The sequence below is a fragment of the Neobacillus sp. SuZ13 genome, from assembly GCF_030123365.1.
Classification (GTDB): Bacteria; Bacillota; Bacilli; order Bacillales; family Cytobacillaceae; genus Neobacillus.
Map to the genome: position 1 here is coordinate 3,298,746 of NZ_CP126107.1, position 57,671 is coordinate 3,356,416.

The window sequence follows — 57,671 nt, forward strand, 5'->3', positions numbered from 1 at the left end:
ATGACGGATACATTTATGTGATGTTAAACATGTCGATGGATGGTTTAGTGAAGATTGGTAGAACCAATCGAGATCCTAAGTTACGAGGAAAGGAGTTATCTCAATCTACTGGTGTACCTACTCCTTTTACACTCGTATATCAAGAATATTTTACAGATTGTATTATGGCTGAACAATATATTCACGAAAAATTAAATGCCTATCGAGTGTCGAATAAACGAGAGTTTTTCAATTTACCTGTATATGAAGCAATACAAGCTATTCAGCAATTAAAAGAATTTAATCCAACATATTCGAAAAGTGATGAAGAATATGTATTAAATTATGGTAATAACGAGGGTAGCATTGATGACAACGATCTAGGACAAAGTATAATTGAAAAAGGTTATAATTATTTATTGGGTACGTACGGAATGTTAGAAGACCATAAACAAGCATTTTCTTTATTTAAAAAAGCAGAAAAATTAGGATCACCCGAAGCTTTTTTTTTATTAGGTTATATGTACACTAAGGGATTTGGGTGCAAAAAAAATTTACATACAGCATTAGACTACTATAAGAAGGGAGCACAAGCAGGCTTTTATGATTGTTATGCTGAAATGGCAATAATATTTAATTCGGTAGAAAGTATGTTAAATTGGAATAACGCCTCTAAGTGTTGGGATAAATATTTTTCAACTATTATAGATAACGGAATTTCTCCCCAGCACTTTAAATACTTTGTGAATTACATTATTGAATTACTAGTGATTAACAAAGATATAAAAAATATGCCAAATAAAGAACTTTTTCTATCATTTCAAAATGAAATAATAAATCAATTTGAAATTGAGTTGGATAAGGTTCCTGATATTGAATGTGATGACCCCTATACGCTTTACCATACAATAAAGAATGCTAAGATTAGCTTTATTCAACAACTAATCGAGGTTAATTAATACTATGTTTCGTACTTCTCTGACCTTTATAAATAAGGTTCAATATTGCGTAAAGAACAGAGGAGAACTGTATTTATTTTTAAAGGTGCATTTTTGGAAAAATCAGACGACCAATCTTCAATAAAGTCTAACGACTCGTCATATCGACGAGTCGTTCTTACTTTAATCTATGTTATTTCAAATCTCAAAACCATTGCCAATAAATCGATTTCCCTTGATACTAGGGTAGAATGCTCCGTCCAGTTTCATATACACTTTCATTATTCCAAGTAGTTTGCCAATAACCCACAGAACCTACTGATTCTAATTCTGGTAACAATATAATGCTAAACATACGTCCTCTATTACCAAGCTCAAGAAATCGTTTTTGTCGTTTAAAAATCTGCTCTTTACTCTCTGGACCTCCAAGATGCTGCATAATTCCTGGAGCGTTTATACGAAAAAGTAAATCAAGGTCATTATCCTCCCAATGCTTTATCTGAATGATATACTCCAAATTTTCCTCATCCCCTAATTTTTTATTATTTACTCTTTCTTTACGAAAGCTACAAATCCTCTATTAAATGATATTGTTGTTTAATTAACGTGATCCGTTAGCACAAAAAGAAAATGAGCTGCGACAGCACCTCATTGTTTAACTCTTGCACCATATAGTTTAAGTACATTTTTTCACATTTTTGTAAAATAAGAAACTCAATTCTCACAAGAAGAACGCTAAATTTAGATAGGAACAGGATAATTCCGCTGTAACATCCACCTAACCTAACATTCTCAAAAAAGTTTAGGCTAATTCTTTAATCCAACAATGCACCATTGTTCTAATCCCTAAATATAGTTCCTTCAAGTGATCCTTTTCAATCTTTCTCTCACTCTTTTCATTATGACTGGACATATTCCCTAGCGACCTTGCCTGATTTAATAGTTCAAATGAATGACAATCAATGATATTTTTATCTTTTAGAAACTGAAGGCGTTTGAATTTATCAGGGAATCCTCTATGAATTGCTGTCAGCTCACATAATTGATTTGTATAAAACTCAGCACCTGATCTCAACGCACGAGCTGCCGAGTCATACATCTCATACCCCAACGCCTTTTCCGCCTCATTCAATTCCCAAAGAATATTTTTTACACGATCACTGTAAACAACCGACACATTCGTAGCGACCACTTCATTCTTTACCAAATAACTTTTTATGAAAGGTCTATAGTCTCCATCTATATTGTAACCTTGTCGGTCATAACCATCTTTATTAAAACCACGTAAGGTGTAACCTTCACTATCAAATCCATCCCTGTCAAAACCTTCCCGATCATAACCTTCTTTGTTATAACCTGTTTCCATAAATCCTTCTCTATCGTAACCTTCAATAGTAAAGCCTAAACGGTCAAAACCTTCTCTATCGAATCCGTTTCTATCAAATCCACTGCTATCGTAACCAAATGAATCAAATCCTTCTCGATCAAAACCTTTTGGATCATATCCATTTATATCAAATCCTTCAAAGTCAAACCCTTCCCTGTCATAACCATTTTCATCAAAGCCTTCTGGGTTAAACCCCTCCCGATCGTATCCCTCTCTGTTAAACCCTCTACGGTTATAACCTTGTTCATTATACCCTCCACGATTATAACCTTCACGGTCAAGACCATAACGATTAAATCCATCAATTGCATAGCCTTCATCATCAAAAATCGTGCCATTTTTATGAATTTCCTCTTGATTGAACCCTTTTCCATCATAGCCATCTCTTGTTATACCGAATTGATTAAAACCATCCCTGTCAAATCCAGCTTGATCAAACCTTTCTGATCAAAACCGTCCCTGTCAAATCCAGCTTGATCAAAGCCTTTCTGATCAAAGCCATTTCTATCGTATCCATCCCTTGTCTTCCCTAGTTGATTAAAGCCAGACTTGTCAAATCCTTCATTATCATATCCGTTTTTATCAAAGCTGTTTTCATCGAAGCGTGATCCATTCTTATGGATACCAAATTTATCAAAACCAGCTTGATTAAAACATTTCTATCGTACCCATCAAAATCGTAGTAAGTATTATTGATATGAAGTCCGAATTTATTAAATCCTTTTTTATCATATCCGTATCTATCATATTCTTCGTTATCAAAACGTCTTCTGTTCATAAAATTACTATTACCACTTTGCTGTGAAATTTCTTCTTCTTCTACAATATTTAACTCTGTATTACATTCCAAACAAAAATTTGCACTAGTCTTTTCCTTACGTCCACAATTCATACAAATTTTAAATTTAACCTCAAATCGTGTCATACAAATCCCCTTCTTCAACTAAACTCACCAGTTTGTTTAATAAGAAACAAGAAGCTGTACTTACTGTTTTTCTGCATTACATGCTCGGTAATAGTAAACCATTTTATTTTTAGCTTTGTCATATTTCCTTCGTAAGGCTTTATTAGGAATTGTACAAAATCTCATTTAATCCCCTCAATCATGAAAACTGGTTTATTTAAAGTCATTATACAAGAATTTTTCTTACATTTTATTGAAGAATTGAAATTCCATTATTTTAAAAATGTGTCTATGATAAGTTAATAATATTTTAATTCATGTTGAACTTATCTGCCCCGTAAGTACAACAAGAAAAAAGCCGCCAAAAATAGCAGCCTTTCTTCATTTTTGTGTTATATGTGTATATATCCGGTTTTTTTACTCACCTACAAGTCCATCACCATCTCGATCATCCATATATTTATAAAGCCATGAATCATGCGTAATTGGCATTTTAAAACCAGCAGCTTTGGCTTCAGCGATCGTAACACTTCCATTATGATTGGTATCAACTTTGCTAACATCTTCATTACTATTTTCCGTTTCGTTTGCTGGTACATTGTCTGTTATCGGTGATGTACTACTCGTACCTTTCGTTTCCCCTAAATTTTTGTTCACTTCATCTGGGTTTACATTGTCAAATTCATCTGTAATGTTTCTGCCCTTAAGTTTGTATGTGAATTTATAATGGTTGGGAATTTGCGTCTGAGTATTTGGATATTGAATCACGGCTACAAAATCTGTACAACCTCCTGCATCTCGAATCACTTTTTCCATATAAGCTTGATCGCCATGCCTATTGAGAATACTGTCTTGGGGTGTGATGTTATATGCGTTAGATACTCCCCCAAGTGAGTCAGCAATCACATGCCCTTCATCTAATTCTTGACTCTCTGAACCGGGAACCTTTGCTTCATCAGAATAGTATCGCCCAGCCGATGTAACATGTTCAGTATTCGGATTTTGGAGTGTTACATTTTTTGCCTCCACACGAATGAGCTGCCCGTATTCATTTGTAAAAGCCCAATATTCTCTGTCGCCAAACCCAACATCAACTCTTGAATTCGGCTTTCTATATCCTGACATATCTCCCCCATCTACTTCAATGAGTGTATATTTACTATAGTCAAAGTCACCATTAACACTTGTTATCGTTGGTGTACTAGTGGCAGGAACGTTTGGACTGACTACTCTTTCACTAGTCGTTTTTTCCGCTTCATCGTCAGGTGTACTTGCTTTGCTTTCAACAGTGACTGCTTCCTTTTTGCTTACTTCTTGAGTATTATTTGTTTCATTTGATGAACAAGCTGCAAGGAAAACTAATAAAAACGCCATAAATATGTAGGTTAATTTCTTCATGAATTATCCCCTTTTTGTAAATATCTTAGAAATACCAATACTATTATACTGCTAAAATACTTCAAAAAACGAATAAATTTATATTCCCCATATGATATTCCTTAATGTTAACTTATGGTAAAACTCCTTATTCCATTAAACTGCCCATTAGTGAAATAAGAAAAGCTGCCACAATGAAAGCTTAATCTACAACTCTTGCACCCGTTAACGCAATAAGGATTATATTTCTTCTTGATATATTTCTGATTTTAACGGTTTCAAATTTATTGGTATTTTAAACTCCTGAAGACTTTCAATATGATTAAAAAAATTATCTATATTATCATAATCCATTGACCATTCTTCTACCTTTAACTTTTTTAATTCATTTGTTGGTTTAAATAAAAATTCACAGTGTAACTGTTCCATATGGGAATAGTCATCTTCTTCATAAACAGTAAACTGACGTATAAAATCAAAATGAAATAGTTTTTCTCCAGTAAACTTATAGACACCACATTGAAATAAAATTTCTTTTTCTTCTTCTCCCTCAACCTCATCTGTAGAAAAAGCTTTAAATGCTTCCCAAACATTTTTTATATCATTGGTATTATCACCAATCTTATGTTTAAGATAACTTTCAGCATTCTTAACTGTAAGCATTACATCACCTCAGATTTACAATTTCACCAATCCCTATCCATTATTCAGGTTGATAGCAAAAGAACGATGACTTATTAAACAATCGCACCCGTTAGCCATCCATGCAGCACAAAATCACCACAAAGGATGGAATTTTAAACCGTTCTTCCATGGTAGTTCAACAAGAAAAAATGACCGCCGCAGCGATCATAACCGGAAAAACTTTATTTTATAAAAGCACCTGTTAGTTGAATTAGGAAATGTTCCTTATTGATACATTTTAGCTGCTTCCAACCGTGGCACTAAATTATCTTTTATAACCATAGTATCTAATTTGGGGCTCCACTTGCTCAATCCTGCGAATGATTCCGCCAGTTCAATTAAGGTGGAGTCTGAATATGTATTCCAACGTACTGGGTCTCTCCTTCTTGGTACAAGGACCGCCGCAGCGATCCACTTTCTTTAACTCTTGCCCCCGTTAATTGAATAAGGAAAGGCATGTAATTTGTTTGTTCTATCATTTAAATAAGGTAATGACTTTATTCTTTTATCATTCTAACAAACCTTCATAATCTTCTTTGTACATCCATTTGAAGCCCTCAGCTTTATTTCTTACACCATTGCAACAAGCAGAAATATTGGAACGATTTTTCCCAATCTCATTCTCCGCATCTTTAATACTTGAATATTCTTTGATAAATTTACCGTTTAAATCTAATTTAACAATAGTTCGTTTTCCTTTGTATTTTATTTCATAAGAAAGTGGAGCATTATTGGCTTCATAATCTTCCATGTACATCCATTTGAAACCATAAGCTAAACTGGTTTTACCTTTACAATTTTTAGAAATTGTAGAACTGTCTTTTCCAATTTCATTAGCGGCATCTGTAATACTTGAATATTCTTTGATAAATTTACCGTATGTGTCTAATTTGACGATGCTTCTTTTAGTTTTATCTTTTGTTTCATTTATTAGCGTATTATTGTTTGCTTCATATTCATCTTTGTACATCCACTTGTAGCCACCAGCATGGTTATACTTGCCTTTACAAGTCAGTGTTATATTAGAAAGAGTGATGCCTAAAACTTCAGAAGCTTGTGAAATAAACTCCCAATATCTGATGAATTCTCCATCCATAGAAAGTTGCACGATTTCTTTTCTGCGTTTTTTCCCAACGATAATTGAACCTCTTCTTCTTGCTTCTCCAAATGTATAATCACACCAACCTAATTCTTTACCTTGTTTTAAATACCTTCTAGTTGTAATGTCCGATAATTTGACTTTCTCACAAATTTCAATGATGCCATTTCCTTCTTCCCATAATTCACAAACGGTTTCGACTAAATTATTACATCCAAATTCATGACATTTTAGCCAATTAATAGCTTCGAGATCAAACATTGTTGCTAAATGACTTGAAAAGAGACTTTTTTGGATGTGTTCTATCGTTGATTCCCTACAATCTAACACCACATAATTTCTATCCTCAATTCCATTACCTTTGGCAAGGTTCTTTTTTAATTCGTCATTTTCCTGTTCTTCCTCTAGTGTTCTACTGCTGTCGCCAAAATGACCTTTTTCAAAATGTTGTTTACCATGAGTTTCAATGATAACATTCCGAGATAGGATATAAAAATCATATCTTTTAGTTCCCTTTAACTTTGGATTGCTATGAGGTATATTTTTCGACCAATCGAATGTTTTCTGAAATTCAAATTCAATAGGTAATTGGCTTAAAAATTCAAAAGTGAACTTTTCTGGATAGCTCACCCCATCTGAACATCTCGGGCAAGAAAATCCATAAGAAGTCACACTACTGACAGGTGTTTTTTTCTCAAAACCACACCGACTACATACAAATTCTTCTTTTTTTCCGCTTTTAGCAGTAACTTCATAGCCACGTTGTTCGTCCTTTAATAATTGAGCGACGTGAGGATGTGTCTTCCATAAATCATTAAAACCTTTTAAGATTCTTTTATTTCCATTAGTGCAAAAAGGACAATTACACCCATTTGAGGTTCTTAAGTAAACCATCAATGGATATTCGTTTTTACATTTGGGGCAGTTCCAAAGATATTCTTCTCCGCTTCCATAGGAAATGTTTTTTGGTTTTTGAATATTGTTATCACTAAACTCCAATAGAAGATATTCCTTATCATTATTCAACGCATAATACTCTAATGATTTTTCATAGGGTGGGTTTTCTTTTTGAGTTCTAGCTCCATAAGCGCGGGCACATTTATCACATCTATCTTTACCATCGGAATTTTCTCTGGATCTTAATATAACTTGAAATGAAGTGGGTTTATGTTCTCCGCATTCATCACAAATTTTAGTTAGTCTTACTTTTGAACATTTTGATAAATCTTTAGTTTTGACTTTAATTTTTGTCCCTTGTGGCACACTCATGCCCCATTTTCTCTTAACTTTAGGTATTTCATAACCTAATTTTTCAAAATGGGTAACATTTCTACTGGTTATTTCAATTTCAACTTTTTCTTCAAGTATCGCCAATTTTTTTCACCTTATCTTTACATCGTGGTTTCACACTATTTATTTTAATTATACAGCATACACTATTCAACAACTTTCGCTAATCTGCTTCGTTAGTTTAAGTGTAGACATTCACAATCTTTAAATTATAAATAAAGTATAATTTATTTTTCTAGTTGTTAAAAAAAGCACCTTTTCAGGCACCCTTTTAACGTCTACTTGATTTTGTTTTTAACATATACCAAGACCTAACTTGTTTATGGAGTTCATCCTTACCTTTGCTGCTGATAACTTCTACAACCTTCTCATAGCTTACATTTAATTTTTTTGATACTATAGGAATACTACTTGCGATTGCATACTCTTTAACAATTTCTTCTTCTAAGTTGGATGGTTGATACGATTCAATTAGATCAACTAAATAGGTTAGTCTCTTAATTTCACTTTTCGCACGGTCTAAAGTTATTAACCATTGGACACCTCCCATATTATGTTACGGATTAATCATAAGTTATTTGGGAAACGTTTTATTAGTATAATTGTGAATGTTTTTAGAACAAAAAAAAGAGTGACCAATCAGCACTCCTTCCTTATTTATTGCTGAGGGAATTACTTTTTAATACCTTAGATTAAAAAGTGAATAAATAAAATCAAGATTTCAATCAAACTGTTTCCAATAATAGTTTTTTCCACCTGAATATTTAGCTGTCTTATGATAAAAATCATACCAATATTCCAAAGCAAGTAGGAAAGCTTCCTTCTTAAATGGTATATGTAGTGCGTTTTGCTCTTTAAGTGACTTTGGACATAAATCGTTATCCATTCTGTTTCTTTTGTTGATATTTACTGCAATAATCGGTATGTCGAGTTTTTGTGCTTGTTTTATCTCCCATCCAACATACTTATGATGATTCTTAGTCCTTTCTCCAATTAAAACTATCATCAATTTAGTATTTACTAATCTTTCTCTTAATCTCCTTTTAATTGTTACTTCATTACTAAAATGCATGATGGTGTTCAATTCATGAGCATTATGGAATTTAAAATCGAAATTATTGTTTTTATCCCACATTTTCAATGTATTATAATATTTGTTATCACTATCATATTCAACACAAACATAAACTTTATTTCTGTACGCCATATCCCATTATCTCCTTAATCTTTATCAGCTTTTGGTAATGATTTTGCAAGTATGAGAGTAACAAAAATGAACATGTTGATGACTTGAGATATTTCTATTAGTGTACCTTTTTGATCTGATGCCTTTAAAGATTCAAAATCAATTGCAAATGATTTCGTTACACTATTTATAAAATATACGATATACTCATTACTCCATTTATCTTTCGAATTTAATGTAAAGTGATCTGGAGTCATGGAATAATAAAAATATACATAACATAACATCATAAAAGCTATTGAAATAAACAAGGTAATAAATCTTCTTCTAACTCTATTAACTGTTAAATGATTTTCCTTTAGTGCATCCTCGACCCAAAGATGGTAATAGAAATAAGTAAAAATATTAGTTACGATTAAATACCAAACAATAATTAATATCCATAAATTTTTGTATCCTTCAAATAAAACAATTAATACAAATAGAAATTTTAATATTATGAATAGGTCTATTGCATAGTTTCTATTTCTTCTAACTTTCACCCATCTGATTTTTTCACTTTTATCTTTAAAATACCTACTAGTGAAAATATCTGAAAGTTTTTTGATATACTCAACAATATTTAAGTAAAAAACAATGGTTATTAAAAATTTAATTAATGGATAAATTAATCCATTATCAGAACTTCTTTCTCTTCTTCTGTTTGTATACAAAAAATCACCCATCAATTCTTGAAAAAAAGTTTGCTTTTATATTGCTCCGTTTTTTCTTAAATTTTTCATAATTTGAGAATTGTCATTTTAAACGCAATAAAAGAATACTTCATCATCATGATTTTCAATATCCCAGCCCTTTGGATCATCTAACACTGTTTGAATACAACTCAGATAGTTAAGCAATTGTTTGAATTAAATTTAATCCTACTTATTTACTAATTTTAACATAACTTTGCAAATTATCTTGTACTTACGATAGATTTTCGAAATTTTTTCTATGGGCGATGTATTGTCCATTATACTTTTCTATCCAAAGATAATTTTGATAACTACAAATCTGATTATGAAAGGATTTTTAAAATGAATAGGTAAATTTTAAATTGGTGATTAAAATTACGAAAATATAGAGTAACATTGGCTGGTTAATAAATAAAATTAGAATATTCAAGGGAAGATTTAAGGCAGAGATATAAAAAGACAGCTAATACGTTTTCAAACTGGTGTACAGGAAAGAGTTTTCCTTCTTCACCAAATTGTTTGGTCTGCTGAGATATTGAATTGTAAGGTGGATGATCTTTATGAACGAAAAGTGGATGAAACTAATTGAAGAATGTGAAACAAACGGATATACTCCAAGTGAGGTTCGACGCATCCTCATGTACTATGAGATGGCAAAAGATATTGATAACAAATTAAAGAAATTGTTTGAGGATGAAGAATATGAGATTAAAGGATTTACGTAGAGAGATAAGGAATTTACTTACATAATAGATATTTAAGGGGGGCATTATTATGGCAAATATAGAATTGATTGAGTCCAAAAAAGGGCTATTGAAGAAAGTAGCTATTCCTGCAGCTGCCATTATTTTATTTTCAACCGGATATGGATTCGGTTCGAACGGCGCTAAAACCGAACTTAACGGAGAAAAAATGAAATACGAAGAAGTCGCAAAGGAAATTAAATCGGAAAAAGAAGATCTAACAACATATAAAGCTACCGTTAAAGAAATACAAGCAAAAATTAAAACAGTAAATAATGATTATGCTGCTAGAAAAAAGGAATTTGATGAAGCGAAAAAAATAGCTGACTCAATAAAAGGCGCAACAGGGCAATTGGACACTTTAAGTAGCAATATTGAGTCAAAGAAAAAGGAAATTGGATCGTTGGATAAAGATATTGAAGCAAAAAAAGATGAACTTGCAAGTATTGAGGGTACCATTAAAGTTAAAAAGGATGCACCCAAGTCTTTAAGCGCAGGAACATATACCATCGGTAAAGATATCCCTGCTGGACGTTATAAGGCTACTCCTGTAGGTGGTGGGAGTAATTTTGTTACGTTTGATTTAGAAGGGATTCCAGATGTAAATACTATACTCGGTAGCGGTGGTGAACCATCTTATACGTTTGAAGCAATAGATGGGTATAAACTTCAAACTGAATCAGCTGTTAAATTAATTCCAATTGAATAATGGGCGGGAATAATGAACATAGTGATTGAAATACATTACAAATCTGATAGTAGAGCCTTACAAACTGGCAAATTTCCACTAAGGGGAAGAACCTCTGTGCAAGTGGCTTTAGATTTTTGGAAGCAAATAAAAAAGGAAATGTCTTATCACGCTCAATTGGAGAATGTTATTGCAGACGGGAATCAGGATATTACGCAACAAGTAATAGCCCTTGAAGAACAAGAGTGGAATAAATCGATGAATGATAATTTGCCTTTTTAAAATAGATAAAGCCCCTCTCAATTAAGAGAAGGGCTTATTTTTTTGTGTATTTTTTTGAAACTTTTCCACTATTAGTTCTGTATTACTGGTATAATTCTACTATACTAGAAAAAATAGGGGGAAATATTATGAGTGAGTTAACTGTAAATATAAACCAAACTCATGCAGCACAAACAGAAGGAAAGTCTTATTTCGATGGTGGATTACTTCAATATATTGGATGGTCAATACTGGGCTTTTTAGTTACAGTTTGTACATTTGGAATCTGTTATCCTTGGTCGATTACCATGATTTTAGGATGGAAAACAAGACATACAGTGATTAATGGGAGAAGATTACAATTCACTGGATCAGCAATTGGATTATTTGGAAATTGGATTAAGTGGTGGATTTTAACTATTATTACACTGGGTATCTACAGTTTTTGGTTATTTATCGCAATGGAAAAATGGAAAACAAAACATACTGTTTTTGCAGATTAATGAATAAAATTTCCATGCAACTAATTTACTATTATTGGAGGTACATATGAAAAAACTAAGAACGCTTTTAGTATCGTTCACCATTTTCGCTTTATTCTTAGCCATTTTTCCTAGTCAATCATCTGCCCATAGTGGGAGACTAGACAAATTAGGTGGTCACTTTAGGAACTCTGACTGCTCATACTTATTACATAAGCCTACTAGTCTAGCTAAAAAAGCTAAAACTAAAGCTGCATTACTTACACTTATTAAAAAGTACAGCAGTAATACATGCAAAAACAATTTAACAACCAGTAAGATCAGCCTCGAAGGTTACAAACTCCCTTCTGGCACTGTTACTTCAAAACCAACATTAAAAACAAAGTACACAGCAACTTTTTCAAAATGCACAGATGGCGATACGGCAAACTTCAAAATTAAAGGCAAAGTCTATAAAACACGCTTTTTGTTTATAGATACACCGGAATATACAACATCAAAAGAGAAATACGGAAAAGAAGCAAGTAATTACACATGCTCAAAAATAAAGAAAGCCAAGAAAATCACCTTAGAATTAGATGGTAAGGATAAGTACGATAAATATGGTCGTCTTTTAGCTTGGGTATGGGTTGATGGAAAACTGCTTCAAGAGAGTATCACTAAAGCAGGATGGGTTGAGGATTATTACGATTACGGAACCTATAGACATGAAAGTAAAATTCGTACTGCAATGAAATATGCTAAAAAATATCATAAAGGTATGTATAAGTAATTTAGTTGCCCCTCTCGATTAAGAGAAGGGCTTTATTGTTGTGCATTTTTTTGCAATATATTGATACAGAAGATTTCAAGTTAACATTTAAAGTAGAATAAACTAAAAAAGCCCATCTTTGGTGAGGGCTTTTTTGGGTTATTGCCATTCATTGGGATAAATACTTATGTTTGACTCATGAAACATTTTATCGAATGTTATTTCATAGCCAAATTTGTAAGGCTCGATTTTATCACCAAACTTGATTCCAAATGCTTTTTCTAGTTCTTCTTGAGATTTTGAAGTTTCAATTTGAATGGATGCTAATTTTCCATTGTAAAAAACAGCTAAAGCATAATCAAAAAGATCATTTTCTCCATAAGAAAGATAATCTGCTTTTACAATTGAATTATCTTTCAACTGAAATTTTCCATTGTTAAACTGTTCTTCTTCAGTATCTATTTTAAACATTTTATTAAATTCATCTTTCGTAATAAAAGTTTTATCAATAGTTACTTCATTATCCACTTTTCCCTTTAGAGTTTCTGGACTTTCTTTCTTTTGTTCTTGTTGTGGTTGTGTAGCAGCTTCTTATGATTGCCCGTCATTACTTGTACAACTAACTAAGAATAAAGCAATTGATAAACTTAAACAAAACATTTTTATATGGAATGTATTTTTCACTTTTTTCCCTCCTAGTTACTTCTTATTCTATAACTGATACGATATTCCTTTAGAAAGGTTTCGAAAAAAAGCCACCTCAATTAGCGACTGCCCCGTTATCATGAGAATTAGAAAAAACACCTATGCTACCTGTCCCTTGTAATCCAGTGGACAGTAGATTAATTTAGCCTTAATGCGTATCTCGATACATATATTGATTTACAATTATTAGGAAACGTATCACACAGAACAATTTTTCACTGTCTTGTTTGATGAGTAAACAGTTTGGAGATATTATTTACCTTACCAAAAAAGGGATCGTCAATTGGACGATTCCTTTCTCAACTAAAGCATATTCAATAAGAAGCACATAAATTTTTTTATTAATTATTTCTTACTAATAGCTCCTTTTCTAATGATACCCACGCTTTGTCTGCTGACAAAGGTACAAGGCTGTTACCCTTATACAATCGATTGTTATGTTCTATAAATTTGACCTTAATATCCTTTATGCTAAGATTTAATTCATGGCTTATTTCTTCCACATAATGTACAATTCCTGGGAATAATTGTCCATCTTGAGGGCGAAATGGAGGATATTCCTCTAATAGTTTAGGACGATTAGTAGTATTTGTTGCTCCGTTTATATCCAAATAGCAAACTTCTAAATAAAAAAACAAAGCCTTCTCCAATTTACCTTCCTGTTTTAACAAATCCCCCATAGAAATTCGTACGTTACGAAACAATCCCCATTGCATTTCAACTGCTTTTTCTGACGCAATTCCGTTTAGCATCCCCCATGCAATATCATATGGATTAGAGGAACCTGAAGAGCTTTTTCTTTTTTCTTCCTCATAAGTTGTTCCATGAGCTTTAAAGAAATTTGTAATCCACTGTTTTTTCCTGTCTTCGCCTTGTTTCCTCCAGTAGTTACTTAAAGCCTTTTCGTAATTATCTAGTTGCTCCTCTTTCAGCAACATCTTCTTTTTTAACTCGTAATTAGTTTTTACAAGAATTGTATTTTTACATTCTGGACATTTCCTTTTTCTTGTTACTTCCTTTTCAAATTTATAATTGCAGTGTGGGCATAGCCGTTTGTCATAAGCTCCAATATTGAGATGATAGTTCCCATCTTGAAAGGTAATATTACTAACAGTTTCTTCAACTTTTGTATCTTCATGTGATTCTGTTGTATCTAAGTTAGTTTGTAATATCGGTTCTGGCTCTTTTGTTTCTATTACCGTTAACCTACCGTTGATGAGTTTAATAGTCGTTTTCAATTTAATCCCTCCCATTACAAACTCCCCCCACTAAACGGAGAACCTTTTATAGTTTTTTACAATCTTTTTAACCTTTCGCTTTTTATACAACTTTTTCCTTCTAAATTACTCTGCTACTTTAGTAGCACAAGAAAAAGAGGATGCCGAAGCAACCCCTTGTTCAACTCAAGCACCAGTTAGTTGACTTTCATGAGTAGAAAAAACGAAAATAAAGGGCTACAATATAATTAACTATAATAATAAAGGAATAGATTTTTCCAATAAATACAAACCACCCTTTTTCTTTTCGCAGGACAATCAAGTTACCAATACACATTATTAGATTAATAATATACAAAGGGGCTACTACTAATTTTGTTGATAGTTCTGGTATGCTCATTTCCATAAATTTGTCAGTCACATATGTTCCCCCTAATTTATATCTAATAATAGCATAATTTAATCATTTCTTATTCAACTAAACTGCTTCGTTAGTTCAATAAGAAAAGGCTGCCACAGCAACCTCTCCTTCTTAAATTCAAGCACCTGTTAGTTCAATATTGAAAAGTAATGTTTGAAGTGAATTATTATTTTCTCCTGCTTGAAACTCAATATTTTCTTTTAAAAATCTAACATTTACCCCTTTTAAATTTAATTCCTTTACTATGTTGTTTAGGTCAATTATTGAACGTGCTAAACGGTATATCTTTATAACGATAAGAGTATCACCCTTATCTAAAAACTTAATAGCTTCTTTCAATTCATTTCTTTTAGTGGTGCTTGTTCCATCACCTTTTCAAAAAAAATGCTGCCGCGTACGCGATCGGATTTTCAGCCAAAAGAAACGCCTATCTTAACGGATAGCCTTTTTTAATTCGATGATGCGTATTCTCGATAATTAATTTCTTCAAAAGGATTTATATTATATCGCCTTAAATAAGTTTCTAATTTCCCAAAAGATTCTTTATTTACTGCGACTCCTAAAATTCTTTCCATTAAAGTAATCCACTCTATAAATGTATAGTCATTTTTGGCTCTATTGCATGGTTTGCAAGCTGGCACAATATTATCCTCTGTACTCCCTTTAAAACCTAAACTAATTGGAACGAAATGGTCACATTCAATATCTTCTGATGTAGGCATTTCTATATTACAATAAGCGCAACAAGCTATGCCGTTTTCGTTTAAAAAATGATTCATCATAATTTCTAAAGAAAATTTAGTTAAATTATAAGGCATCCCGCATTTTATAGCCCTTTGATTATGATGATTATAGCGATTAATAACTTCTTTGTATCTAAAAACTGACTTTTCTTCTGGTTGCTCTATTTTGCGATACCGCTTTAAAAAGTCTTTTTGATAACACTCTTTGCATCTTGGTATTCTTTTGCCTTTACTATCTTTTTTAAAAGCCCATAAAGGTAAGATTTTATTACACGTCCAGCAATGATTAACTTCGAATTTTGCTAATATATCATTGATTTGACGTTTTTTTTGCGAAAGAACAGTCAATGTAGCGTTGTCGTTCAAATGTTTTTGGTACAAATGAAATAAATCCTCATCAGTTGCTTTAAGCAACTCTAAAGGATTCTCGTATTTAAGGGCTACTAATTCAATCTGTTCAAGATTTTCGGCTTTTATTTTTACTTTTTCTTTTTTGGGTCTAGGTTTATCGGCTGACTTTGTTTTTTCTTCATAAAGCGCATCGTCACAAACTTTACAAATATTCCGTTTGCCTCCAATGCCTTTCATATCAATATAAAAAGCATTTAATGTTTTCCATTCGCCGCATATTTTGCATTCTTTACCTTCCAAGATGCATCCCCCTTTTTCGCAACTCGTGTTAAGAAAATATTACCATATTTTATAGGTGTAAAGGTAAAAATAAATGGTGGAACCCTTTCCTTAACCACCATTTTCTTCAACCAATCATAGAGGGAAAGATTATAAGCACAAAAAAAGGAGCACCGCAAACTGCAGCACCCTTCACTTTTTATAATTGATATTATATTATATTAAATTATTTTATTTTAATAAAAATAAGGATGAACAATGAATGTTCTCCCCCTCTTACCATTTACATTAAAGTGAGATAATGGAAACCATTTTAAACGTCCAGTCGCATTTTATTTGAACCATTTCTTTGTCAGTATTTATATCAATCACTATGTATAATTTTCCCCTTGTTAAGCCCTCAGAATATACACCTTGGAGTTCGACAAACCATAATCTTATTTATTATAAAACCTCCTTATTAAATCTGAATAACTTATAATTAATCACACATTATTAAGCTAACCTTCCCGTTAGCTGAACAAGAAAAGCGATTGCTCTTTTTGAACAATCGCTACCCTTTAGTTGAACAACAGGGTTCATTGCTACAGCTTGAAATAATTCACTGTATTTTCATCGCATTCTATACTAACACTCAAAGTTTCCTAACTGCATAGTTATTGTTTTCAATGGCGTATTCATATTGATGGAACCGTCCGACTACTCGCTCCTCTCCTTCTGTGTCCAGAAAAATGCTGAAAAGCTTTTGCCTTAACCAATTCAATGATGGGTGATATATCTGAATAATCTTGTCGGCAAAAGATAATTGGCTCTCCCTTATCTTTAAAATTGACTAACATAAAATTGCTCCTAATAACCTACGAAAATTTTACAGGATGCCTTTTTCCCATTTATATTCCTTGCCCTAAAGATTTAGATTTATAATAAGATTGAAAAAGACAGCCTTTCGACTGCCGTTATTATTTGTAAATTCCATTTATTCAGATTAATAATACTGAGGCGAAAACTATCAGTCCATCATCAATTAAAGCACCCGTTACTTTAATAAGCCTTTACTAAATAAAGGGGCATCTGGAAACAAAAGCATAAAAACTGCTAATAGAAAAACTATTCCTGATACACCCATATACACTTTAGAATTAGCATTGTTTTGTTTACGTTCAACAATTCCTAGCAGTAGAAAGAGTATCCCTAAAAGTATTGCTATAATTGGATTTCCTACAAAGACATTAGTAAAAAAACGTAAAATAAATAACAAATAAATTAAAAAAAGGCACACCACTTTTATAACTTTTTGCATAATATTTCCTTCCGTATCTCTTTTTATATTTTAGTGTTTATGGATACCAACTTTTTATTCTTTCTTCTTCCACTATCCTGCCACTTTAGTTCAATAAAAAGAGACCGCCGCAGCGATCTTCATCTAACCGTCTTTTGATACTTGTATCATGGCTTTTCCAAGTTGTTCCGAGGTAACGACATTGCTAGATTTCATAATTATAGGATAAAAAGGTTTTAATAAAGAATAAAAAAGTTAATACAATTTTGTTTTTGATTTCACCCTACGTACGCACCTTTTAACGCTTTATTTAATATTGTGACATTTTGCTTAAGTTATTTCTTTAACCCCAACAGTACATAAATATAGTACAGTATTGCAATAGCAATCCCAAAACCAATGACTAACCAAAGAAGGTCGAAGTCAATGAAAATAATAATCATCCCCTTTTTATTTATGATCCCTTTAACCTATTCTCTTGACCAAATAAATAATCCTTCTTCAACTATACTGCCCGTTAGCTAAATAAGAAAAAGGCTGCCGAAGCAACCTATCCTTCCTCAATTCAGTAAGTACATCCCTTCACAATAAGGCGAACCTGACCAGTTATTTATTATTTAAATACTTCTTTCCATCAGCAATTTGCTTTAATAAAACAACAATCCAAATTAGAGCAAGAAAAAAATAATAAAATAAATCCATTTTAACACCTCCTAATTTTTCCCTTAACTATCTTACTTATTCTCTTACAATCATAATAAATCCTTCTTCAACAAACCTGCTTCGTTAGCATAAGTACATTTTTTCACAAACTTATTACAACTTAACATTACGTCAATAAAAAATGAGTGTATCGTTCTCACATAACCTAATGGTGTGAGTGCATCTGCTCACTGCGTATAGGGTATTAGATAATGGATATTTGATGTAATTTACCCCCCGGACTACCTACTAATTATGTATTGAATAAAACTTCTGTTTTATCCCTCATAAAATCACTCTTGAAACACCTCATGCTTGATTCTAACTCCTTTTTCCTATGATTTAAGAAAACTGCTAGACCGCAAAAAGACAACTGTAAAACGTTTGTATGCAGGCTAATAAGCAAAAAAAAGAGCAGCCTAATTGACTACCCTTCCTGTTTTTTTAGTTCTGCATATATAGTCGATCTTGGAACGCTTGTCATCTTTGCGATATCATTAACGCTTAACCCATTGGTTTCACGTTCAATATATAACTTCAATGCTTTTTGGATTGCTTTTTTATCTTGTGAAGGTCTACCCATGTGTTTTCCCTGCTTTTTTGCTCGCTCCCTTCCTTCTCCTGTACGTTCTACAATAATGTCACGTTCAAATTGTGCAAATGAACCTAGAATATTGAAAAGTAATGTTTGAAGTGAATTATTATTTTCTCCTGCTTGAAACTCAATATTTTCTTTTAAAAATCTAACATTTACCCCTTTTAAATTTAATTCCTTTACTATGTTGTTTAGGTCAATTATTGATCGTGCTAAGCGGTCTATCTTTGTAACGATAAGAGTATCACCTTTATCTAAGAACTGAATAGCTTCTTTTAATTCGTTTCTTTTAGTGGTACTTGTTCCTGTAACCTTCTCAAAAAAGATACGTTTACATCCCGCATCATTTAATAATTGTTTTTGTGTTTCTAGTCCATTATCTTGTCCGACTGTTGAAACTCTAGCGTATCCGATAAATGCCATGTTATCCGCTCCTTTGTCTAAAAGATTGTTAACTTCTATACTTATATTTTAGACTATCTTTTAGACAAATTCAAGATGTTTTTAAACTAACTTTTAGACATTCGTTATATATTGTTCAAAAGTTGAAACTTTTAGACACACTTTTTCTTGTTTTGTTAATTATTAAGGAGTTTTCCAAAAAAGAAAAAGACCCTTTTTAAAAGGTCTTTAATAATTCTTATTAAACTCAATTATACGTTAGCTTAATAAAAAGTTTGAAAAAAATGTCTAAACTTCATGAAACAATTCTTTGGGATAACCGTCTATCATTACCAAGAAAAATACCATGTTTTAATAAATACATTCTGGTAATGCATAATCTAAAGGTTTGTTTTTAATCCATCCACCTTAATTGTACTGAGTTATAATCTGCGGTTCGTTATTCTGTTATATTCCCGCACTTTTCAGAATTTGAGCTATCTTCTCGTATGTGTCTAATGTATATAGTATTTCTAATAATGGAATCCCTAATTTATTTGCATACTCTTTCTTTAATCTATCATGTATCTGTTGTTGCTTAAACTTTTCTTCACCACCAAAATAATCAATAGCTTGATAATGTTGTTGTCCTTGACATTCAATCAGATAATATGGCTCATTATCCTTATATACTATAAAATCGTATGATAAAGATTTATTACCTGTTCCAGTTAAATCATCAAACCTTTTTTGACATTCATAGTCAATACCATTTTGATACTCTTTTTCGCCGAAATATCTGACAACTTCTTTTTCAAGTCGTGAATACTTCCAACATCCACATGATTGTATTTTACTTCTTAACAAATGATTATTCATAACAGTTGTTAAATTCCCACAATCACATTTGCACAAGAATCTTACAAGACCTGTATTAGAGTTTTTAGCACGTTTAATAACAGTTAGTTTTCCAAATTTACGCCCTGTCAAATCAACATAATGTGTATCACTTGCAACTTCATCTTGATAACACCCACATGATTTTGTATGACCTGTTTTAAGACCACTTGTACTAACAACTGTTTCATTGCCACAATCACACTTACAAAGCCAATGCAACTTATTCCATTTAGATGTACCCTGTTCTACTACTATAAGTTTACCAAAACGTTGACCTACCAAATTTTCAAAATTAGTAGTTCCTGCAATATCTTTGTGCAAACACCCACATGATTTTGTTACACCATACTTCAAATTTCGTCCTGAAGTGATTTTTTCATTGCCACAATCACATTTGCATCTAAACTGTGTATATCCGTTTTTATCATCTAGTTTTTTAATAACAATTAATCTGTCAAAGCGTTGTCCTGTAAAATCAGTTCTTATCCCTTTGACTTTTCTATTATCCAATAGATGAACTTTTAGACCACATTTTTTTCCACAAGATTTGGTCTTGCCTGTTGTTACATTAGACAAATAACATTCCACTTCATTGCCACAATCACAGCGAAATAACCATCTTGTTAAGGTGTTTTTGTTTTCTATTTTCTTTACACCAACAAGATTACCAAATCTTTCTCCTGTAACATCTCGGCTAATTTTTTTTCTACCATCAATTCTAGCACAGCCACAAGAGAGAGTATGCTCTCTAGTTAAATTAAGTGCTAAAACATCTGTTTCATTGCCACAATCACATTTGCAATGCCAAACAACACGTTTGTTTCCATTTTTAGAAATATGGTCTTCCGTTCGATATATAACTGTTAGTTTGCCATATTTTTCACCTGTTAAATCTTGAAGCTTTGCCATTTTAGCACTTCCATTTCTTGAAAGCTTCCCAGTATTGAAATATTTCCAAAGTCGATCACAATTCTTTCCTCATAAATAAAATACCCCTTTGTTTTCCGTTTCCCAAATCAAATCTTACTAATATTATATAATACATTATATTCGAACCAATTTCTGTAAATAAAGTGTTAAAAGAGAAAGGTACTTTGGGATGTGTGATATTATACTAGTCTGCCAGTTAGTTGAAGAAGAAAAAAGTAACAGTAATCTTTAGCATTTTTATCTTATTATTCTTATCGTGACCCTATCGTCACAAGTTTAAAAACTCAAAAAAACCGCTCCATTACTAGGTTTTCAGAATTTTTATATCAGTCGTTCATACGGGCGATTGCACGATACAAACCGCTTTATAAAGGGATTTCTTAGGATTTTTTCTTAGTTCTATCGAATAATAACAATTTCAAACAGGAGCAAGTGTTCTGTGAAAAAAAATAATGCTACATTGTTTACATAATCAAGAATCTCCTTAGTAATATATAAAAAGTAAGGCACCTGGACGCTGCGGGTGAGATAAAATATTCACTTTGCTTTAGGAATTTATGTTTCAATTGTCTGAGTACATCTGTTATATTGCTTAAGAATCGTTTCTAGTTATCTTCTAATTCTTCATACTAAGTGATAAATTAATCAACCACGCAGATATTCCATTGTAATTCCCAATTAATTTAATCGGTTTTTTAAATGTAATTTTATAAGTTTTCTTACAACAGGTTTATCGAATGTTTGACAAGGAGAGGAACTTTTCTTTACTATATGGGAGTGGACTTTAAGCTTATGTATGCTGTTATGTAGTTAAAACAATATGTGATTGACTTTTTTCAACTGAATATTTGATTAAGATGAAATACGTTCATTTGCTAATTCAAAAAGGTTTAATAAAGTGTGGTCTGGTGCAATACTATTCATCCAAACTAATTTAGGATTAACAGTTACTTTTGCAACCTTCCCTACTTTACTAACCATAAACACATATTCTTTTCCAACTTTAATAGTTAATGCACGTCTTACAAAATTTTTCTTACCCATTGAATCCGTAATTCCTAATAGTTCTGCAACTTCTTGTGGTAAATATAGATCATCTACTGAGTAAGTCGGCTTATCAACTGTCTTACATAATTCATTAGAAAATTTATTGACATAAGGCAATAACCTGAATACTGTTGCAAGTTGTTTAGGTTTATTTGTTTCATACAACTCTTGCATTGTTTGATCATAAGTCTTATAACAGTGTTTAATTTTGTTACCATATATTTCTGGTCTACCTTTGAAACTCAATTTAGTATCCCATTTCAATTTACCATCAACTTCAGCAATGATTTCAGTTTCAATTAATTTTTTATAGAAGTCATTAAATCTATTATCTTTAGTGGTAATCTTGACGTATTTACTTATTAATTTCTTATTCATTGGGATTTTATTCTTTGTGATAAGATAACCATCAAAACCTACAAAACTACCAAGATACATAATTGCAACTCTTTCAGTATCATTAAATAATTCATTAGAAAATAATTCATTAATTCTTTCACGTAATGTTAATGTATAGTATTTGCCAAGTGATTCATTAAACTTTTGTAATTCAGCACCTTCCTCTGTAGACCTTCTATGAGCATCAACACTTCTCAAATTAATCAATTTGTAATTATTCATTACATCAGCAGAAACCAACATTCCAGCTTCAATTTCACCAGTTTTAACATTCGCATACAAATTGTTTTTCATTATCATTTCTCCTTTACTTATTTGATTATCAAAGAACAAAAGCATAAGGGTTCCACCCTCAGTTTCCGAAATGCAGGAAACTTCACCCGTCACCTTCCTAAAGTCAGGTGGATTATATTTTTTTTGTTTAATTATTTATTAATTAAATTTTATAATTGTGACTATTACAGTTAAGTGTATATATTTAGATATAGAAGGACGAAATTAGTAAAAAAACGCTGTATCCCTTGAGCCTGTAAGGACGAAGGGGCTTTTTTTATTTAATTTCAAATGACACCTTTATGTATGATTTTTAATTCCAAATGACACCTTTTTATGTAGTTAAGATTATTTAGCATCAATAAATTCTTTGTACATATCCACTTTATCTGGTGACATACTTCTTTTACCTAATTCGAAATAACTGATCATTGCTTGTGTGCAGCCAATGTATTTTGCAATGTCAATGTGCTTAATCTTTTTACGTCTACGAATAAGAAGGTATTGTTCTCTCATTTCTTCATTCATCTGAATCACCACCCTTAATTTGTTTTATATATAACTAAAAAAATAATTAATGTATCTACTTATATCTTATGTAACAAACGTAATATCGTCCACTTAAAAACACGAACATTATTTAATTTATCTTTCTAATCGTTTGCCTTTTCCTGTTATTTTCTTTCGTAATGCATAGAAACATTGATGTAGATACGTTTTTTTGCGAACAAGTGTGATTTTTTGGGACTTTTTTTACCCTTCCCATATGTCGAGTGTCAAAAGCCTTATGTATCAAGGGTTCAGAGCATTTTAAAATGGTAACAATTTTTAAAATGGATGGGGTATAAATTCGAATTTAAACATGCGATTTCAAAAAATCCCCTTTGTAGGTGATTAACGAATTCTGCAAAGCATTGATATAGCAACACGTGTTAATAAAATTCAATAACTTAAGTTTTTTGAAAGGACGTTATCAGACTTCCATATCATTGATTCACGTTGATTTAAGTAAATCTGATACAAATACACCACAAAACGATTTACACTATCCAGTGGAACGAATACGAATGTTAGTGAACGTTTTAAGAGGTTTCATTAATAAAAACCGAATGTTGGTTAAAATAAACAACAATAATGTTCGTATTTTACTCCTTTCTATATTGTAGCGATTTATTTCGATTTAGCAAATACGAAAAAAAGAGCCGCTAAATGTGATTAGCAGCTTCATCAATTATTAGCCTTCCTTTCAGCCCAAAATGATTCAATTTCAATCTGCTGTGAATATACATATAGCAAATAAATACCAATTGAATTTTTATACAACATGTTGTATTATTATAAATAACTTTTCTAGTATTTGAGAAGTTACTACATGCATTAGGAGTCCACAAAAGGGACTCCTTTTGTATTTTTATAAAATTACTACATTATCACCCGATTGAATTTCATAATTGAATTGGAAAACGGCTAGAGGGTCTGGAGCTGCAACTCAAGGCTCTCTTTTTATTTCTCCTTTAATTCCTCCCTCTTATAAGTTTGAAAGTGGACTAGTTGATTTGGATAATTCTACGATATTTTCATCGTTTAAAGATTGTAAATATCTAGTTGTGATTATCGTGCTTTCATGCCCTAACAGCCTACTTAAACTATAGACATCTAAGCCTAACCTCAATTGTTTTTGTGCATAATAATGCCTTACTGTATGAGGGCTGCACCGAATAATAGGTCTTACTTTTGCTTTCTTCCCTGCTTCTTTTACTACATTTTCAACAGCACCCACGGTTAGTGCTTTCCCATTTCTTGATAAAAAGTAGTTGCTTTCAATCATAGCTTTGTCCTTAAAATATTGAATCTTGATTCGTTCGTATTTAATAATGTACTTCTTCAATAAAGGACTAATATACAAATGTCGCTCCTTATTTCCTTTGCCGTGTATTTTTATTACTGTCTCCATGACATCTAGATGAGTAAGGCTACATAATTCAAGATTTCTAATCCCCAAATCCACCAAAAACATTATGATAAGTTTATTTCTCATCTCTAAATAATTCGTATTGTTATAGACATTTATCATTCGCTTAATCTCTAGATCATCAAATGTCTTTATAATAACTTTTGGTTCACGCATAAACTTAACTGAAAGCATAGGATTTCTTTTTTCAGCAATATAACCCTCGTCCACCATAAATCTAAAAAATGAACGCATACACTTTTGAACGGTATTAATATATAACTCTTTTAACCCTTTGTTTTTTAAGTACATGAGATATGCTTTTATTTGTTTAGTTGAAACTTCTTCTACTTCTTCAATTTTAAATTCATTTTTTAAATAAGTAATAAATGCTTTGTTGTTATTTTTATAACCTTTTATGGTTCGTGGACTATAATTTTTTATTTCCAAATCGTATAGAAATTCTTTATAAATATCATCTAAATCCATACAAAAAAACCCACCCTTGTTATGAATTTTTCATACAAAAGTGAGTTTAAAGTTTGTCACAACATTTTACAGCTGTTTTTTGTAAGTATATCACAATTCATAAATTCTAGGTGTTCAAAAAACGTTGTACAGGTCTGCTTTATTGTTTATTCACCTAAGTCAACATTGTGATACACTTGTTGAACGTCTTCTAAGTCTTCTAATACATCAATCATTTTCTCGAATTTAGCTTGTGCGTCTTCTGGAAGTGTTACTTCATTTTGCGGAAGCATGGTTAATTCCGCCACCGTAAATTCTGAAACCCCTGCGTTTTTAAAGGCTTCTTGAACCGCATGGAACTGTTCTGGATCAGCGTAGACAATCACAGAATCCTCTTCTTCAATAATGTCTCGTACATCGACATCAGCTTCCATTAGTAATTCAAGCACATCTTCCTCGTTTTTACCTTCAACACCGATAACCGCCGTTGCATCGAACATATAAGCTACAGAGCCGCTTACGCCCATGTTCCCGCCGTTTTTACCAAATGCAGCACGTACATCTGATGCGGTACGGTTGACGTTATTGGTTAAGGCATCAACGATAACCATTGATCCATTTGGTCCGAATCCTTCATAACGAAGTTCAGAGTAGCTTTCCTCTGATCCGCCTTTTGCTTTTTCAATCGCACGGTCAATAATGTGTCTTGGTACATTATATGTTTTAGCACGCTCGAGCACGAATTTTAATGCCTGATTGGATTCAGGATTAGGTTCGCCCCGTCTTGCTGCTACATAAATTTCAACTCCAAATTTAGCGTAAATACGGCTAGTATTTGCATCTTTTGAAGCTTTCTTTTCTTTAATATTGTTCCACTTACGTCCCATTCTGAACACTCTCTTTCCACTTTTGAATCTCTATCATTGACAAATAATATTATACCTTAATTGCATCATTTGTTAAGAGTCTATTAAGCAAAATCGTGTAAGAAGTTGATTTAAGTCCCATTTAAACGACAAAAAGAGGTCGAACCGTCTTATTCGACCTCTATAAATAGTATGGAACTATACCAACATTTGAAACAGAGTACTATCCTTATTGACTTCACGATATAAAAATCCTTTTGCTTTAATGCGTTCGATCAATGGAGAATAATCTCCTTTATCCTTTAATTCAATCCCTACCAAAGCAGGACCTGTTTCACGATTATTCTTTTTCGTATATTCAAAATGGCTAATATCATCGTTTGGACCAAGAACATCTAGTAAAAATTCTCGTAAGGCACCTGGACGCTGCGGGAAATTGACAATAAAATAATGCTGCAATCCTTCATAGATTTTAGAGCGCTCTTTAATTTCCTGCATTCGGCCAATATCATTGTTTCCACCACTGACGATGCAGACCACCGTCTTGCCCTTAATTTCTTCGGCATACATATCCAAGGCTGCCACTGAAAGGGCTCCAGTTGGTTCGACAACGATGGCATTTTCATTGTATAAAGATAGTAGTGTCGTGCATACCTTACCTTCTGGAACGACGAGAATATCGTCTACAATCTCCTTACAAATGTTATAGGTTAACGTACCTACCGTCTTTACCGCTGCCCCATCCACGAATGGATCGATTTCTTTTAATGAGGTCACTTCCCCTTTTAAAAAGGATTCCTTCATGCCAGGGGCTCCTTGTGGTTCCACACCAATTAATAGAGTTTGTGGAGAATAGTGTCTTAGGTATGTACCGACTCCTGACAGTAGCCCTCCACCGCCAATCGCGGCAAACAGATAATCGATTTTTTCTGGGCAATCATTGAGTAATTCGACGGCAACTGTACCTTGACCAGCAATCACGTCAGGATCATCAAATGGATGGATAAAGGTACGATTTTCTTCTTGACTGCATTCCATTGCTTTTTCATAGGCATCATCAAAGGTATCTCCAACCAAAACAATCTCAACATCTTCTTTGCCCCAAAATTTCACTTGGTTTACCTTTTGCTTTGGTGTAGTACTTGGCATAAAGATTTTCCCATGGATATTTAAGAGATGACAAGAATAAGCAACCCCCTGTGCATGGTTACCGGCACTTGCACAGATAATTCCATTCTTTAACTCATCCTGATTGAGTTTTTTAATCCGATTATATGCCCCGCGGATTTTAAAGGAACGAACGCTTTGCAAATCCTCTCGTTTTAAGTAGACATGGCAGCCATATCGTTCTGATAACAAGTGATTGTATTGCAGGGGAGTTGGTGCAATTTCATCCTTAATGTTATGGCTGGCAATAATAATATCCTCCACATTAAACACTTTCTTATCAACTTGCTGATTCATCTTACTTTCCCTCCTAGTTTTTTGCATCCATAAAGAAAATTTAATAAGTTCCACTACTATTTTTAAACACAAAAAACTCGTCCCCATTGTATAGGGACGAGTGAACTCGCGATACCACCCTACTTCCGCAGCAACCAACACTACGGCTCTCGATCAACGTACCACACGGGTACGTGTTCCATTGTAACGGCGGACATTCCGGTCTAGCTTACGTAAAGTTTCAGCTACACATCTCCGAGATGATCTTCGAATAGGTCCTGACATCGACTTTCAGCAACTGTCGACTCTCTGTAGAACAAGGGCTTACTCTACTCTTCTCATCATTGATTCATCTTCAATTTTTTATAAGGTTACCACTGAAAAAATACCCTGTCAATATTTTTTGACTATTTTAATTATTTTGTTAATTATAAAGCGCTTACATCTTTTGAAGCCACTTTTAACTCTGTTATTACCTTATTTTTTATATTTGATTTCGCCATCGATAATCGTCATTTCAATCTCAGTGTTGAGTAATTCGTCGGGATGATCCATCGTAAATAGATTGTTAGAATAAACCGAGAAATCGGCGAACTTTCCTCTTGATATGGAGCCCTTATGATTTTCTTCATTTGTGGCGTATGCGCCTCCAACCGTAAATAATTTAACGGCTTCTTGCATGGAGAGTTTCTCTTTCGCATTCCATCCCTCATGAGTATCCCCAGGCGTTCTACGGGTTACGGCAGCATGTATACCAAGTAATGGATCGACCGGTTCAATGGGTGCATCGGACCCTCCAGCACACAACACGCCTGAAGAGAGTAATGTTTTCCATGCATATAAATATTGCTCGCGCTTCTCTCCGACTCTTTCTAGCACCCATGGGTAGTCCCCAACCACAAATCTAGGTTGAATATCAGCAATTCGACTTTGGTCTCTCAAGCGCTGAATTAAATCTTCACGAACTAATGACGTGTGAATGATTCGATCACGGTATTTTACTCTTGGGAATTGATCAAGGATATCAAGAATATTTTCCAGCGCCATGTCGCCAATGGTATGAACAGCCAGTGGCATGGAGTGTGCGCGGATCTCTTTAATCACTTGATACAGGGTTTCTTGGTCATACATGGCGTCACCATACTGGCCGGGTTGATCGTTGTATGGCTCCGACAGCAGGGCCGTTCTTCTTCCAAAAGCCCCATCAGCAAAAATTTTAATTGCCCCGATTTGTAATTTCTCATTTCCAAAGCCGGCAAACATCCCTCTTTCTTTCAATTGATCAAGATAGGGATAATCAATGAGCAGGTTACAACGTAAACCTTGGCCTTCATGGTTAATTAATTCGTCATACATTTTATAGGTTGAATCCAGACCGCCTAAATAAGCAGGATCGTTAGTATGTACACTTGTTAATCCCTTTTTGACCGCAAATTGCATCGCTAACTTCAAACCATCCTTCAACTCTTGATAGGTTCTCTCTGGTATGTATTTTGTGATCAGTTGGGATGCTGATTCGAGCAGTAATCCTGTTGGTTTTTTAGTCTTAGTATCAAGAATAACTGTTCCTCCAGTTGGGACTGGGTTTGATTGATGATACTGACTCATTTCCAAAGCCTTGCTATTTACTAAAAAGGCATGGTGACAGATCCGCTTTAGATAAACTGGACAGTGTGGCGCCGCGTGGTCTAAATCTTCAATTGTCGGAATGTTTCCCTCTGTAAATAGATTTTCATCCCAGCCCATTCCAATCAACCATTGACCGGGGGCAACGGTGTTAGCCTTTTCTCTAATTTTATCTAGCATTTCCCTTTTTGTTTTCACTCCGGTTAAATTTAAATCTAAAAAGTTGAATGCCACACCTGAAAGATGCAAGTGGCTGTCGATTAATCCAGGCGTTACCATTTTTCCTTGTAAATCGACGATATTTGAACCGGTTCTGCCCCATTGTAAGATCATTTCTTGGTGTGATCCAGTATCTAGAATTCTCCCATTCTCCACCACTACTGCTTCTACGATCGGCTGTCCGGCGTCAAACGTGTAGATGGCTCCATTTGTAAAAATTGTTTTTGTCATTTTAGGCCTCCCTACTTGAAATAACTTTTTCTTCTATTATAATCAGTATGCCGACAGCAAGATAGACTATTTAATGTTAGTCCTAAACTGTCGGCTAATCAGTACAGGATTTTGATCTAATAATTATGATGAAACATGCAAACCCAATATTTTAGTTATCTTATTGCTAAGTTTTCATTTATATAGACTAAGTTACCACCCATAAATGTCTCGATAACCTGAATCTCATCTATCTTTTCCTGATCTAGTTCAAAGATATCTTGATCGAGTATGATGAAATCTGCATGGTATCCTGGTGCCAACTGTCCCACCTTCGGAATGCGGGTAATTTCTTGAGCCGACCTAGTATAAAGGATAATGGCTGTTTCTAAATCTACTTTTTGTTCTTGGCCTGTGTCCGTCCCGTCATACGCCAAGCGTGTCACAGCCGCTTTTATTCCTACAAATGGATTCACTGGGTCGGCCCAGGCTGTTGCAGGAGCATCAGACGAAAAAGAAACTTTGATTCCTGCTTCTAACATCGACTTTACTGGATAAGTCTTTTTTGTCCGCCCAGCACCCAGGTTATTATGGTAGCTTTCAATTTCTGCAAACAAGAAGATTGGCTGGGTAACAAAAGCAATTCCTGTTTCCGCTGCACGTTGTAATGCTTGTAGTGTTGGCATCGCCGCATGTTCAATCCTGATGGAAGGGGCATCTGTAAGCCAGCCCTTTTTTCCATAAAAAGTGTCCACGATGAAATCAATCGCCTGTTCGCCCATGGCATGGACAACTAACTGAAGTTTGTTTTGTTTTGCTGCCTCTCCTGCTGCCAATAATTCTTCCTTGGTGGTCATTTGAATCCCATAATTCTCCTCATCCCCTAAGAAAGGGGGATTTACCCATGCAGTTTGGCCGGATACACTTCCATCTGTGAACAACTTAACCCCACCAATATGGATTTGGTTTTCCAGGTCCGTTTTTTCTTTTTCCAACATCGGATGCTTCTTTAAATCCTCCCAAATATAGTAGAGTGCCGAACGCTGCTTTAAGCCTTTTTTGACGGCAGCATTATACATTTCCAAATAATCAGTTGGTTCTGTTCTGCCCATTGCATCTGTTATCGCAGTAATTCCATGTGCGAGCAGCACATCACTTAGCTCAGCAAGTAATTCAGCGTTTTCTTCAATAGTTTTGACCGGCATGATTCGAGTGACAAGGTCCTTGGCATTTTCGCGTAAAATCCCCGTAGGCTCACCGTCTTTATCCCTGTCAATCTGGCCACCTGGCACGTCAGGTGTTTCTTTAGTAATTCCTGCTAAATCAAGTGCTTTGCTGTTTACCACAACAATATGTGCACATGTACGTGTGATAATAACAGGAACATCTGCAGCAGCTTGATCTAAATCCCACCTTGTAGGTGATCGTCTTTCTAATAATTTTCCTTCATCATATCCCCAGCCTTCGACCCACCGATCTTTACCTTGGGCCCCGCGCAAACTTCGGACTTGTTTAATTAAGTCTTCAATGGAATACACTAGTGGTGGGGTGCAAGCAATTTGTTTGGCCGCATTCGCTAGATATAATGGGTGCAAATGGGCATCTATTAATCCAGGCAGTACTCTTTGTCCTTGTAAATCAACAAAGTCTCCATCTATTTTTCTTAAATCTGCTTGGCAGCCAATCCATGCTACCTTTCCATCACGTACCACCATTGCATCAGCATATGGCTTTTCCTGGTTAGCAGTAAAAATTTTTCCATTTATATAGGTACACTGTTTAATCTCATTGTTCATAATATTTCTACTTCCCTTCTATTAATCTCTCAAGTTGTTATGATTCAACAATGTAATAGTTTTTAAGCGCTTAAATCAAGTTCTGTTTCCTGTTTTCTAGCCATGGTCCTTTGTAGCAGTGCACCGCCGATAAAACCGATGATTGCGGGGAGAATCCAGGCGAACCCTTTGCTGCTAAACGGTATCATTGTTATGAAATTATTCGCAAACTTTACATCTAATCCGTAGGCTCCTAACGTTTCAAATAAGCTGACGGAAATCGTTAATAGGACTGCCCCCTTATATGCCCAAGCATTTGGGATATATTTACGAAATACACCAAGGAAAACGATTACAATAGATACCGGATAAAGTCCTAAGAAAAGTGGAAGTGCAAAGTTAATAATTTTTTCAACACCTAGAAGTCCGACCGAAACACCCGAAATACAAATGAAAAGAACCCAAATTCGATAGCTTACTTTATTTTTAGTCAGATGACTAAGGAAATCTGCAATGGATGCCGTAATCCCAATTGCAGTTGTAAGGCAGGCCAGGGTGACAGCGACAGCCAAGAAAATCGTCCCGTAATTTCCTAGTAAGCGGTCCACTAAACTAGTTAATAGAGTTGTGCTCTCAATATCTTTTGGAAATTGACCAGCACCAGTTGCACCAATGTAAAGTAAACCTCCGTATACAACTAATAAACCCACACCTGCGATAATCGTTCCGTTTATGGTAACCTTTCTAACGTTAGCCTGATCCTTGTAGCCCTTATTAATTACGGCTCCGATAAATACGGATGCACAAAGGAGACCTGTAAAAAGGTCACCCGTCTGATAGGCACCTGTAAATGCGTTAGAAAAAGAGTTTGGAAGTTTTGTAGCGATTGGTGTGCCAATTGGATCGAATGTTCCCTTAGAGACGATGAATAATAAAATCACTAATAAAGCTGGTGTTAGCACTTTTCCTACTTTATCAATCATATTGGATCGATCATTTGCAAAATAATAATTAAGCGCAAAAAAGATAATCATCGTACCAAATGCCGGAAAATGCGGAAACAATGTATGAACGCCTATTTCATGGGTGGTAGCAGCTGTTCGAGGGACGGTCACCACCATCGCAATGCATAACATACAGAGACTATTGTATACTTTATAAAACCAAGGACTAATGGGGTTTGTTAAGACTTCAAATTTCCCTTCAGCATTTAAAACAGCAATAAGTCCGAGTAAAGGCAGGATTATTCCTGTAAGTGCAAAACCTGCCAGAGCGTTTGGCCAATCCGACCCGGAAACAAACCCGATGGATGGTGGGAAAATTAAATTCCCAGCCCCAAAAAATACGGCGAAAAAGGCAAACCCAAAAATGAGACTGTCACGGTAAATCTTGTTTGTTTTCATACGATATCCTCCTTTTATGACTGAAATCGGTAACAATTAATGGGATTTAAACAACCGTGCATTCCTTGATTAGAATTAATGAATAATTGCACGGTTATATTACTTGCAATTTTTGTGAAATCTATTGTTCTATTACACTTGTCGAATTGGAACCCACATAACGATTGGTTTTTCCGTTTTTCTTAGTGTTTGTGCTGTATTTGGCTTCCAATTTACTAAAGATATAAGTAAATATGCCAACAAGAATAAGATAAAACATTCCGGTAACCATGTATGTTTCTAAAGGTTGATAGTTTGCACCTGCAATAGACATCGTTGCACCCCATAAATCAGTCATACCGATATAGGCTACCAGAGCAGATTCCTTTAGCAGAAGAATAAATTGATTCCCTAGAGACGGTATTGCCCGTTTAAAGGCTTGCGGTAGTATAATTCTCCTCATCGCTAATTTGTACGACATTCCAAGCGAGCGTGCGGCTTCCATTTGGCCATTATCGATTGATTGAATAGCACCGCGGAAGATCTCCGATATATAGGCCCCATTGTGAATCGATAATGCAATAACCCCTGCCCAAAATTGCGGGAGAGTAAGGATTGACGAGATTCCAAAATAGAGAATACAGATTTGGACAATCATCGGCGTTCCCCGAACGATAATCAAATATCCTTGTGAAATTAGGCTTAGAATTTTAAGATTAGAGAGGCTAAAAAAAGCAAATAAAAGACCGATGATACTACCTAAAATAAGAGAACTAACGGTTACTTTCATTGTTATTAATAATGCATCAAATAATGAGCTATAGTTTGATAGAAAGATATCTAGCATGTCAAACCCCCATCCAGTCAACAATTTAATTATTATAAATTTGATTTAACCAGCATTATTTACCTGTATCCATTAGATAATAGCCAAACCACTTTTTACTGATTTTTTCATACGTTCCATCGGCAATAATTTCATCCAAGGCTTGGTTAATTTTTTTAGTGAGCTCCGGATCTTCTTTATTGGTTGCGATCGCTTGATTATCTATTTGGAGTAATTCATCCACCGGCTTTATTTTTAGGTCACCTTGTGTAACCCCAACTCTACCAAAAATATCATCACAGATAACCGCATCTACTCGGCCAGTTGCCAAGTCCATCAACGCGGTCATATCCCCTTGAGAATAAACCATGACTTTATCTTGATCGGTTAACTCTCTTGCAAGCTTTTCATAAATAGTCGCGGGAGTAACGCCAATTTTTTTACCTTTTAAGTCTGCTTTCGACTTAATTTCATTATTGTTTGCACTAACAAAGATTCTTGAGCCTGATTTGTAGTAAGGATTCGTAAAATCAACCGCTTTTAAACGCTCTTCTGTAACTGTCATACTTCCAAGGATGGCATCAAATTTTTGGTCTCTAAGACCTTGAATAATGGTCTCAAATGGAAAGGTAATGGCCTTTGGTTTCATATCCATTTTCTTGGCCAAAGCTTCTCCAATTTCAACATCGAATCCCGTAAGTTTCCCATCTTCTTTATAATTGAAAGGCTTAAATAATCCACTCATGGCATAAACAAATTCTCTTTGTTTTTTCTCGGCAGTATTAGTTTCCTTCGTTGAACCACACCCTGCAAGAACAATGGAAACTATTAAAATAGCTATAATTAAACTTGAAATCGTTTTCTTTTTCATTTTTATTCCCCCTAATTTATTTTAAAATACTATTTAAAAACTGTTTTGTTCGTTCGTTTTGTGGGTGATCAAAGAAGGTATTTGGATGTTCCTGTTCCAAAATTTGTCCGTCATGCATGAACGCTACTCGATCTGCCACTTCACGGGCAAAGCCCATCTCATGGGTTACGACCACCATCGTCATCCCATCATTGGCTAATTGCTTCATAACCTGCAGCACCTCACCAACTAACTCAGGATCGAGCGCAGAAGTTGGTTCATCAAAGAGCATAATCTTCGGCTTCATGGCAAGTGCTCTGGCAATTGCGACCCTTTGCTTCTGACCGCCTGACAAACGATCAGGATAGACATCTGCTTTATCCCGTAATCCTACTTTTTCTAGTAATTCGAAAGCGTGCTGCATTGCCTCATCCACTTTTCTCTTTTTGACAAAAATGGGTGCTTCCAAAATATTTTCCAGGACGGTTTTATGAGGAAATAAATTAAAGTGTTGAAAAACCATTCCAACCTCTTCACGAATTTTATTGAGATTCGTTTTGTCGGGGATTATTTTTTCCCCTTGAATCCGAATCTCACCTTCGTCATACACTTCTAAAAAATTCAGGCAGCGAAGTAATGTACTTTTTCCTGACCCACTCGCCCCAATTAAGACTACTACTTCTTTCTCATGAACAGTTAAATCTACACCTTTTAAAACGGTTAAGGCACCAAAGGATTTTACAATTCTTTTAATCTGAATCATTAATGGCTTCCCCCTTTCTACTAAACTATGTACTGTGTTATTCTTTCTTATTTTTATATCGCAAGTTTCGTGCCAATTCATACAATGTATTAACTAATTAGATAGTTGCAACTTAAATTTTGTATTATATCTGCCATAAAGCCTACTCTGCCTTTCATTTCTAATCTATTTTTATCTCTCGAATCTTCTGAAAACAATATTCTTACCAATAGGCTAACGTTGTAAAAAATTTTACACATTAGTAAAAATATTTTTACTATGAACCTGTAAAATAAAAAAGCGGCTATAGATTTTGAGCAATCCATAGCCGCTACATGTTATTTATGCTAATTGATACTTGTCTATTTTATATTTTAATAATTGTTTAGAAAGTCCTAAGCGTTTAGCAGCCTCGGTTAATTTTCCGTTTGTGTTGGTTAATTCCTTCAAAATCATCTTCTTTTCATAGTTTTCAACCGCTTCTTTTAAAGAATGAAAATCGGTATCCTCACTTTCACTTAACGTGGATTGTTGATATTCCCTCATTCTTTTAGGTATGTCTTCCATTGTGATTTGATCGGTAGAGGCATTATTGTACGCCGTTTCCACCGCATTTTTCAGCTCCCTAATATTCCCGGGCCAAGAGTAGCGTTTGAAACAATCAATCACCTCTGGCTGGCAGCCTTCGATATAAATATTCATATTATTGTTATAAAAATCGATAAAATATTCGAGCAGCTTTACTATATCTTCCTTCCGCTCTGTTAAAGTAGGCAAGTCGATCTGGATCACTCCTAAGCGATAAAAAAGATCCTCTCTTAACCGTTTCTCAGCAACAAGAACATCTGGATCTTCATTGGTTGCTGAAATCACACGAATATCGACACGAATATTTTTATCACCACCAATTCTTCTGATTACTTTTTCCTCAATTGCCTTTAAAAGTTTGACTTGCAAGTAAAAATCTAAGGAATTGATTTCATCTAAAAATAAGGTGCCTCCTTCTGCCTGTTCGAATAGTCCCTGCATGGCGACCGCACCGGTAAAGCTGCCTTTCACTGTTCCGAACAAGGTACTTTCCAGTAGATTAGGAGGAACTGCACCACAGTTGAGTGAGATAAAAGGTCCACCATAACGCTCGCTCAAATTATGGATTGACTGTGCTACCATTTCTTTTCCAGTTCCTGTTTTACCATTGATCAATACGGTGGAGTTTGTCTTCGAGATCTTCTTAATTTTATTTTTAATAGCCTCCATCTTTGGATTTACGGAAATAACGTCATCAATGGTGTAAATGGTATTGTTTCGCCGATAGACCTTATGACTTGCAAATTTGTCCAAAGAATGGATGTTTTCTTTCGTATAAAAGTGTTTGGAGAATTCAATCGCGCCGATAATTTTATCATTATTTATAATTGGATAGGTTGAATTGATGGTAACTAAAGGATTTCCATTTTTTATGACTAGCTCTTGTTTTACATTACAAACCGCTTTACCATTTTTTAAAACGTTCATGATTGTACTATTTTCATGTGATAGGTTCTTATAAAGTGAAGTAACATGCTTTCCCATGAATTCTTCAGGTCTAAGACCAATTTCTTTCAGGACATTTAAGTCCGCCAGATCATTAAAGATAATAATTCCATGTTCATCTACCACTAACACATTATCAAAATCCGTTAATTGCTGAAAATCCTTTAAATTAATATTCAAGATTCGACCTCCTAACGTGGAACTCTTCAAGTATACAGGAAAACAAATGCAAAGAAAATTTATGTAAAATGAGCAAAAAATGCAAAAGAACTCTTTCCGAATAATCGAAAAGAGTTCTTTAAAGTATTTCAACTACTTTAATCAGATCCTGTAATTATCAAATCATCTTGGATAGTTGCTAGGACGGTTTGTGTGTTTACTTCTTGACCCTCTTTGACAGATAAAGAGGTGATATGCCCGCTGATCCCGATTGAAATCTCTTCCATTCTACCGTTCTGGGTCCTAATTAAAAACAATTTCTCCCACTCATATACATGATTATTTTCCTCGGTATAAACAGTTTCTACAGTACCAGAACATGGACTGAAAATAACTTCTTCCGTTACTGACAAATTTCTTCACTCCTTTTTAGATTCTTACAGTCATTGAATAGATCAAGATTTCTCCGTCCAAACGTTAGGAGATTCTTCTTATAATTTATTTTATACCCAGCCTCTGAAACGAGACGCTTCAGCAACTTTTCTGATGCCAACCATGTATGCAGCTAAACGCATGTCTACTTGATGTGTTTTAGCTGTTTGATAGATATTTTCAAAAGAATCAATCATTACTTTTTTTAGTTTTTCATCTACTTCTTCTTCGGTCCAATAATAACCTTGATTATTTTGTACCCATTCAAAATAAGAGACAGTTACTCCGCCCGCGCTTGCAAGGATGTCTGGTACAAGGATGACACCACGTTCAGTAAGTATTTTTGTTGCTTCAAGTGTTGTTGGTCCATTCGCAGCTTCAACAACAATAGGTGCCTTAATATTGGAAGCATTTTTGGCAGTAATTTGGTTTGAAATGGCTGCCGGAACAAGAATATCACAATCTAATTCTAGTAGTTCTTGGTTGGTAATGGTATTTTTAAATAGTTTAGAGAAGGTACCGAAGCTATCCCTTCGATCAAGCAAGTAATTAATATCCAATCCATTTGGATCGTAAATAGCACCATATACATCGGAAACGGCAACTACCTTCGCCCCAGAATCATGCATAAACTTTGCCAAGTAACTTCCGGCATTTCCAAAGCCTTGAATGACAACGCGCGCTCCTTGAAGTTCCTTACCAATTTTCTTTAATGCTTCTTCAATACAAATCGTTACACCGCGTGCAGTGGCTGTTTCACGACCTTGCGATCCGCCGAGGACGATTGGTTTCCCAGTAATAAATCCTGGTGAATCGAATTCACGTAAGCGGCTGTACTCATCCATCATCCATGCCATGATTTGGGAATTTGTATAAACATCGGGTGCAGGAATGTCTTTAGATGGGCCAACGATTTGGCTAATCGCCCGGACATAGCCGCGGCTTAAGCCTTCAAGCTCTCTAAAAGACATGTTACGCGGATCACAGATGATTCCGCCTTTCCCGCCGCCATACGGAAGATTGGTAATTCCGCACTTTAGGCTCATCCAAATGGACAATGCTTTTACTTCTTCTTCATCCACTTCCGGATGGAAACGGACGCCGCCTTTAGTTGGACCAACTGCGTCATTATGCTGGGAACGATAGCCTGTAAATATTTTGACAGAACCATCATCCATTTTTACTGGTATGCGGACAGTTAATAAACGGATTGGTTCTTTTAATAATTCATACATTTCATTGTTATAACCTAATTTTGTTAATGCCTGTTGGATGATGGTTTGAGTTGAATTAAATAGATTTAAAGATTCTTGTTCTTCTTGTTGTTGTTTTTCCATTTCAGTAACCATTGGTTTCACTGACATACCTGACACCCCGTCGTATAGTAGATTATTAGCTTTATATGAAAAGACTCTGTAAACTTGGCTGTTGATTTCCGCTTCAGGCACGAGCGGTTCGCGGGCGGTCCGAGGAGCCTCCTTGTAGCTGCGCTCCTGCGGGGTCTCCCCTGCCACGTCCTCCCGCAGGAGTCTTCGTGCCTTCCGCTCCAATCAACTTGCTATAAAATCAACAATTTCCTTTAACATAGTTATAAAATTAACTTAATACTGTTTTGATTTTTTCAAAGGCCCAATCGATTTCTTCCGTTGTAATGGTAAGTGGTGGTGCGAAACGAATCACTGTGTCATGGGTTTCTTTACATAATAAACCTGCTTCTTTTAATTGCTCACAATATGGTCTTGCGGCTTCTGTAAGTTCAACCCCGATAAATAACCCTTTGCCTCTGACAGATTTGATTTTTGGATTGGTAATGGACTGTAATTTTTCAAAGAAGTATTTGCCTAATTCTAGCGAGCGTTCCGCTAGTTTTTCTTCCTCAATCACTTCCAAAGCAGCAAGTGACACCGCGCAGGCTAATGGGTTTCCTCCGAATGTTGACCCGTGGGAACCTGGATTAAATACGCCCAATACGTCAGAATTAGCCACGACACAGGAAATTGGGAATACCCCGCCTCCTAATGCTTTACCTAAGATCAACATATCAGGATTTACGTCTTCCCAATCACAGGCAAACATTTTACCTGTCCGCGCTAAGCCCACTTGAATTTCATCAGCAATGAACAATACATTGTTTTCCTTACATAGATCTGATGCCGCTTTCAAAAATCCTTCTGGTGGTAAGATAATCCCTGCTTCACCTTGAATTGGCTCTATTAAAAATGCAGCAGTGTTTGGTGTGATGGCGGCTTTCAATGCTTCAAGATCACCATAAGGAATTAAATTGATTCCTGGAAGCATTGGTCCAAAACCGCGCTTATATTCCGGGTCTGATGATAAAGAAACTGCTCCCATCGTCCGGCCATGGAAATTTCCTACACAGGCAATTATTTCTGCTTGGTTTTCTGCGATTCCTTTTACATCATAACCCCAGCGACGCGCTGCTTTAAGTGCTGTTTCAACCGCTTCTGCACCAGTATTCATTGGGAGGGCCATGTTTTTATTAGTTAATTGACAAATTTTTTCATACCATGGTCCGAGTTGATCATTATGAAAAGCTCGAGAAGTTAGGGTGACCTTATCTGCTTGGTCTTTTAATGCTTGAATGATTTTTGGGTGACGATGTCCTTGGTTAACCGCTGAATAGGCACTTAACATGTCCATGTAACGGTTTCCTTCTGGACTTTCCACCCAAACACCCTCCGCCTTCGCGATAACGATTGGCAGTGGATGATAGTTATTAGCACCGAATTTATGTGTTTGTTCAATAATTTGATTCGTTTTAGTAGTTTCTGAGACTGTCATTATAGTTCCTCCTCTAATTTCCTCGGGTAGGTTAAGTTCCCGAACCCACCCAAGGGATCTTTGATGTAGTTTTTAAAGTGTTTCAGATGTGGTTTTAGCTTGCATATGAAGCAGTAAATATTCTGGACCGCCTGCTTTCGAATCCGTTCCAGACATATTGAAACCTCCAAATGGCTGGTATCCAACAATTGCACCTGTACAAGTACGGTTAAAATATAGATTCCCGACGTGGAATTCTTCGCGTGCGCGTTCAATATGCTCGCGATTATTCGAAATCAATGCACCCGTTAAACCATAGTCCGTATTATTTGCAATGGTCATCATATGGTCAAAGTCACGTGCTTTACTAATACCAAGAACTGGTCCGAAAATTTCTTCTTGCATAAGGCGTGCGTTTTCATCTAAATCAGCGAAGATCGTCGGCTGGATGAAGTACCCTTTTGAATCATCGCCTTCGCCGCCCGTCATAAGTCGGCCTTCTTGCTTTCCTACTTCCATATAGTTCATAATTTTTTTGAACGATTTTCCATCAATAACAGGTCCCATATAAGTATTGGCCTCTTCAGGATTTCCAAGAGTAAGTGTTCTTGTTAATGCAACAACTTTCTCAAGCACGACATCATAGACATCCTGATGAATAACTGCACGAGAACCGGCCGAACATTTTTGGCCAGAAAAACCGAAAGCGGAATAGACAATGCTTGAAGCAGCTAAATCTAAATCTGCATCGTTATCAACAACCACTGTGTCCTTACCGCCCATTTCAGCTATCACTCGTTTGATCCATTTTTGCCCTGGATGTACCTTCGCTGCCCGTTCATTAATACGGCATCCTACTTCACGTGAACCAGTAAAGGATACAAAGCGTGTTTTTGGATGATCAACGAGGTAATCGCCAATTTGTGCTCCGCTACCTGGCACAAAGTTTAACACTCCTTTTGGAAGACCTGCTTCCTCCATCAACTCGACAAATTTTGCTGCAACTACTGGTGTGGAGTTTGCTGGTTTAAGAAGAACAGTATTCCCCGAAACAATTGCTGCAATGGTTGTTCCAGCCATAATCGCTAATGGGAAGTTGAACGGTGAAATAATAATCCCTACACCTAGTGGGATATAGTGATACTGGTTAAATTCCCCAGTTCGGCTATTTACCGGTGAGCCTTCTTTCAATTTAAGCATTTGACGACCGTAATACTCGATAAAGTCGATCGCTTCGGCAGTATCTGCATCAGCTTCTTTCCATGGCTTTCCAGCTTCCTTCACAAGATAAGCTGAAAACTCGTGTTTTCTACGGCGCAAAATGGCGGCTGCTTTGAATAAAATATTGGCACGATGTTCTGGTCTCCACTTTTTCCACGTTTCAAATGTTGTTAATGCGGCATGCATCGCCTTCTCTGCTAATTCCTGGTCTGCCATTGACACTCGACCAATGATTTCTTCTTTATTTGCTGGATTAATAGATATAATTTTTTCCTCAGTTGTAATCTGTTCTCCACCGATGACTACCGGATAATCCTTGCCAAGCTGTGTTTGTACAAAGGTGAGTGCATCTTGAAATGCTTGTTTATTTTTTTCATCTTCGAAGTTAGTAAATGGTTCATGTGAATATGTTTTCAATGGTTGTTCCCCCTTGTCGTTTGCTACATCAAATAAATATGCAAGTTCTGTGCCAACTTGTATTTTGCATAAATAAAGGGTTTTCATTGCATTAGGTGCAAATTAATTTTGCGCAAAATAAATAATTTATTTCTTTACGCAAAATTTTTTGGCATTTTGAACATTTTTACAATGAAAAAGATGCAAAAAAATCATTTTATAGGAAAGATGTACCAATTTAATGTAATAAAACCCTTTTCACTGTGTATTTCATGGTATATTGAGATTAATAGAAAGATAATTCTGATAGTTAAAAGGAGAGATTGATTTGATTATCCCTTACAAAGGTATTTCCCCTGCTGTCCACGACTCTGTATTTGTAGCGCCTGGTGCTTATTTAATCGGTGATGTAAGAATTGGAAAGGATTCGTCCGTTTGGTTTAATGCGGTGCTACGTGGTGATGACGGCCCGATTATCATCGGTGAACGCTGCAGCATTCAGGATAATTCAACGATTCATTTATTCGAAGGATTTCCGGTTGAAATTGCGGATGATGTGACAATTGGTCATAATGTTATTCTGCATGGCTGTAAAGTGGGCAATCGGTGTATTATTGGAATGGGCTCGACGCTGTTAGACAATGTTGAGGTTGGCGAGGATTGTATTATCGGGGCCAATACGCTTCTTTCTGGTGGAATAAAAATCCCACCTCGTTCACTTGTGCTGGGGTCACCCGGTAGAGTGGTCAGAGAAATCACCCAAAAGGACCTGGACCTGCTCCAGATGTCCAGCGAGCACTACGTCCAAAGAGGTAAAGAGTTTAGAGAGATTCTTAAATAATATAAAGGTGCCTGACACCAACATTTCGTTGGTGTCAGGCACCATAAACTCCAAGGTTATTTACTCTCACTGACAGCGGTTGTTTTTGCTGGTATAGCGAAACTTAGCACAATATTAATTAAACTTAGTACCAGGGCATAGAGGAAGAGGTTTTTCATTCCAATATGGATGTTTACAGCATGATTGATGATTAGCCCCATCGCTGTTACACCAATGGATGTTCCGATGTTTTTTAAAAACATTTGGAGCGAAGTGGACATCCCCTTGATATGGGATTCAGCAAATTCTTGGGAAGCAATGGTTCCTACTGCGAAGATTAAACCAAAAGCAACGCCTTGAATAGTAAGAATAAAAAACAAACTAAAATAGGATAGATCTGTGATGAATAGGTATAATGCTAAGCCTGAAATCGTAGTGACAAAACTTCCGATAATAAATAAATTTTTGTATCCAAAACGTATGATCCACCCACCAGCAGGGGTACTTCCGAATGTCCAGCCAAATGCGATACTTAGCAAAATGAGTCCACTCTTATAAATACTCATCTGACTTCCTTCTTGAAGGTATAATGGAATAAAGTTAGATGTTCCAAAAAAAGCCAAACAATAAACTAGCATATATAAATTCGTCATGAGAATTCCCTTATTCCTAAACAATGATACAGGGAGGAACGGATGGGTTTCTTTTCTCTCTACTAAAACAAAGACGATTAAACCAATGATTCCTAGGATCACCAACCATAGAGAATTTTTTATATTAGTAGATAACAATAATATCGTAATCGAAATCCCAAATAAGAAGAAACCTTTATAGTCAATATGTGTCTTCTTAAATTCCATCTGTTCTTTATAGGGAAGCAAACATAGCACGCTGGCAATACCGATAGGAATATTAATAAAGAAAATCCATCTCCATGTTAATGCTTCAACAAAGAAAGAACCTAGGATAGGTCCAATAATGGATGAAATCGCCCAAATCCCACTAAAAACTGCTTGAATTTTTCCGCGTCTTTCAATCGTAAACAAATCTCCTACGATAATCATGGAAAGTGGAATCATCCCTCCTGCACCTAAACCTTGAATCCCCCTAAATATTATCAGTGTGATCATGGAATTAGCCATCCCACAAAGGATCGAACCAAGAGTAAAAAATCCCACTGAAAACATTAACAGTTTTTTTCGGCCATACATATCTGATAATTTACCGTATAGAGGTACTGTAACCGTACTAGCTAACATATAAACAACAAATATCCAAGCAAAGAACTCCATACCGCCAAGTTGTTTGACAATGGTCGGGCTTGCCGTTTGCATAATATTAGCATCTAATGCTGAAATCAAGGTCGTGATTACTAGACCCCAAAATACATACCTATTCTTTTTCATAACTTCCTCCATAAGCGTTTGACAGCTATTAATTAAAATTCCGTATTCCTTTATTAAACATAACTAAAACAGAAAGCAAAACGATGATCGTACTAAAGGTAACAAGCTTGTATCTGTTTCGTTTGAAATGAACTCACAGTCCCCCTCCTAATCTCTCCGAATCTTTATCTATAGGATAGTTTATCATTTTTTCATCTAAATAGAATAAGCCATTCAATTAGAATGGCTTACTTCCATCTTCAATAACGGCTGGGTAATCGTTGGTAAAATGACTTCAATCGTTGTTCCTTCATTTATTTTACTATAAATGTTCAGTTCCCCATTATGACCTTCGATAATTTTGTAGCAGGTCATTAAGCCGAGACCCGTTCCTTTTTCCTTGGTTGTATAAAATGGCTCCCCAAGTGTAGAAATCCGTTCTTGTGGAATACCGACACCTTGATCAATAATCTGAATCGATATTTTTCCCTCGTCTTTTTCTTTTACGACAACTCGGATAGATCCACCCTTGGGCATGGCTTCCATTGCGTTTTTAAGTAAATTTAAAAACACTTGCTTTAATTGATTTTCCTCGCAGCTAATCAACGGCAAATCATGATCAAAATCTATATTAATTTGAATATTATTCAAAAGTGATTGGTTGTTTATTAACGTGATGACATCCTTTAAGAGGATTCTAATATCTTGTGTCATATAGACAGCTGATGACGGTTTGGGCAGGACTAGGAATTCCCCGACGATTTCATTTATCCGGTCGAGTTCAGATAACACAATCTCAAAATATACCTCTTTCTGGGTGCTGGTTTTTAACAGTTGAATAAAACCTTTGATGGAAGTGAGAGGATTTCGGATTTCATGGGCTATTCCAGCTGCCATTTGACCTAACAGCGCTAATTTTTCAGACTTTTGAATGAGTCGATCTGTTTCTTCAATTTTTTCAGTTATATCCTTCCCAATCGACAAAATGGCTTCTTTCCCACCAAAAACGATCAATAAGGAAGATACCTCAAATAAAAAAATGGATCCATCCAATCGCTTTGCTTTGTAATCAATGGTGTGAACAGGCTGCTTTTCTTTTTTTATTTGTTTAAATCGTTCAAGCATCCGACTTCTATATTCAGGAGCAATAAAATCCAAAATGGACTTCCCCATCAAATCTTCAAGCTTCTCGGCACCAATCATGCTAAGCGCTGCCTTATTTACATACACTAATTTATGATTCCGCGTAACATAGACAGGAGCAGGCAATGAATCGATCAACTTCTTATAGCTTTCTTCACTTGCACGGGCCTTTTTTTCATAGTTGCGCGCCTTGTCATATTGCCACCCCACCACCCAGGCAATCAGGGTAAACAGAAAAAAGTCAATCGAGAAAAAAGGTAGATGATCGAAAATCTTTTGGTAGCTGGTAAATAGAATCGAAATCAGCACCAGGATAATTTGACCGGATTTATTCATGGGTCAGCCCTCTTATTTAGGTATATTTACTTATGCAATTCGACATAATTTTATTAATTCCTCTATTAAAATCAATATATATAATTATGGAGAGAAACAGGGAAAAAATCTACCTAAATTCAATAGAAATTTTTGATTAACATCAAGAATTTTGCCTCTTTCTAGTTTGTCAGACTTATTGGCAAAAAAAAAGAGTCTATAATCTTCATTATAAACTCCTAAAGCCCTTATAAAACTATTTCTTCTTTAAACATTTCAGGAAACCACGATAGTTTTTCTGATAGTTTCACAACTTCTCCGATCACAATCATGGCTGGATTGGTGATTCGTTTCTCCGTTACTACTTCAACGATCGTCTCAAGTGTACCAACAACTGATCGTTGAGTCCCTTTTGTCCCTTGTTCAATGACAGCGATGGGTGTAGTAGAATCCTTCCCAAAGGCTTGCAATTGGTTGCAAATAAATGGAAGATGCTTAACGCCCATATATATGGCCAATGTATCAACACCGTGGGCAAGATGATCCCAGCGAATGTTATTGGGTTGTCCGCTCAAACAATGACCTGTAACCATGGCGAAGGATTGGCTCATTCCTCGGTGAGTGACAGGTATTCCTGCATAGGCTGGAGCAGCAATTCCAGCTGTGATTCCTGGAACCACTTCAAAATAGATCCCATTTTGCGATAATACTTCTGCTTCTTCACCACCACGTCCAAAAATAAACGGGTCGCCTCCTTTTAAACGAACAACCGTTTTGCCAGCCAGGGATTTTTCGAGTAATATTTGATGGATGGAATCCTGGGAAACACAATGGTTCCCCGGCTCTTTTCCACAATAAATGAACTCAGTATCAGCTTTACAGTAATCTAGTAAGCTCGGATTAACGAGTCGATCATAAAGAATGACTTCAGCCCGCTCAAGGCATTTCATTGCTTTAACAGTAATTAACTCAGGATCGCCAGGCCCGGCTCCAACAATATAAACTTTCCCCTTTTTATCGGTCATATGAACCTGACCTCCTTTTTTGAGAACTAATCGATGAGGAGAAACACTTCATCCCCGACTATTTTAGTTTGATAGGTTTTCACACAGCCAACATCTGGCTCCTGCACCTTCCCATTATCCAAACATATTTTCCAATCATGCATCGGACAGAATACAAATTCGCCGCTTACCAAGCCTTCGCTCAAAACCCCGCCTTTATGCGGACAGCGATTTTCTATGGCACGAATGGTTCCGTTTAATAATTTGAATACAGCCACCTCTTTATCTCCAACACATACAGTTTTACCTATTCGTTCTGGCAGGTCCCGAATAGAACCGATCGACACTACTTCTCCGTTTTTCTTTATCATTGGACAATTTCCTCCTTTAGGTGGTAAGTTTTAAGACATTACTACACTCTCAAACAATTCTTTTCTTACTTTTTCATCCTCAGTTATAGTTTTCCAAGGATCCTTAATTACCGATAAGGCATCTTCCATCCGCTTATTTAATTCTTGACGTTTTGTTTTATCATCTAGAACGGATCGTACATGTGATAACCCCACGCGTTCAATCCAAGCTGAAGTACGTTCCAAATAATTGGCTGTTTCACGATAATATTGAAGGTACGCGCCAGTGATCTCCATGGCCTCTTCGGATGTTTTTACTTTATATAATAGGTCGCCGCCGCGTACATGGGTACCGCCATTTCCACCGACATACAGTTCCCAGCCGCCGTCAATTCCAATAAAACCAATATCTTTAAACCCAGACTCAGCGCAGCTTCTCGGACAAGCGGAAACAGCCATTTTCACCTTATGTGGTGTTTGTAGACCTTCAAATTTCTTTTCGAGGTAGATCCCAAGTCCCATGGAATCTTGGGTTCCAAAGCGGCAGAACTGTTCACCGACACATGTTTTGACTGTTCGCAATGATTTCCCGTAGGCAAACCCTGACGGCATATCCAAATCTGTCCATACTTTTGGCAAGTCTTCCTTTTTTACTCCCAACAAGTCAATTCTTTGTCCACCGGTTAGTTTTACTAGCGGGATATCGTATTTTTCTACCACGTCCGCAATTCGTCGTAAGTCTTGTGCGTTTGTGACACCGCCATACATTCGTGGTACAACCGAATAGGTGCCATCCTTTTGAATGTTTGCATGCATCCGTTCATTGACAAATCGGGATTCCTTTTCATCTTGATAATCAATTGGATGTACCATCCCCAAGTAGTAATTCAGAGCTGGTCGGCATTTTGAACAGCCTTCCTCAGAACTCCACCCTAGTACATTCATCACTTCTTTGATATGGGTTAATCCTTTTGTTTTTATCTCTTCTACCACTTCATCTCTAGATAATGAAGTACAGCTGCAAATCGCTTCTTTTTGTAAAGTGCCATCAAATTCGGATCCAAGCGTATGTTGCAGCACTTCCGCAACTAGAGGCTTACAGCCACCGCAAGATCGGGAAGCACTGGTACAAGCTTTGATTTCATCAACCGATGAACAACCTTGATTCTGGATTGCCTCGATAATGGCTCCTTTGGATACACCGTTACATCCGCAAATGATTTCCTCGTCACTCATGGATGCAACTAAACTGCTGCCAAAATCCTCATTTAACGGTTGTAAAAGTGATACCTTGGTGGTAGAGGAAACATCCGCTTCCTTTTGAATCATCGAAAAGAGGCGATTTCCGTCACTGCTATCACCGAACAACACGGCACCAACAATTTTATTGTCTTGGATCACAATCTTCTTATAAATCCTGTCATTTCCATCAAAAACCTTGATGGCTTCCTTTCCTTCGCCTTCCATAAAGTCTCCAGCTGAAAACACTTCTACCCCGGAGACCTTCAACTGTGTGGATAAAACAGACCCATGGTAACCATTGGTCTCCAACCCGCAAATATGTTTTGCTAATACTTTTCCTTGCTCAAATAAAGGGGCTACTAGACCGTATACTATTCCGTTGTGCTCTGCACATTCTCCTACAGAATAAACATCAGGGATAGTCGTTTGCATAAAGTTGTTGACAACAATTCCTCGATTGACAGCTAACCCGCTTACTTTGGCTAATTCCGTATTTGGCTTGATGCCAACAGCCATGACAACTAAGTCTGCATCAAGCAACGTTCCATCACTAAACCTTAGACCTTCAACGCGTTCTTCTCCAAGAATTTCTTGTGTTTGCTTTTCTAATAAAAATTTCATACCCTGTTTTTCTAATTCTCTTTGCAGCAACTTCCCTGCTTGTGGGTCTAATTGGCGCTCCATTAAATATGGGGCGAGATGAATGACCGAAACTTCCATTCCTAGATTTAGAAGACCTCTTGCTGCTTCGAGCCCAAGTAATCCTCCGCCAATCACGGCTGCCTTTTTATACTTTTTCGAAGTTTCAAGCATGACCTCTGTGTCCTTTATATCCCGAAAAGCTGTAACTCCTTTCTTTTCAGCACCTGGAATTGGAAGGATAAATGGAAGTGACCCTGAGGCGATTATCAATGCATCATACGGTTCCACTCTCCCTAAGTCTGTGATAATGACTTTCCGTTTCGAATCGACTTTGATCACTGTTTCACTTGTAAATAATTGAATGTTGTTCTCTTTGTACCAATCCCAGTCATTTAGCGTAATGTCATTTACATTTGTATCCCCTTGTAATACTTTTGAAAGTAGGATTCTATTGTAATTCGGATGCGGTTCACTTCCGAATATGGTAATCTCAAATGATTCCTTTGATAGTTTTATAATCTCCTCAATCGTTTTAACTCCAGCCATACCATTTCCAACAAGAACCAACTTTTTCTTATCCATGTCAGCTTTCCTCCCGTTTGTAAGTTTCCTAAACTATATCACAGACCATTTAAAAACTAACTTATCGTGTAAGGTCTTCTAACATAAAAGTTTTTTAATTAAAGAAATCAACTATTGGGCTCACCTTAACAGCACTGACTTTAAATCCAGGCATTTTGCATTCTGGGTCCAATTCTTTCGAAACGAGGAGATTGATATTTTGCGAGTCTGCCCAGTGAAAAGGTACAAAAATGGTATCATGGCGTATCGTTTCAGACCATTTACTTCTAACCACAACACTTCCCCTACGTGATTCAATTTTCACCAATGATTGGTCTTGGATTTGAAATTTTGCTGCGGTTCCCGGGTGGATTTCCATAAATGGTTCTATGTTTCTTGCCGCTAACGCTGGACTTTTTCTGGTTTGCACTCCTGTTAAGTAATGTGACATGACTCTTCCAGTGGTTAAATAGAGCGGGAATTCATCACATAATTGTTCTTTTGGAATCTCAGGAATGTTCGGAACAACCACCATCGCCGCCTTTCCATCCACGTGGGCAAAAGAGGTTTCAAATAGTCGTTTCGTCCCACTGTGGTCAGTTTCTGGGCATGGCCACAATATACCGCCTTCCTTCCGAAGACGTTCGTATGTGATTCCATAATAATCAGCAGTCCCACCACGGCTTGCCGTCCTTAGTTCAGAAAAAATTTCTTCAGCAGAAGAAAAGGAAAAATATTCCTCTTTTCCAAGCACACGGGCAAGTTCACAAATGATTTGCCAATCATGTTTCGCTTCCCCTGGACACGGGAAGCTTGCTTCCCGTAATGTTACCCGCCCCTCTAGATTCGTCATCGTTCCTTCATCTTCTAGATAGGAGGAGGCAGGGAGTATAACATCTGCTAAACTAGCAGTTTCTGAAATAAACAAATCAACTGCTACAAGGAAATTTAACTTTTTCATTGCCTCCTTGACGAAATGAGCATTCGGATGGGAGACCGTGGGGTTGGAACACATGAGAAACAAACCTTTTATTTCCCCTTCATCGATTTTCTCCATCATTTCATAAGCCGAGACTCCTTTACGTGGTAAATCGTCCTGGTCAATCCCCCAAATACTGGCTACATAGTTTCGATGTTCTTCATTCTCAATCGAGCGATAGCCGGGAAGCTGGTCTGCTTTTTGGCCATGTTCTCTCGCCCCCTGTCCATTTCCTTGTCCTGTGATCGCACCATAACCACAATTCGGCTTGCCGATTTTCCCTGTTGAAACCAGAATATTTAGGAAATTACGGACAGTCATCGACCCATTCGTGTGTTGTTCCACTCCTCTCGCTGTAAAAATCATTCCGGTCTCTTCTTTGCCAAACCTAACTGCTGCCCTGCGAATAAGAGGAATTGGAACACCGGTAATCTTTTCTATTTCTTCTAAGCTGAAGGATAATACATACTCTTTTACATCTTTAAACCCGTTCACACGATCTTGAACAAACTTTTCATCGACATAATTCTCTTCAACAATCACTTTCAATATCCCATTTGCTAATACAGCATCCGTTCCTGGTTTTGGTTTTAAATGCAAGTCTGCTATTTTCGTTGTGGCTGTTTCCCGCGGATCGATTGCGATGATATAAGCTCCATTTTCTTTTGCTCTTTCAAAATAAGGCATAATGGTTGGCTGACATTCAGCAATATTGGTTCCCGCCAAGATGATACAACGAGTAGATGAAATTTCTGCCAAGCTATTCGTGAAGCCTCTGTCCAATCCAAAGGTTTGGTTCGCAGCCGAAGCAGCCGCAGACATACAAAGACGGCCATTATAATCAATGTATTTTGTTTTTAATGCCACGCGGGCAAATTTCCCTAATAAATAGGCCTCTTCATTCGTGATGGATGCACTACCGTATACTGCTAGGGCATTTTGACCAGATTCTGTTTGAATCTTCGTAAAGTTTTCTTTAATATGATTCAACGCTTCCTCCCATGAAACACGGACGAATTCTCCGTTGACTTTTACCATTGGATATTTCAAACGCTCTTTATGAAAAGCATGTTGATGGGCATTCATGCCCTTTACACATAAGCGCCCTTCTGAAGTTGGATTGTCTTTCCCGATGGTTATATATTTTTTTCTAGTCACAATTGATTGTTCAACCAACTGCATTTTACATTGCATACTGCAGTAAGGACATTGAGAGTCGTATCTTTTTTCTGATTTCACTTCTTGTTCCTTGGTACGAAAATACTTTAACAATGCTTCTGTCAAGATGATCACCCTTTTCTATTTTTGGCTCTGTTACACTCGCTTGTTGCTTTCCACTCCAAGCACTTGCTTTCCGTTAAACTTTTTGCGGAGCAAACGATCATTCTCTAACCGCAGCAATAATTGCTGGCGATGTTCTAGGTCAAACAGAATTTCACGCACATGGACTAGACCGACTCTTTCGATCCATTGCCCGGTGCGTTCGAGGAAATTGGCTGTTTCACGGTAATATTGAATAAAAGCACAAATAATTTCGATCACATCCTGATTCTCGGATTCAAGGCACAGTAACTGTCCCGCACGGACATTTCGCCCGCTGCTGCCACCAACGTAAATTTCCCATCCAATACCGGTTCCAATGACACCAATATCTTTCGTCGTTGAACCTGCGCCGTTATGCATACAAGCAGATACGCCCATTTTTACACGATAGGGAGTTGTGAGAAATTCCAATCTTTTTTCAAGGCTGACAGCTAGTTCCATCGATGAATCTTTGTCACAACGGCAAATATGTTCACCGATACTCGTTTTCACATTTTGAACCATATTTCCATAAGTAGAACTGACTTCCATGTTCAAATCTGCCAACATAGCAGACAAATCTTTTTTCTTCACGCCCATCAAATGAATTCTTTGTTCACTGGTGACAGCCATATTTGTAATGCCGTAACTCTCAGCAACCTCGGCAATTGCCCTCAATTGTCCTGCTGATGTTTTTCCGCCGTACATCTGAGGGATGACCGTGTACGTTCCATCCTTTTGAATGATGGCAATCATTTGTTCGGATATAAATAGATTCTCTTGTTGGCTCTCATATTCCGGGTAAATCATGCCTAAATAGTAGGCTATTGCAGGCCGACAGACAGAACACCCTTCCTTATTGCCCCAATCAAGGACCTTCATCACTTCTTCTACCGTAGTCAAGCCTTGCCATTGCATCTCATAAACCACCTCATCTTCCGTTAGTGATGTACAGGTGCACATTGATTTTTGTTCTATTACCTCATCAAATTCATCACTTTGAATGTAGTGGAGTAAATCAGCTACTAATGGTTTACAGCCCCCGCAAGCCCCTGAAGCCTTGGTACATTTCTTCACTTGTTCGACGGTCGTTAATCCGTTTTTTTGAACAGCTTCTATAATTGTCCCTTTAGCTACTCCATTACAATTGCAAATTATTTCATGATGTGCCATGGAAGCGACTGAATTGGCATCCCCATTTAATGCTTGAAAAAGAGTAACTTTCTCTATGTCTGACACATCTTTCTTTTTTAAGATCATTTCTAGTAATCTTGTACGATCGCTTGTGTTTCCGAATAATACGGCACCTACCAACTTAGATTCTTCGAAAACCAACTTCTTATAAACACCATCTAACTCATCGTTAATTTCAATCGACTTCAATCTTTCCTCACAGTTAAACTGACCAACCGAAAACACATCCACTCCCGAAATTTTTAATTGCGTGGAAAGAACAGTTCCTTCATACCCCTTTAAATCGAAACCGCAAATCCGTTTTGCCAGCACCTTCCCTTGGTCATAAAGCGGCTTTACCAACCCATATACCTTTCCGCGGTGTTCCACACATTCACCGACAGCATAAATGTTGGGGATATTCGTTTCTAAATAATCGTTGACAAGGATTCCCCGGTTGATCTCAATGCCACTACCCTTTGCTAACTGGATATTGGGCCTCACCCCAACCGCCATCACAACCAAATCAGCAGCAGTTTCTGTACCATCTTTAAAGGAAACTCTTTCAACACGCTTTCTTCCGCAAATCTTCTTTGTTTCTTTTTCAAAAAGAAAACGCAAACCTTGCTTTTCCAATTCTGATTGCAATAGTTTTGCGGCCGTTTCATCCAATTGTCTTTCCATTAAATGTCGGCCATTATGAACCACCGTTACATCCATACCTAGATTAAGCAGACCTTTGGCAGCCTCTAATCCTAAGACTCCTCCGCCAATAACGATAGCTTTTTTAAAACTTTTGGCCGTATCAATCATTCTCTGACAATCTTCAATGGTTCGAAACGTGATTACTCCATCTTTATCTGCACCGGGTACAGGGAGCAGAAATGGCACAGACCCTGTTGCGATGATAAGTCGGTCATAGGAGAGCTCTCGACTCTTATTCGTTAGTAAGACTTGATTTTTGGAATCAATTTTTAAGACCGTTTCACCTGTGTACAGCTCGATGTTGTGTTCGTTATACCAATTCTGATCATTGATAGTAATATCATTAAACGTAGTACTACCCTGCAAAACAGCTGATAATTGAATTCGATTATAGTTAAGGTGCGGTTCAGATCCGAAAATAGTAATGTCAAAAAGTTCAGGCGCTTCTCGTAAAATTTCCTCTATACATCGTACACCTGCCATTCCATTCCCTATCAATACCAGTTTTTGTTTTTTCATTCAAAATACCTCCGCTAGTTATCTATGTCGGTCACTGCAACCATAAATATCACCTATTATTCCATAAATCTTGTGAAAAGAAATTCATTGTGTAACATTTTCTAACACGGTAAGTTTGTGTGTCAGAAGACCTTACATAAAAGGAGACATCCCACTTCTCATTAGGATATTGTTTAACAAAGCAAGAGAAACACATGTGAAGGGGGAAAAGGGATGAAAAACAGTATCGGTTTATTTTCATTTGTGGTTTTACTAATCAAGGTCATGTTTTCAAAAGATAACTGTTTTGAATGGTAAAAAATGCTAGTTCGTTTTTGCAAAAAACTGTCTTCTAGGAAAGGGGAATAATAGTATGAAGGTATCTGATTTAAAAAAAAGCGGTCATGCACCATCGTTAGCAGCTTCATTTTTATACTTTGATGTTAGTTTCATGATATGGGTTATTTTAGGGGCATTAGGGGTTTATATTACAAAGGATTTTGGACTAACCCCCTCGCAGAAGGGTTTTATCGTTGCACTTCCAATCTTAAGTGGATCTTTTTTCCGGATCATCCTTGGTGTTTTAACTGATCGAATCGGTCCACGGAAAACGGCTATCAGCGGAATGCTCGTTACCATTATACCCCTAGTATGGGGGTGGTTATTTGGTCAAACTTTAACTGAACTGTATATGATCGGGATTCTTCTTGGGGTGGCAGGTGCGAGTTTTGCTGCAGCCATTCCGATGGCAAGCAGATGGTATCCGCCGCATTTACAAGGACTGGCAATGGGAATTGCTGGGGCTGGGAACAGCGGAACACTGTTTGCTACCTTATTTGGACCGCGTCTTGCAGAACAACTGGGCTGGCATAATGTCTTGGGATTAGCACTTATTCCTTTATTGACCGTATTTATCCTGTATATCTTTTTGGCAAAGGATGCTCCTTCTCAACCAGCACCAAAACCAGTAATTGAATATTTAAAAGTATTCAAGCAAAAGGATACATGGTATTTTTGTTTGCTTTACAGTGTTACCTTCGGGGGATTTGTCGGTTTGTCCAGTTTCTTAAGCATCTTTTTCGTCGATCAATATGATTTATCAAAAGTAAGAGCAGGCGATTTTGTTACACTTTGTGTGGCAGCAGGAAGCTTTTTCCGTCCAGTTGGCGGTTTTATTGCTGACAAAATCGGTGGTGTCCGCCTTCTTACCTTTCTATTTATCGGAGTTGCACTAAGTATGTTTGGAGTGAGTCAGCTTCCACCTTTAGCTGTTGTGACCACTTTATTGTTTATCGGAATGCTCTGCTTGGGAATGGGGAATGGAGCAGTTTTTCAATTGGTACCGCAGCGCTTCCAAGAGGAAATCGGAATGATAACTGGAATTGTAGGAGCGGCCGGGGGCGTAGGTGGATTTTTTGTCCCCAATATATTAGGAACACTTAAGGAAGTTACTGGTACGTATGGAACAGGCTTTATGGTTTATACGGGAATTGGGATAGCGGCATTGTTGGTGTTATTTTTGGCACAAGTATCATGGCGAAGAACTTGGTCAAATAAGGAAGCTTCTTTGAAAAATTAACAAAAACGCATTTGCCTTTAATTATGGCAAATGCGTTTTTTTATTTGAGTCTCTAGTTCTACTTATTCTTAAAAGCAAGAACTCTTTATTTTAAAACCACAGTCTTGCATGGTAGTCATATTCATAGATATCCACTTTTTCTTCCTCTTCTTTTTTAGGGTTACACTCTTCGCAAGGTTCTTCGGCCTGGTTATGTTTACACTGTTCAATTAAAAGTTCCATGGTTATGTCCCCTTTCCTACTTCTTACTATCTATTTTAATGGAAGCGTTTTCATTTGTCTTGTGGTTTTTATTGGTAAATTATTAATACATAGAATAGTGCGTTTCGACTGATAGCGGAAACGCACTATAATGTATATCTTGAAGTTTAAAGAGAGTCACTTTTTTTTAGAAAGTCCCCTGACACTCTCAAAAACTCTTCCGGCTCCTCTACATAAGGCATATGAGCACTGTGCTCATATACATGGAACGATGAACCTGGTGTTAAAGTGCTGTAGTACTGTGTTGTTTCCGGAGTCGCTTCATCAAACCGGCCGCATGTAAATAGTGTCGGACATGGGATTTCCTTGAGTCGTGCGGTACAGTCAAATTCCTTCAGGTTCCCGAGTACGGTAAATTCAGAAGGTCCCCACATGATATTGTATACTTCTGGGTTTCTATTTTTAGAGCCCTGTTTTAACCATTCTGGATACGGATCCAAACGGCAGACGAAGTATTTGTTAAATACCTCTGTTGCCTTTTTATATTCCTCTGAGTCGGTGGTTCCCTTTTCTTCGCAACTTATAATTATTTCCTTAGTTTCATTTGGCAGTTTTTCAAGATTTCGTCTTTGATCTTGCTCCCATAGTGGAGCACTTAAGCATGGACTTGAAAAAATAACACTTTTCACCCCGCTAGGTCTGGTTAAACAATAGGCTGCTGCGAGCGTTGTCCCCCAGGAATGGCCAAGGAGATGCACTTCTTCAAGGTTAAGGGCTTGTCTGACCTGGGCCAATTCCTCAACAAATCTTTCAATTCTCCATAAGGAAGTATCCGAAGGACGGTCGGATTTCCCACATCCTAATTGATCGTAAAAGATTACGGGGCGGTCTTTCGCTAGATCCTTTAAACCTTGAAGGGAATAACAAGATGATCCAGGCCCGCCGTGTAAAATAATCACTGGAGTCCCTTTTGCATTTTTATTAAAAAGTTGATACCAAACCCTTCCCCCTGTAACATCAATGAATCCTTCCTCAAACATATTCATATCCCCTTTATTTAATTATGTTCTCCTAATTCAGTGATTCGACATCATTAATGAAAAACCCTGTTTTCACAACTGTTGAAATTCTATAATCTAGGGGAAATGAATGAGTCTCAGGCTAAATTTAAATGGGTACTCACTAAACACCCGGAAACCATCCAGGGGTCTGGATAATAGCTTGCCAAAGTGGGTCTGGAATTACCAATTCCTGTTGTTTATTTTTATCAATTTTTGTGACAATTTCCGATTCTTTGCCTTCAGCCACCTTTTGGACCCAGTCTGGATCAATAATCAGTTCACGTCCTAATGCGATTAGCGGAACACCTGATTGAATTGCTTTTAATGCATCATCAGCTGTATAGATTGATCCCACACCAATAACAGGAACGGTGGAACCTACCCGTTCTTGAATAATTTCGATTCGCGCACGTGTATCATCCACTCCGCGTCTTGGCATCGACCAAAAATCCTGAAGAGAAACGTGTAAATAATCAAGATTTTTTTTCGCTAATGCATCAATTAAAACTAAGGTATCAGCCATCGTAATCCCAGGTGTTTCCACTTCTTCCGGGGAAAACCGATACCCAACAATAAATGGTTCCTTTGTTAGTTCAGCTGCCACCTTTTTCACTTGATCCACAACTGCTAACGGAAAATTGAGTCGTTTTTCGAGACTGCCGCCCCATCTGTCCTCGCGGCGATTGGAATGCGGGGAGAAAAACTGTTGAATCAAATAGCCATTTGCACCATGGATTTCAACACCATCATATCCCGCTTCAATTGCACGACGAGTCGTCTCACCAAAATCATTAATAATTGCTTCAACTTCCTCATTTGTTAATTCCCTTGGGACAGGTTTACCTGGGCCTTCAGCAGGTATGTTGCTCGCACTGACAACGTCACCATTAGGAACTAACTCAGGCGGTACTTGCCGTCCGCCGTGAAAAATTTGCAAAATTGCTTTTGCTCCTTGGTCTTTTATTCCGGCAGCTATTTTCCGTAAACTTGGAATTAATTCATCTCGATCACCGCCAAATTCACCATGAAATCCTTTCCCGTTTGCTGTTACATAAGTACACGCAGTTATGACCATGCCCACACCACCAGAACGACGGGCATAATAA

The 57,671-nt window shown here is 36.4% G+C and carries 50 protein-coding genes, 1 pseudogene and 1 other annotated feature (2 of these 52 cut by a window edge); of the genes and pseudogenes, 8 read left to right on the top strand and 43 right to left on the bottom strand.

Annotated elements, in window-relative coordinates; all coding sequences use genetic code 11:
• Positions 1 to 938, top strand: partial view of a GIY-YIG nuclease family protein gene (locus QNH17_RS16280; RefSeq protein ID WP_283873556.1) — the 3' portion only. The gene continues 7 nt to the left of window position 1, outside the view; the window shows 938 of its 945 coding nt (coding positions 8–945); its start codon lies off the left edge, out of view; the stop codon is at positions 936 to 938.
• A gap of 220 nt (positions 939 to 1,158) precedes the next feature.
• Here QNH17_RS16280 and QNH17_RS16285 read toward each other — a convergent pair whose 3' ends face one another.
• The 9 genes from QNH17_RS16285 to QNH17_RS16325 all read right to left on the bottom strand — a co-directional run bounded on the left by QNH17_RS16285 (position 1,159) and on the right by QNH17_RS16325 (position 9,557).
• Complete coding sequence (locus tag QNH17_RS16285) at positions 1,159 to 1,434, bottom strand: hypothetical protein (RefSeq protein ID WP_283873557.1); 276 nt, start codon at positions 1,432 to 1,434, stop codon at positions 1,159 to 1,161.
• A 285-nt stretch (positions 1,435 to 1,719) separates the two neighbouring features.
• On the bottom strand, positions 1,720 to 2,283 hold the full coding sequence (locus QNH17_RS16290; protein WP_283873558.1) for a DUF4145 domain-containing protein: 564 nt from the start codon (positions 2,281 to 2,283) through the stop codon (positions 1,720 to 1,722).
• Positions 2,284 to 2,426: 143 nt separating this feature from the next.
• Positions 2,427 to 2,678, bottom strand: a complete 252-nt coding sequence (locus QNH17_RS16295; RefSeq protein ID WP_283873559.1) for a hypothetical protein — start codon at positions 2,676 to 2,678, stop codon at positions 2,427 to 2,429.
• Between the two features lie 155 nt (positions 2,679 to 2,833).
• Positions 2,834 to 3,229 carry a hypothetical protein gene (locus QNH17_RS16300; RefSeq protein WP_283873560.1) on the bottom strand — a complete coding sequence of 132 codons (396 nt, stop codon included), beginning with the start codon at positions 3,227 to 3,229 and terminating at the stop codon, positions 2,834 to 2,836.
• Between the two features lie 396 nt (positions 3,230 to 3,625).
• A complete protein-coding gene (locus QNH17_RS16305; RefSeq protein WP_283873561.1) occupies positions 3,626 to 4,606 on the bottom strand; it encodes a DNA/RNA non-specific endonuclease in 981 nt (326 codons plus the stop codon).
• 219 nt (positions 4,607 to 4,825) lie between these two features.
• Entirely contained in the window at positions 4,826 to 5,248 is a 423-nt protein-coding gene (locus QNH17_RS16310; RefSeq protein ID WP_283873562.1) for a hypothetical protein, read from the bottom strand.
• A gap of 529 nt (positions 5,249 to 5,777) precedes the next feature.
• A complete protein-coding gene (locus QNH17_RS16315) occupies positions 5,778 to 7,742 on the bottom strand; it encodes a zinc-ribbon domain-containing protein (protein WP_283873564.1) in 1,965 nt (654 codons plus the stop codon).
• A 637-nt stretch (positions 7,743 to 8,379) separates the two neighbouring features.
• Positions 8,380 to 8,865 (bottom strand): TIR domain-containing protein, encoded by a 486-nt coding sequence (locus QNH17_RS16320; protein ID WP_283873565.1) that lies wholly within the window; start codon positions 8,863 to 8,865, stop codon positions 8,380 to 8,382.
• 14 nt (positions 8,866 to 8,879) lie between these two features.
• On the bottom strand, positions 8,880 to 9,557 hold the full coding sequence (locus QNH17_RS16325; protein ID WP_283873566.1) for a hypothetical protein: 678 nt from the start codon (positions 9,555 to 9,557) through the stop codon (positions 8,880 to 8,882).
• Positions 9,558 to 10,138: 581 nt separating this feature from the next.
• Between QNH17_RS16325 and QNH17_RS16330 the strand changes: the two genes are divergently transcribed.
• The 5 genes from QNH17_RS16330 (at position 10,139) to QNH17_RS16350 (ending at position 12,524) form a co-directional block, all read left to right on the top strand.
• Entirely contained in the window at positions 10,139 to 10,303 is a 165-nt protein-coding gene (locus QNH17_RS16330; protein WP_283873568.1) for a hypothetical protein, read from the top strand.
• A 49-nt stretch (positions 10,304 to 10,352) separates the two neighbouring features.
• A complete protein-coding gene (locus QNH17_RS16335) occupies positions 10,353 to 11,030 on the top strand; it encodes a hypothetical protein (protein WP_283873569.1) in 678 nt (225 codons plus the stop codon).
• Between the two features lie 12 nt (positions 11,031 to 11,042).
• Positions 11,043 to 11,291: a hypothetical protein gene (locus QNH17_RS16340; RefSeq protein ID WP_283873570.1), complete on the top strand. Its 249-nt coding sequence runs from the start codon at positions 11,043 to 11,045 to the stop codon at positions 11,289 to 11,291.
• Between the two features lie 128 nt (positions 11,292 to 11,419).
• Complete coding sequence (locus tag QNH17_RS16345) at positions 11,420 to 11,773, top strand: DUF898 family protein (protein ID WP_283873571.1); 354 nt, start codon at positions 11,420 to 11,422, stop codon at positions 11,771 to 11,773.
• A gap of 46 nt (positions 11,774 to 11,819) precedes the next feature.
• On the top strand, positions 11,820 to 12,524 hold the full coding sequence (locus tag QNH17_RS16350) for a thermonuclease family protein (protein ID WP_283873572.1): 705 nt from the start codon (positions 11,820 to 11,822) through the stop codon (positions 12,522 to 12,524).
• A 138-nt stretch (positions 12,525 to 12,662) separates the two neighbouring features.
• On the opposite strand, the gene QNH17_RS16355 is transcribed toward QNH17_RS16350, so the two are convergent.
• The 24 genes and pseudogenes from QNH17_RS16355 to pruA form a co-directional block, all read right to left on the bottom strand.
• On the bottom strand, positions 12,663 to 13,031 hold the full coding sequence (locus QNH17_RS16355) for a hypothetical protein (RefSeq protein ID WP_283873573.1): 369 nt from the start codon (positions 13,029 to 13,031) through the stop codon (positions 12,663 to 12,665).
• Between the two features lie 518 nt (positions 13,032 to 13,549).
• A complete protein-coding gene (locus QNH17_RS16360) occupies positions 13,550 to 14,446 on the bottom strand; it encodes a hypothetical protein (protein ID WP_283873574.1) in 897 nt (298 codons plus the stop codon).
• A gap of 187 nt (positions 14,447 to 14,633) precedes the next feature.
• Positions 14,634 to 14,846 (bottom strand): hypothetical protein, encoded by a 213-nt coding sequence (locus QNH17_RS16365; protein ID WP_283873576.1) that lies wholly within the window; start codon positions 14,844 to 14,846, stop codon positions 14,634 to 14,636.
• Between the two features lie 117 nt (positions 14,847 to 14,963).
• Positions 14,964 to 15,197, bottom strand: a pseudogene (locus tag QNH17_RS16370) (recombinase family protein); the annotation flags it as partial.
• Positions 15,198 to 15,295: 98 nt separating this feature from the next.
• On the bottom strand, positions 15,296 to 16,240 hold the full coding sequence (locus QNH17_RS16375) for an HNH endonuclease (protein ID WP_283873579.1): 945 nt from the start codon (positions 16,238 to 16,240) through the stop codon (positions 15,296 to 15,298).
• Positions 16,241 to 17,255: 1,015 nt separating this feature from the next.
• The gene (locus QNH17_RS16380) at positions 17,256 to 17,519 is read right to left on the bottom strand and encodes a hypothetical protein (protein ID WP_283873580.1); all 264 of its coding nucleotides are present in this window, start codon (positions 17,517 to 17,519) and stop codon (positions 17,256 to 17,258) included.
• Between the two features lie 1,108 nt (positions 17,520 to 18,627).
• Complete coding sequence (locus tag QNH17_RS16385; RefSeq protein ID WP_283873581.1) at positions 18,628 to 19,218, bottom strand: recombinase family protein; 591 nt, start codon at positions 19,216 to 19,218, stop codon at positions 18,628 to 18,630.
• Positions 19,219 to 19,644: 426 nt separating this feature from the next.
• Positions 19,645 to 20,985: a hypothetical protein gene (locus QNH17_RS16390; protein ID WP_283873582.1), complete on the bottom strand. Its 1,341-nt coding sequence runs from the start codon at positions 20,983 to 20,985 to the stop codon at positions 19,645 to 19,647.
• Positions 20,986 to 21,858: 873 nt separating this feature from the next.
• Positions 21,859 to 22,746 (bottom strand): hypothetical protein, encoded by an 888-nt coding sequence (locus tag QNH17_RS16395; protein WP_283873583.1) that lies wholly within the window; start codon positions 22,744 to 22,746, stop codon positions 21,859 to 21,861.
• 327 nt (positions 22,747 to 23,073) lie between these two features.
• On the bottom strand, positions 23,074 to 23,253 hold the full coding sequence (locus QNH17_RS16400) for a helix-turn-helix domain-containing protein (RefSeq protein ID WP_283873584.1): 180 nt from the start codon (positions 23,251 to 23,253) through the stop codon (positions 23,074 to 23,076).
• A 1,000-nt stretch (positions 23,254 to 24,253) separates the two neighbouring features.
• Positions 24,254 to 25,165, bottom strand: coding sequence for a tyrosine-type recombinase/integrase (locus tag QNH17_RS16405; RefSeq protein WP_283873585.1), 912 nt, complete (start codon positions 25,163 to 25,165; stop codon positions 24,254 to 24,256).
• A gap of 146 nt (positions 25,166 to 25,311) precedes the next feature.
• Positions 25,312 to 26,031: a YebC/PmpR family DNA-binding transcriptional regulator gene (locus QNH17_RS16410; RefSeq protein WP_283873586.1), complete on the bottom strand. Its 720-nt coding sequence runs from the start codon at positions 26,029 to 26,031 to the stop codon at positions 25,312 to 25,314.
• A 177-nt stretch (positions 26,032 to 26,208) separates the two neighbouring features.
• Positions 26,209 to 27,474 carry a threonine ammonia-lyase IlvA gene (ilvA, locus tag QNH17_RS16415; RefSeq protein WP_283873587.1) on the bottom strand — a complete coding sequence of 422 codons (1,266 nt, stop codon included), beginning with the start codon at positions 27,472 to 27,474 and terminating at the stop codon, positions 26,209 to 26,211.
• Between the two features lie 89 nt (positions 27,475 to 27,563).
• Positions 27,564 to 27,807: a binding site (T-box leader), on the bottom strand.
• A gap of 123 nt (positions 27,808 to 27,930) precedes the next feature.
• Positions 27,931 to 29,529: an amidohydrolase gene (locus tag QNH17_RS16420; RefSeq protein ID WP_283873588.1), complete on the bottom strand. Its 1,599-nt coding sequence runs from the start codon at positions 29,527 to 29,529 to the stop codon at positions 27,931 to 27,933.
• A 155-nt stretch (positions 29,530 to 29,684) separates the two neighbouring features.
• The gene (locus QNH17_RS16425; RefSeq protein ID WP_283873589.1) at positions 29,685 to 31,304 is read right to left on the bottom strand and encodes an amidohydrolase; all 1,620 of its coding nucleotides are present in this window, start codon (positions 31,302 to 31,304) and stop codon (positions 29,685 to 29,687) included.
• Between the two features lie 62 nt (positions 31,305 to 31,366).
• Positions 31,367 to 32,686: a branched-chain amino acid transport system II carrier protein gene (gene brnQ, locus QNH17_RS16430; RefSeq protein WP_283873590.1), complete on the bottom strand. Its 1,320-nt coding sequence runs from the start codon at positions 32,684 to 32,686 to the stop codon at positions 31,367 to 31,369.
• Between the two features lie 121 nt (positions 32,687 to 32,807).
• A complete protein-coding gene (locus QNH17_RS16435) occupies positions 32,808 to 33,512 on the bottom strand; it encodes an amino acid ABC transporter permease (RefSeq protein WP_283873591.1) in 705 nt (234 codons plus the stop codon).
• Positions 33,513 to 33,567: 55 nt separating this feature from the next.
• On the bottom strand, positions 33,568 to 34,362 hold the full coding sequence (locus QNH17_RS16440) for a transporter substrate-binding domain-containing protein (RefSeq protein ID WP_283873592.1): 795 nt from the start codon (positions 34,360 to 34,362) through the stop codon (positions 33,568 to 33,570).
• 16 nt (positions 34,363 to 34,378) lie between these two features.
• A complete protein-coding gene (locus tag QNH17_RS16445) occupies positions 34,379 to 35,104 on the bottom strand; it encodes an amino acid ABC transporter ATP-binding protein (RefSeq protein WP_283873593.1) in 726 nt (241 codons plus the stop codon).
• Positions 35,105 to 35,425: 321 nt separating this feature from the next.
• The gene (locus QNH17_RS16450; RefSeq protein ID WP_283873594.1) at positions 35,426 to 36,796 is read right to left on the bottom strand and encodes a sigma-54 interaction domain-containing protein; all 1,371 of its coding nucleotides are present in this window, start codon (positions 36,794 to 36,796) and stop codon (positions 35,426 to 35,428) included.
• 137 nt (positions 36,797 to 36,933) lie between these two features.
• Complete coding sequence (locus QNH17_RS16455; RefSeq protein ID WP_283873595.1) at positions 36,934 to 37,188, bottom strand: biotin/lipoyl attachment domain-containing protein; 255 nt, start codon at positions 37,186 to 37,188, stop codon at positions 36,934 to 36,936.
• Positions 37,189 to 37,278: 90 nt separating this feature from the next.
• Positions 37,279 to 38,544 carry a Glu/Leu/Phe/Val family dehydrogenase gene (locus QNH17_RS16460; protein WP_349632589.1) on the bottom strand — a complete coding sequence of 422 codons (1,266 nt, stop codon included), beginning with the start codon at positions 38,542 to 38,544 and terminating at the stop codon, positions 37,279 to 37,281.
• 259 nt (positions 38,545 to 38,803) lie between these two features.
• A complete protein-coding gene (locus tag QNH17_RS16465) occupies positions 38,804 to 40,009 on the bottom strand; it encodes an ornithine--oxo-acid transaminase (protein ID WP_283873596.1) in 1,206 nt (401 codons plus the stop codon).
• A gap of 72 nt (positions 40,010 to 40,081) precedes the next feature.
• Positions 40,082 to 41,626, bottom strand: coding sequence for an L-glutamate gamma-semialdehyde dehydrogenase (gene pruA, locus QNH17_RS16470; RefSeq protein WP_283873597.1), 1,545 nt, complete (start codon positions 41,624 to 41,626; stop codon positions 40,082 to 40,084).
• 307 nt (positions 41,627 to 41,933) lie between these two features.
• Here pruA and QNH17_RS16475 point away from each other — a divergent pair, with 307 nt between their 5' ends.
• Complete coding sequence (locus QNH17_RS16475; protein WP_283873598.1) at positions 41,934 to 42,446, top strand: gamma carbonic anhydrase family protein; 513 nt, start codon at positions 41,934 to 41,936, stop codon at positions 42,444 to 42,446.
• Positions 42,447 to 42,502: 56 nt separating this feature from the next.
• Here the strand turns inward: QNH17_RS16475 and QNH17_RS16480 are convergent, their stop codons facing one another.
• The 7 genes from QNH17_RS16480 to nirB (QNH17_RS16510) all read right to left on the bottom strand — a co-directional run bounded on the left by QNH17_RS16480 (position 42,503) and on the right by nirB (QNH17_RS16510) (position 53,745).
• The gene (locus QNH17_RS16480) at positions 42,503 to 43,831 is read right to left on the bottom strand and encodes an MDR family MFS transporter (protein ID WP_283873599.1); all 1,329 of its coding nucleotides are present in this window, start codon (positions 43,829 to 43,831) and stop codon (positions 42,503 to 42,505) included.
• Between the two features lie 213 nt (positions 43,832 to 44,044).
• Entirely contained in the window at positions 44,045 to 45,289 is a 1,245-nt protein-coding gene (locus tag QNH17_RS16485) for an ATP-binding protein (RefSeq protein ID WP_283873600.1), read from the bottom strand.
• A gap of 227 nt (positions 45,290 to 45,516) precedes the next feature.
• Complete coding sequence (cobA, locus tag QNH17_RS16490; RefSeq protein ID WP_283873601.1) at positions 45,517 to 46,293, bottom strand: uroporphyrinogen-III C-methyltransferase; 777 nt, start codon at positions 46,291 to 46,293, stop codon at positions 45,517 to 45,519.
• A 26-nt stretch (positions 46,294 to 46,319) separates the two neighbouring features.
• The gene (gene nirD / locus QNH17_RS16495) at positions 46,320 to 46,643 is read right to left on the bottom strand and encodes a nitrite reductase small subunit NirD (RefSeq protein ID WP_283873602.1); all 324 of its coding nucleotides are present in this window, start codon (positions 46,641 to 46,643) and stop codon (positions 46,320 to 46,322) included.
• 30 nt (positions 46,644 to 46,673) lie between these two features.
• A complete protein-coding gene (gene nirB / locus QNH17_RS16500; RefSeq protein ID WP_283873603.1) occupies positions 46,674 to 49,088 on the bottom strand; it encodes a nitrite reductase large subunit NirB in 2,415 nt (804 codons plus the stop codon).
• A 94-nt stretch (positions 49,089 to 49,182) separates the two neighbouring features.
• Entirely contained in the window at positions 49,183 to 51,330 is a 2,148-nt protein-coding gene (gene nasC / locus QNH17_RS16505; protein ID WP_283873604.1) for an assimilatory nitrate reductase catalytic subunit NasC, read from the bottom strand.
• A 30-nt stretch (positions 51,331 to 51,360) separates the two neighbouring features.
• Entirely contained in the window at positions 51,361 to 53,745 is a 2,385-nt protein-coding gene (nirB, locus tag QNH17_RS16510; protein ID WP_283873605.1) for a nitrite reductase large subunit NirB, read from the bottom strand.
• Positions 53,746 to 54,097: 352 nt separating this feature from the next.
• On the opposite strand from nirB (QNH17_RS16510), the gene QNH17_RS16515 reads away from it, so the two are divergent.
• Positions 54,098 to 55,303, top strand: coding sequence for a nitrate/nitrite transporter (locus tag QNH17_RS16515; RefSeq protein WP_283873606.1), 1,206 nt, complete (start codon positions 54,098 to 54,100; stop codon positions 55,301 to 55,303).
• A gap of 90 nt (positions 55,304 to 55,393) precedes the next feature.
• Here the strand turns inward: QNH17_RS16515 and QNH17_RS16520 are convergent, their stop codons facing one another.
• The 3 genes from QNH17_RS16520 to QNH17_RS16530 all read right to left on the bottom strand — a co-directional run.
• Positions 55,394 to 55,525, bottom strand: a complete 132-nt coding sequence (locus QNH17_RS16520; RefSeq protein WP_283873607.1) for a hypothetical protein — start codon at positions 55,523 to 55,525, stop codon at positions 55,394 to 55,396.
• Positions 55,526 to 55,671: 146 nt separating this feature from the next.
• Positions 55,672 to 56,544, bottom strand: a complete 873-nt coding sequence (locus QNH17_RS16525; protein ID WP_283873608.1) for a proline iminopeptidase-family hydrolase — start codon at positions 56,542 to 56,544, stop codon at positions 55,672 to 55,674.
• A gap of 142 nt (positions 56,545 to 56,686) precedes the next feature.
• Positions 56,687 to 57,671, bottom strand: partial view of an NADH-dependent flavin oxidoreductase gene (locus QNH17_RS16530; protein ID WP_283873609.1) — the 3' portion only. Its footprint extends 137 nt past the window's final position; only the last 985 of its 1,122 coding nucleotides appear in the window; its start codon lies beyond the right edge, outside the window; its stop codon occupies positions 56,687 to 56,689.

What these genes read in the sequence shown, in the direction of transcription:
- QNH17_RS16460 (WP_349632589.1), bottom strand. Translation starts at nt 38,544, where the DNA reads ATGGAAAAACAACAACAAGAAGAACAAGAATCTTTAAATCTATTTAAT.
- QNH17_RS16515 (WP_283873606.1), top strand. Translation starts at nt 54,098, where the DNA reads ATGAAGGTATCTGATTTAAAAAAAAGCGGTCATGCACCATCGTTAGCA.
- cobA (WP_283873601.1), bottom strand. Translation starts at nt 46,293, where the DNA reads ATGACCGATAAAAAGGGGAAAGTTTATATTGTTGGAGCCGGGCCTGGC.
- QNH17_RS16340 (WP_283873570.1), top strand. Translation starts at nt 11,043, where the DNA reads ATGAACATAGTGATTGAAATACATTACAAATCTGATAGTAGAGCCTTA.
- QNH17_RS16345 (WP_283873571.1), top strand. Translation starts at nt 11,420, where the DNA reads ATGAGTGAGTTAACTGTAAATATAAACCAAACTCATGCAGCACAAACA.
- QNH17_RS16335 (WP_283873569.1), top strand. Translation starts at nt 10,353, where the DNA reads ATGGCAAATATAGAATTGATTGAGTCCAAAAAAGGGCTATTGAAGAAA.
- QNH17_RS16435 (WP_283873591.1), bottom strand. Translation starts at nt 33,512, where the DNA reads ATGCTAGATATCTTTCTATCAAACTATAGCTCATTATTTGATGCATTA.
- QNH17_RS16395 (WP_283873583.1), bottom strand. Translation starts at nt 22,746, where the DNA reads ATGAAAAACAATTTGTATGCGAATGTTAAAACTGGTGAAATTGAAGCT.
- QNH17_RS16440 (WP_283873592.1), bottom strand. Translation starts at nt 34,362, where the DNA reads ATGAAAAAGAAAACGATTTCAAGTTTAATTATAGCTATTTTAATAGTT.
- ilvA (WP_283873587.1), bottom strand. Translation starts at nt 27,474, where the DNA reads ATGAATCAGCAAGTTGATAAGAAAGTGTTTAATGTGGAGGATATTATT.
- QNH17_RS16485 (WP_283873600.1), bottom strand. Translation starts at nt 45,289, where the DNA reads ATGAATAAATCCGGTCAAATTATCCTGGTGCTGATTTCGATTCTATTT.
- nirB (WP_283873603.1), bottom strand. Translation starts at nt 49,088, where the DNA reads ATGGATAAGAAAAAGTTGGTTCTTGTTGGAAATGGTATGGCTGGAGTT.
- QNH17_RS16300 (WP_283873560.1), bottom strand. Translation starts at nt 3,229, where the DNA reads ATGACACGATTTGAGGTTAAATTTAAAATTTGTATGAATTGTGGACGT.
- QNH17_RS16350 (WP_283873572.1), top strand. Translation starts at nt 11,820, where the DNA reads ATGAAAAAACTAAGAACGCTTTTAGTATCGTTCACCATTTTCGCTTTA.
- QNH17_RS16425 (WP_283873589.1), bottom strand. Translation starts at nt 31,304, where the DNA reads ATGAACAATGAGATTAAACAGTGTACCTATATAAATGGAAAAATTTTT.
- QNH17_RS16525 (WP_283873608.1), bottom strand. Translation starts at nt 56,544, where the DNA reads ATGTTTGAGGAAGGATTCATTGATGTTACAGGGGGAAGGGTTTGGTAT.
- QNH17_RS16295 (WP_283873559.1), bottom strand. Translation starts at nt 2,678, where the DNA reads ATGGAAAAGGGTTCAATCAAGAGGAAATTCATAAAAATGGCACGATTT.
- QNH17_RS16520 (WP_283873607.1), bottom strand. Translation starts at nt 55,525, where the DNA reads ATGGAACTTTTAATTGAACAGTGTAAACATAACCAGGCCGAAGAACCT.
- QNH17_RS16290 (WP_283873558.1), bottom strand. Translation starts at nt 2,283, where the DNA reads ATGGAAACAGGTTATAACAAAGAAGGTTATGATCGGGAAGGTTTTGAC.
- QNH17_RS16305 (WP_283873561.1), bottom strand. Translation starts at nt 4,606, where the DNA reads ATGAAGAAATTAACCTACATATTTATGGCGTTTTTATTAGTTTTCCTT.
- brnQ (WP_283873590.1), bottom strand. Translation starts at nt 32,686, where the DNA reads ATGAAAACAAACAAGATTTACCGTGACAGTCTCATTTTTGGGTTTGCC.
- QNH17_RS16320 (WP_283873565.1), bottom strand. Translation starts at nt 8,865, where the DNA reads ATGGCGTACAGAAATAAAGTTTATGTTTGTGTTGAATATGATAGTGAT.
- nirB (WP_283873605.1), bottom strand. Translation starts at nt 53,745, where the DNA reads ATGAAAAAACAAAAACTGGTATTGATAGGGAATGGAATGGCAGGTGTA.
- QNH17_RS16465 (WP_283873596.1), bottom strand. Translation starts at nt 40,009, where the DNA reads ATGACAGTCTCAGAAACTACTAAAACGAATCAAATTATTGAACAAACA.
- QNH17_RS16330 (WP_283873568.1), top strand. Translation starts at nt 10,139, where the DNA reads ATGAACGAAAAGTGGATGAAACTAATTGAAGAATGTGAAACAAACGGA.
- QNH17_RS16310 (WP_283873562.1), bottom strand. Translation starts at nt 5,248, where the DNA reads ATGCTTACAGTTAAGAATGCTGAAAGTTATCTTAAACATAAGATTGGT.
- QNH17_RS16385 (WP_283873581.1), bottom strand. Translation starts at nt 19,218, where the DNA reads ATGGCATTTATCGGATACGCTAGAGTTTCAACAGTCGGACAAGATAAT.
- QNH17_RS16400 (WP_283873584.1), bottom strand. Translation starts at nt 23,253, where the DNA reads ATGAATGAAGAAATGAGAGAACAATACCTTCTTATTCGTAGACGTAAA.
- QNH17_RS16420 (WP_283873588.1), bottom strand. Translation starts at nt 29,529, where the DNA reads ATGACAAAAACAATTTTTACAAATGGAGCCATCTACACGTTTGACGCC.
- QNH17_RS16380 (WP_283873580.1), bottom strand. Translation starts at nt 17,519, where the DNA reads ATGCAAAAAGTTATAAAAGTGGTGTGCCTTTTTTTAATTTATTTGTTA.
- QNH17_RS16480 (WP_283873599.1), bottom strand. Translation starts at nt 43,831, where the DNA reads ATGAAAAAGAATAGGTATGTATTTTGGGGTCTAGTAATCACGACCTTG.
- QNH17_RS16390 (WP_283873582.1), bottom strand. Translation starts at nt 20,985, where the DNA reads ATGGCAAAGCTTCAAGATTTAACAGGTGAAAAATATGGCAAACTAACA.
- QNH17_RS16445 (WP_283873593.1), bottom strand. Translation starts at nt 35,104, where the DNA reads ATGATTCAGATTAAAAGAATTGTAAAATCCTTTGGTGCCTTAACCGTT.
- nirD (WP_283873602.1), bottom strand. Translation starts at nt 46,643, where the DNA reads ATGATAAAGAAAAACGGAGAAGTAGTGTCGATCGGTTCTATTCGGGAC.
- QNH17_RS16405 (WP_283873585.1), bottom strand. Translation starts at nt 25,165, where the DNA reads ATGGATTTAGATGATATTTATAAAGAATTTCTATACGATTTGGAAATA.
- QNH17_RS16410 (WP_283873586.1), bottom strand. Translation starts at nt 26,031, where the DNA reads ATGGGACGTAAGTGGAACAATATTAAAGAAAAGAAAGCTTCAAAAGAT.